This window comes from Raineya orbicola, assembly GCF_002843425.1.
In the GTDB taxonomy this organism is placed as follows: Bacteria; Bacteroidota; Bacteroidia; order Cytophagales; family Thermonemataceae; genus Raineya; species Raineya orbicola.
In genome coordinates, this window is sequence record NZ_NKXO01000010.1 from 1 (window position 1) to 57,671 (window position 57,671).

50 protein-coding genes (1 of these 50 running past the window's edge) are annotated in these 57,671 nt (G+C 37.4%); 24 read left to right on the top strand and 26 right to left on the bottom strand.

Annotated features, from left to right (window positions below; genetic code table 11):
- Positions 1-456 (top strand): transposase (locus tag Rain11_RS03935; protein ID WP_207764417.1); only part of this gene is annotated, 456 nt, incomplete at its 5' end.
- A 201-nt stretch (positions 457-657) separates the two neighbouring features.
- Positions 658-1,215, top strand: a complete 558-nt coding sequence (locus Rain11_RS03940) for a hypothetical protein (protein ID WP_101358040.1) — start codon at positions 658-660, stop codon at positions 1,213-1,215.
- A gap of 219 nt (positions 1,216-1,434) precedes the next feature.
- Here Rain11_RS03940 and mreC read toward each other — a convergent pair whose 3' ends face one another.
- Positions 1,435-2,289: a rod shape-determining protein MreC gene (gene mreC, locus Rain11_RS03950; RefSeq protein ID WP_101358042.1), complete on the bottom strand. Its 855-nt coding sequence runs from the start codon at positions 2,287-2,289 to the stop codon at positions 1,435-1,437.
- A gap of 31 nt (positions 2,290-2,320) precedes the next feature.
- A complete protein-coding gene (locus Rain11_RS03955) occupies positions 2,321-3,346 on the bottom strand; it encodes a rod shape-determining protein (RefSeq protein ID WP_101358043.1) in 1,026 nt (341 codons plus the stop codon).
- Between the two features lie 262 nt (positions 3,347-3,608).
- On the opposite strand from Rain11_RS03955, the gene Rain11_RS03960 reads away from it, so the two are divergent.
- Complete coding sequence (locus Rain11_RS03960; protein ID WP_101358044.1) at positions 3,609-3,878, top strand: hypothetical protein; 270 nt, start codon at positions 3,609-3,611, stop codon at positions 3,876-3,878.
- Positions 3,879-3,925: 47 nt separating this feature from the next.
- On the opposite strand, the gene Rain11_RS03965 is transcribed toward Rain11_RS03960, so the two are convergent.
- The 5 genes from Rain11_RS03965 to Rain11_RS03985 form a co-directional block, all read right to left on the bottom strand.
- Positions 3,926-4,669: a 5'-nucleotidase C-terminal domain-containing protein gene (locus Rain11_RS03965; protein ID WP_101358045.1), complete on the bottom strand. Its 744-nt coding sequence runs from the start codon at positions 4,667-4,669 to the stop codon at positions 3,926-3,928.
- Between the two features lie 3 nt (positions 4,670-4,672).
- On the bottom strand, positions 4,673-5,464 hold the full coding sequence (locus Rain11_RS03970) for a M48 family metalloprotease (RefSeq protein WP_101358046.1): 792 nt from the start codon (positions 5,462-5,464) through the stop codon (positions 4,673-4,675).
- Positions 5,465-5,547: 83 nt separating this feature from the next.
- Positions 5,548-6,516 carry a helix-hairpin-helix domain-containing protein gene (locus tag Rain11_RS03975; RefSeq protein WP_101358047.1) on the bottom strand — a complete coding sequence of 323 codons (969 nt, stop codon included), beginning with the start codon at positions 6,514-6,516 and terminating at the stop codon, positions 5,548-5,550.
- Between the two features lie 28 nt (positions 6,517-6,544).
- Positions 6,545-8,575 carry a sensor histidine kinase gene (locus Rain11_RS03980; protein WP_101358048.1) on the bottom strand — a complete coding sequence of 677 codons (2,031 nt, stop codon included), beginning with the start codon at positions 8,573-8,575 and terminating at the stop codon, positions 6,545-6,547.
- Positions 8,572-11,811 (bottom strand): ligand-binding sensor domain-containing protein, encoded by a 3,240-nt coding sequence (locus tag Rain11_RS03985; protein WP_101358049.1) that lies wholly within the window; start codon positions 11,809-11,811, stop codon positions 8,572-8,574. Before Rain11_RS03985 ends, Rain11_RS03980 begins: the two co-directional genes overlap by 4 nt.
- Positions 11,812-11,904: 93 nt before the next feature.
- Between Rain11_RS03985 and Rain11_RS03990 the strand changes: the two genes are divergently transcribed.
- Complete coding sequence (locus Rain11_RS03990; RefSeq protein ID WP_133121497.1) at positions 11,905-12,621, top strand: hypothetical protein; 717 nt, start codon at positions 11,905-11,907, stop codon at positions 12,619-12,621.
- Between the two features lies 1 nt (position 12,622).
- Here Rain11_RS03990 and Rain11_RS03995 read toward each other — a convergent pair whose 3' ends face one another.
- From Rain11_RS03995 to Rain11_RS04030, 8 genes are all read right to left on the bottom strand, one after another.
- Complete coding sequence (locus Rain11_RS03995; protein WP_101358051.1) at positions 12,623-13,663, bottom strand: COX15/CtaA family protein; 1,041 nt, start codon at positions 13,661-13,663, stop codon at positions 12,623-12,625.
- Between the two features lie 34 nt (positions 13,664-13,697).
- Entirely contained in the window at positions 13,698-14,546 is an 849-nt protein-coding gene (locus Rain11_RS04000) for a DUF4249 domain-containing protein (RefSeq protein WP_101358052.1), read from the bottom strand.
- 219 nt (positions 14,547-14,765) lie between these two features.
- Positions 14,766-16,394: an acyl-CoA carboxylase subunit beta gene (locus Rain11_RS04005; RefSeq protein ID WP_101358107.1), complete on the bottom strand. Its 1,629-nt coding sequence runs from the start codon at positions 16,392-16,394 to the stop codon at positions 14,766-14,768.
- Positions 16,395-16,610: 216 nt separating this feature from the next.
- Complete coding sequence (locus tag Rain11_RS04010; RefSeq protein WP_101358053.1) at positions 16,611-20,051, bottom strand: hypothetical protein; 3,441 nt, start codon at positions 20,049-20,051, stop codon at positions 16,611-16,613.
- Positions 20,052-20,193: 142 nt separating this feature from the next.
- On the bottom strand, positions 20,194-21,039 hold the full coding sequence (locus Rain11_RS04015) for a C40 family peptidase (protein ID WP_101358054.1): 846 nt from the start codon (positions 21,037-21,039) through the stop codon (positions 20,194-20,196).
- Positions 21,036-22,556 (bottom strand): serine/threonine-protein kinase, encoded by a 1,521-nt coding sequence (locus Rain11_RS04020; protein WP_101358055.1) that lies wholly within the window; start codon positions 22,554-22,556, stop codon positions 21,036-21,038. Before Rain11_RS04020 ends, Rain11_RS04015 begins: the two co-directional genes overlap by 4 nt.
- The gene (locus tag Rain11_RS04025) at positions 22,553-23,788 is read right to left on the bottom strand and encodes a Stp1/IreP family PP2C-type Ser/Thr phosphatase (RefSeq protein ID WP_101358056.1); all 1,236 of its coding nucleotides are present in this window, start codon (positions 23,786-23,788) and stop codon (positions 22,553-22,555) included. Before Rain11_RS04025 ends, Rain11_RS04020 begins: the two co-directional genes overlap by 4 nt.
- Positions 23,789-23,904: 116 nt before the next feature.
- Complete coding sequence (locus Rain11_RS04030; RefSeq protein WP_133121498.1) at positions 23,905-26,589, bottom strand: T9SS type A sorting domain-containing protein; 2,685 nt, start codon at positions 26,587-26,589, stop codon at positions 23,905-23,907.
- A 125-nt stretch (positions 26,590-26,714) separates the two neighbouring features.
- Between Rain11_RS04030 and Rain11_RS04035 the strand changes: the two genes are divergently transcribed.
- Positions 26,715-27,632 carry a GNAT family N-acetyltransferase gene (locus tag Rain11_RS04035; RefSeq protein ID WP_101358058.1) on the top strand — a complete coding sequence of 306 codons (918 nt, stop codon included), beginning with the start codon at positions 26,715-26,717 and terminating at the stop codon, positions 27,630-27,632.
- Here the strand turns inward: Rain11_RS04035 and mgtE are convergent.
- On the bottom strand, positions 27,623-29,137 hold the full coding sequence (mgtE, locus tag Rain11_RS04040; protein ID WP_317042743.1) for a magnesium transporter: 1,515 nt from the start codon (positions 29,135-29,137) through the stop codon (positions 27,623-27,625). The genes Rain11_RS04035 and mgtE overlap by 10 nt on opposite strands.
- 35 nt (positions 29,138-29,172) lie before the next feature.
- Here mgtE and Rain11_RS04045 point away from each other — a divergent pair, with 35 nt between their 5' ends.
- The 11 genes from Rain11_RS04045 (at position 29,173) to Rain11_RS04095 (ending at position 39,196) form a co-directional block, all read left to right on the top strand.
- Positions 29,173-30,528, top strand: coding sequence for a S41 family peptidase (locus Rain11_RS04045; RefSeq protein ID WP_101358059.1), 1,356 nt, complete (start codon positions 29,173-29,175; stop codon positions 30,526-30,528).
- Between the two features lie 3 nt (positions 30,529-30,531).
- Entirely contained in the window at positions 30,532-30,936 is a 405-nt protein-coding gene (locus Rain11_RS04050) for a nucleotidyltransferase substrate binding protein (protein ID WP_101358060.1), read from the top strand.
- A complete protein-coding gene (locus Rain11_RS04055; RefSeq protein ID WP_101358061.1) occupies positions 30,933-31,241 on the top strand; it encodes a nucleotidyltransferase domain-containing protein in 309 nt (102 codons plus the stop codon). Before Rain11_RS04050 ends, Rain11_RS04055 begins: the two co-directional genes overlap by 4 nt.
- Before the next feature lie 11 nt (positions 31,242-31,252).
- Positions 31,253-31,855: a hypothetical protein gene (locus Rain11_RS04060; protein ID WP_101358062.1), complete on the top strand. Its 603-nt coding sequence runs from the start codon at positions 31,253-31,255 to the stop codon at positions 31,853-31,855.
- 83 nt (positions 31,856-31,938) lie between these two features.
- Positions 31,939-32,682: a glycosyltransferase family 2 protein gene (locus Rain11_RS04065; RefSeq protein ID WP_101358110.1), complete on the top strand. Its 744-nt coding sequence runs from the start codon at positions 31,939-31,941 to the stop codon at positions 32,680-32,682.
- 5 nt (positions 32,683-32,687) lie between these two features.
- Complete coding sequence (locus Rain11_RS04070; protein WP_101358109.1) at positions 32,688-33,500, top strand: cyanophycinase; 813 nt, start codon at positions 32,688-32,690, stop codon at positions 33,498-33,500.
- 129 nt (positions 33,501-33,629) lie between these two features.
- A complete protein-coding gene (locus Rain11_RS04075) occupies positions 33,630-34,751 on the top strand; it encodes a PspA/IM30 family protein (RefSeq protein ID WP_101358063.1) in 1,122 nt (373 codons plus the stop codon).
- A gap of 34 nt (positions 34,752-34,785) precedes the next feature.
- On the top strand, positions 34,786-35,439 hold the full coding sequence (locus tag Rain11_RS04080) for a hypothetical protein (protein WP_133121499.1): 654 nt from the start codon (positions 34,786-34,788) through the stop codon (positions 35,437-35,439).
- On the top strand, positions 35,426-37,135 hold the full coding sequence (locus Rain11_RS04085) for a S8 family serine peptidase (RefSeq protein WP_101358065.1): 1,710 nt from the start codon (positions 35,426-35,428) through the stop codon (positions 37,133-37,135). The genes Rain11_RS04080 and Rain11_RS04085 overlap by 14 nt, the downstream gene beginning before the upstream one ends.
- A complete protein-coding gene (locus tag Rain11_RS04090) occupies positions 37,114-37,944 on the top strand; it encodes an amidohydrolase (protein ID WP_317042744.1) in 831 nt (276 codons plus the stop codon). Before Rain11_RS04085 ends, Rain11_RS04090 begins: the two co-directional genes overlap by 22 nt.
- 7 nt (positions 37,945-37,951) lie before the next feature.
- Entirely contained in the window at positions 37,952-39,196 is a 1,245-nt protein-coding gene (locus tag Rain11_RS04095) for an ABC transporter permease (protein WP_101358066.1), read from the top strand.
- Between the two features lie 2 nt (positions 39,197-39,198).
- Here the strand turns inward: Rain11_RS04095 and Rain11_RS04100 are convergent, their stop codons facing one another.
- The 3 genes from Rain11_RS04100 to Rain11_RS04110 all read right to left on the bottom strand — a co-directional run bounded on the left by Rain11_RS04100 (position 39,199) and on the right by Rain11_RS04110 (position 43,564).
- Positions 39,199-40,089: a hypothetical protein gene (locus Rain11_RS04100; protein WP_101358067.1), complete on the bottom strand. Its 891-nt coding sequence runs from the start codon at positions 40,087-40,089 to the stop codon at positions 39,199-39,201.
- A complete protein-coding gene (locus tag Rain11_RS04105) occupies positions 40,090-41,955 on the bottom strand; it encodes an amino acid permease (RefSeq protein ID WP_101358112.1) in 1,866 nt (621 codons plus the stop codon). It abuts the gene before it with no gap.
- Positions 41,956-42,160: 205 nt separating this feature from the next.
- Positions 42,161-43,564 (bottom strand): ATP-dependent DNA helicase, encoded by a 1,404-nt coding sequence (locus Rain11_RS04110; RefSeq protein WP_101358068.1) that lies wholly within the window; start codon positions 43,562-43,564, stop codon positions 42,161-42,163.
- 94 nt (positions 43,565-43,658) lie between these two features.
- Here Rain11_RS04110 and Rain11_RS04115 point away from each other — a divergent pair, with 94 nt between their 5' ends.
- On the top strand, positions 43,659-46,412 hold the full coding sequence (locus tag Rain11_RS04115; protein WP_165778075.1) for a triple tyrosine motif-containing protein: 2,754 nt from the start codon (positions 43,659-43,661) through the stop codon (positions 46,410-46,412).
- A gap of 6 nt (positions 46,413-46,418) precedes the next feature.
- On the opposite strand, the gene Rain11_RS04120 is transcribed toward Rain11_RS04115, so the two are convergent.
- On the bottom strand, positions 46,419-48,623 hold the full coding sequence (locus Rain11_RS04120) for a DUF5916 domain-containing protein (protein WP_101358070.1): 2,205 nt from the start codon (positions 48,621-48,623) through the stop codon (positions 46,419-46,421).
- Between the two features lie 160 nt (positions 48,624-48,783).
- Between Rain11_RS04120 and Rain11_RS04125 the strand changes: the two genes are divergently transcribed.
- Together Rain11_RS04125 and yajC are read left to right on the top strand one after the other, a co-directional pair.
- Positions 48,784-49,296 carry a DUF1573 domain-containing protein gene (locus Rain11_RS04125; protein ID WP_101358071.1) on the top strand — a complete coding sequence of 171 codons (513 nt, stop codon included), beginning with the start codon at positions 48,784-48,786 and terminating at the stop codon, positions 49,294-49,296.
- 99 nt (positions 49,297-49,395) lie between these two features.
- Positions 49,396-49,761 (top strand): preprotein translocase subunit YajC, encoded by a 366-nt coding sequence (yajC, locus tag Rain11_RS04130; protein ID WP_101358072.1) that lies wholly within the window; start codon positions 49,396-49,398, stop codon positions 49,759-49,761.
- A gap of 18 nt (positions 49,762-49,779) precedes the next feature.
- On the opposite strand, the gene Rain11_RS04135 is transcribed toward yajC, so the two are convergent.
- Together Rain11_RS04135 and Rain11_RS04140 are read right to left on the bottom strand one after the other, a co-directional pair.
- Positions 49,780-50,394 (bottom strand): hypothetical protein, encoded by a 615-nt coding sequence (locus Rain11_RS04135; protein ID WP_101358073.1) that lies wholly within the window; start codon positions 50,392-50,394, stop codon positions 49,780-49,782.
- Entirely contained in the window at positions 50,387-51,364 is a 978-nt protein-coding gene (locus Rain11_RS04140) for a glycosyltransferase (RefSeq protein WP_101358074.1), read from the bottom strand. Before Rain11_RS04140 ends, Rain11_RS04135 begins: the two co-directional genes overlap by 8 nt.
- A gap of 52 nt (positions 51,365-51,416) precedes the next feature.
- Between Rain11_RS04140 and nuoK the strand changes: the two genes are divergently transcribed.
- Entirely contained in the window at positions 51,417-51,767 is a 351-nt protein-coding gene (gene nuoK / locus Rain11_RS04145) for an NADH-quinone oxidoreductase subunit NuoK (protein WP_317042745.1), read from the top strand.
- A 126-nt stretch (positions 51,768-51,893) separates the two neighbouring features.
- On the opposite strand, the gene Rain11_RS04150 is transcribed toward nuoK, so the two are convergent.
- Both Rain11_RS04150 and Rain11_RS04155 read right to left on the bottom strand, forming a co-directional pair.
- Positions 51,894-52,538, bottom strand: coding sequence for a lipoprotein signal peptidase (locus Rain11_RS04150; protein ID WP_101358075.1), 645 nt, complete (start codon positions 52,536-52,538; stop codon positions 51,894-51,896).
- Positions 52,539-52,813: 275 nt separating this feature from the next.
- On the bottom strand, positions 52,814-53,419 hold the full coding sequence (locus tag Rain11_RS04155; RefSeq protein ID WP_101358076.1) for an RNA polymerase sigma factor: 606 nt from the start codon (positions 53,417-53,419) through the stop codon (positions 52,814-52,816).
- 301 nt (positions 53,420-53,720) lie between these two features.
- Between Rain11_RS04155 and panD the strand changes: the two genes are divergently transcribed.
- The 4 genes from panD to Rain11_RS04180 all read left to right on the top strand — a co-directional run bounded on the left by panD (position 53,721) and on the right by Rain11_RS04180 (position 56,263).
- Positions 53,721-54,068, top strand: coding sequence for an aspartate 1-decarboxylase (panD, locus tag Rain11_RS04165; RefSeq protein ID WP_101358078.1), 348 nt, complete (start codon positions 53,721-53,723; stop codon positions 54,066-54,068).
- Complete coding sequence (locus Rain11_RS04170) at positions 54,068-54,562, top strand: low molecular weight protein-tyrosine-phosphatase (protein WP_101358079.1); 495 nt, start codon at positions 54,068-54,070, stop codon at positions 54,560-54,562. Before panD ends, Rain11_RS04170 begins: the two co-directional genes overlap by 1 nt.
- A gap of 42 nt (positions 54,563-54,604) precedes the next feature.
- The gene (locus tag Rain11_RS04175; RefSeq protein WP_101358080.1) at positions 54,605-54,970 is read left to right on the top strand and encodes a hypothetical protein; all 366 of its coding nucleotides are present in this window, start codon (positions 54,605-54,607) and stop codon (positions 54,968-54,970) included.
- Between the two features lie 69 nt (positions 54,971-55,039).
- A complete protein-coding gene (locus tag Rain11_RS04180; protein ID WP_101358081.1) occupies positions 55,040-56,263 on the top strand; it encodes a bifunctional 3,4-dihydroxy-2-butanone-4-phosphate synthase/GTP cyclohydrolase II in 1,224 nt (407 codons plus the stop codon).
- Positions 56,264-56,271: 8 nt separating this feature from the next.
- Here Rain11_RS04180 and Rain11_RS04185 read toward each other — a convergent pair whose 3' ends face one another.
- Together Rain11_RS04185 and Rain11_RS04190 are read right to left on the bottom strand one after the other, a co-directional pair.
- Positions 56,272-57,177 carry a TIGR01777 family oxidoreductase gene (locus tag Rain11_RS04185; RefSeq protein WP_101358082.1) on the bottom strand — a complete coding sequence of 302 codons (906 nt, stop codon included), beginning with the start codon at positions 57,175-57,177 and terminating at the stop codon, positions 56,272-56,274.
- 43 nt (positions 57,178-57,220) lie between these two features.
- Positions 57,221-57,671 carry the 3' portion of a DUF58 domain-containing protein gene (locus tag Rain11_RS04190; RefSeq protein WP_101358083.1) on the bottom strand. Its footprint extends 440 nt past the window's final position, so the window shows 451 of its 891 coding nt (coding positions 441-891); its start codon lies beyond the right edge, outside the window; it ends in the stop codon at positions 57,221-57,223.

A 57,671-nucleotide genomic window follows, 5' to 3' on the forward strand; every position in this document is an offset into this window, starting at 1 on the left:
GGACATAGCCCCGTGCTTCGGGAAGGCTGTCGTTATCAACACCTTTCTGCCATCAGTGCCATTAGTCCTGCGGGTGATTTGGTGTATCAAATACAAGAAAGTAGTTTCAAGGGCAAAGATGTGGTAGGTTTTCTCAAAAAATTACTTGACACTTTAAAGCAAAAATTACTCATCATTTGGGCTGGGGCACGTATTCATTCCAGCAAAGAGGTGAAGGATTTTTTACGAAAAGACAAGAATGAAACTATTTATCTGGCTAAAATTCCCCCCTATTCCCCTGAATTGAACGCAGATGAACAGGTCTGGAAAACCCTCAAATGTGATATGCTTAAAAATGTTGTCTGTAAAAACTTAACTCAACTCAAAACTAAACTTCAAAATGCTTTTCAAGTACTTCAACAAGCTACAAAAAAAATTGCTAACTTCTTTAATCACCCGAAAGTAGGTTTCGTATAAATCTTAAATTTATTTAACTATAAACAAGACCTCTAATGATGAGTTTAGGAATATAATGTATGAAAATATTTATTTCTGGTGGCAAAGAGGGCATAGAAAATATGGTTCTTCGGCTTTTCCAGACTTTGAACCAAAAGCTATGTTATATCTTTTTAGCACATTTCATCAATATAAATATCGTACAATTTAAATTAAAAACTTATGAGAATATTCAGATTTATAATCATTTCATCATTTTGCTTTATTTCAAGCAAAATTTTTGCTCAAAACTGGTATAATAACCCAACATTTACTATTAATGGAGAAACTTACAAGGTAAAAGCATTAGTAGATAATCAAGGCGAGGGCATAATTTTCGTGGAAAACCTGAATAATAAATGTGGAAAATTTCCTTATCAAAGAACATCCAACTATGAGGAAATGGCTACTAGGTGTACAGCCTTAGATGTTGTAGATGTAAAATATCTAATGCTCAAAATCAGAGAAATTGTCAATAATATTTTTAGTTTGGAGGAGAGGATAGCAATTATTCAGAATGAAAGCTATTTTAGAGTAATCCCCAGAGTTACATATGAAAATAAAGTGGAAGTTAGATTTGAGTTCCGTCCTAATTCAATTATCACTCCTATGCAAATCTACACTATGGATATGGCATTAAGGCAAATTCCCATTTCTTTTAATCCAAGAGGTTATTGTGCAATGATTGACCTCAAATGTATTGAGGCAACAGGTGTCTTCTGCCCAAAAATAGATGAATAAAGAATTAATTTTCACATTAGAGTGGTATTCACCTCTTATCTTGAAGTATAAAAGAATTTTTTCAGTAAAACATAAAAAACGACCATATTCACACAAGCTGAATGTGGTCGTTTTGGTTTTTTTAGGGGCAAAACTTGATGACCTATCTTTCCCCCGCATCGTTTGCCTTCTGAGAATAGACATAAAAACTTTTTCTTAATTTTACAAGTACCAAAATAGTTACTTACGAGGAATATTAGTGGTATCTTTCTCTATTTCGGTTTGCTCTTGCTGTAATCTGTTTTTTACCACATACACATAGCTTAGTGTATTAAAGTCGGTCGAAAGGCGTACATCAATATCGTGAAAAGTAGAAGTTTTTTGTGGGTTGATGCGTTCTACTACGCCTACCATAATTTTTTCAGGGAAAAACACATTATAGCCCGAAGTAACTACGGTATCACCTATTGCAACAGGAATGGAAAGTGGAATATCTTTGAGTTTGGTATAACGGAAATTGCGGCTATCCCACTGAATATAGCTCAAATAAGCCTCGCCTTGTAAATTTTTGAGTTTTACTTTTACAGAAAAGGTACTTTGATTATGCAGAATAGTAGAAACTACTGCATAATGCTCCGAAACTTCTATCACCCTACCTACAATACCTTCCGAAGTAATAACTCCCATATCTTTCTGAATGCCATTGGCAGAACCTTTTTCAATGGTTATGAAATTACGAAGTTTGTGAATGGTTTTATTGACCACTTTGGCAGGTTCAAACTGATATTTGGAAATAATTGCTTCATTACGAATAGGAATAAGATTTTCAAAATGGCTTTGTTTCAGACGCATCAGCTCATTATTGAGGCGGGCATTTTCTTCGCTTAAAGCCTGATTGACTTCCCGCAAATGAAAATAATTATTTACTTCATTTGCCCAAGCATTGAGCTTTCCCGAAAAAGCAGAAGCCGTATTCAAAAAATATGCTTTTTGATAATTGTTGAACCTGACAATCATCAAAAAGCAAATGATTTGTAAAATCAGAAATAAAAAAGTTGCCCGAAAACGATAGACGAAATCAAAAATGGCTTGCATTGCTCAAATTTGAACTGACTTTGAAAACCTTTTAGGTCATCAATACCTTTTTATAGGCTTGCAGATTTTTTAGGGCAATGCCTGTACCTCTTACCACAGCCCTTAAAGGGTCTTCGGCAACGTGTACGGCTAATTTGGTCTTTTGAGCAAGACGTTTATCTAAACCTTTGAGCAAAGCCCCTCCGCCTGTCAAATGAATACCGTTTTGATAAATATCCGAAGAAAGCTCAGGAGGAGACATTTCCAAAGCATTTAGCACAGCATCTTCAATTTTAGAAATTGATTTATCCAAGCAGAAAGCTATTTCCTGATAGCTAACCTTGATTACTTTGGGAATGCCTGTCATCAAGTCTCTGCCTCTTACTTCATATTCAGGTGGAGGATTATCTAACTCGGCAAGTGCAGAACCTACTTCCATTTTGATTTTTTCGGCGGTTCTTTCGCCTACAAGCAAGTTATGCTGTCTTCGCATATAGTCGGCAATATCGCGTGTGAATACATCACCCGCTACGCGAATAGATTGGTCGCAAACAATTCCTGAAAGAGCAATAACAGCAATTTCGGTAGTGCCTCCCCCAATATCTACAATCATTGAACCTATGGGCTGTTCAATATCAATACCTATGCCAATTGCGGCGGCAATAGGCTCATAAATCATATAAACTTCCTTTGCTCCTGCGTGTTCGGCAGAGTCTTTTACAGCCCTTTTTTCTACCTCTGTAATGCCCGAAGGGATACAAATTACCATTCGGTAAGAAGGTTGAAAGAGCTTTCGGCGAGAATCTACCATTTTTATCATACAGCGAATCATCTGTTCGGCGGCGGTAAAATCTGCAATTACACCATCTTTTAGAGGGCGAATGGTTTTTATTTCGCTATGTGTTTTTTCGTGCATTTGCATAGCCATTCTGCCAATGGCAAGCACTTTACCAGTTTTGCGGTCTATGGCGATAATAGAAGGCTCATCTACCACAATTTTATCTTTGTAAATGATAAGAGTATTGGCAGTACCCAAATCTATGGCGATATCTCCTGAAAAAAAATCAAAAATTCCCATTGTTACAAAAAAGGCTTTTATTAGAATTACGAACTTTCGTGGAAAAAGTTTCTTATTTTACCCAAAATCAGGATAAGAAAGCCTTAAAAGGCTTAAATTCGTGCAAAAATACAGACTTTTTTTTGCAAAACAACATTTGTAAAAAAAATTGTTTCACTTTTTTACTTTTTTGAGTTCAAGATGTAAGATTTTTGCTCAAAAGTTTGCTTACTTCAAAAATTATGCTTAATTTTCTGCTCATTCAAACAAACCCCTTACGATTATGTCTTATTACAGAATTATTGATGGCAAAAAGTATGATGACGAGCTTCTCAAAGCCGCCGAAGAAGCCGTAAAAGGTCAAGGCGATGGACGCATTTCCTTGAAAGATGCCCAAGTGCTTTTGGAAAAGGTGAAAGATGGCAATTCGTACACCGATATTGAAAAAGACACAATGGCATACATTCGTGAGAATTTCAAATGGACAGAAGAGGCTGATGAGTGGTTTCGTACCGAAATTCGCAAATGGGCGGCAAGCAAAGGCAAAGATTAAGCAAAGAAAAACCTATAAGAGACCTTCTCTTATAGGTTTTTTCAAAATTAAGGTCGTTCTTCTACTCTTCCCCCCACGCTTGCTGTTACTTTTTTTCCTTGTTTGTGCAAGTTTTCAATTTCTTGAATTATCATATCTCTGTACTTTACATTGGTAAAGTGCATATTTTTGGCTTCTTTCAGAAAATCCATACTATCACCGCCGTTTGCCAAATAATCAGAAGTTGCTACGCGGTAAATTGCATTATCTTCAATGGGTTCGTTATTGATAAGCACATCTTTGAGCTTTCCACCTTGAATAAGCACTTTTGAGTTGGAAATAGCAATATTGCGAACTGCAACCAAGTATTCAAAAAGTTTTCGCATCGTCTTTCCGTCTATCTCCAAAACAACAAGTTCATTTTCAAAAGGCATTAGCTCAAAAATATCACTGACTTTAATAGCTCCTGCGGGTATGCTGGTTCGCAAACCTCCAAAAGTTACAAAACCTACATCTATTTTTTTGCCTGTTTCTCGGCTAGCCCGTTGTTGGCACATATCTGCCACCAAATTGCCCAGAGGCGTTTCATTCACTTTTCTGCCATTGGCTATTTCTGTTTCGGCATAACCAATAACTCTTTGCATTTGAGCATCTAATTGCTTCTTGTAAGGCTCAATGGTTTGCACAATTTGAGCATCTTCTTTGATTGAGGCATTTACTTCGGTAAAATGTACGTTGCGTTGCGAAATCTGATAGAAAGCTGGTTGGCAAGCTGATACGAGCAACCCTAAAAGGAAAATAACTTTTTTCATAGCTTATGGCAAACTGGCTTTTAATTTTTGATATTCGGTTTTACTATCAGGTTTATTGGTAGGGCAATTGATAGCTTGTGCTTTCTGATTGATAGCCTCTACTCGGTTGCCGGGATTGGGGTGCGTGCTTAAAAATTCGGGGGGCGTCTGGGCTCCACTTTGAGTTAGCTTGACAAAGAAATCGGCAGCACCATTGCAACGATATTGCGTTCCTGATAGGTATTCTACTGAAAACGCATCTGCTTCATATTCGTGGTCGCGGCTGAAACGCAAACCTGCAAGAGCGTTAGCAAGATTTTTTAGGTCTTGTCCGCCTTTTTGTCCCAAAGCAATTTCTACAAGTAAAGCCACTCCAAATTGTTTTTCAAGTTGTCTTGCCGAATGTTGTCGGTCGGCGTGGGCAATTTCGTGTCCCATTACGCCTGCCAGTTGGTCTTCGGTTTCAAGATATTTGATAAGCCCCGTATAAACAAAAATATAGCCACCGGGCGTGCAAAAAGCATTCAGCGTTTTATCATCTTGAATAATTCTCACTTCCCAAGTGAATCGGTCTTTTAGTTCCACTTTTCCTGAATTGAGAATATTTTGTGTAATGCGATTGATATGCCGATACGCTTCGGGATAACGCTTTTCATCAAGAATAGGGTAATTCTGTGGGTCTGATAAAATTTGGTCTCTTACTTGCAAACCCAGATTTTTTTGGTATTCTATGCCAAAAATAAGAGGCTTCTTGCAAGACTGAATAATGAGCAAGGTAAAGCTCAAAAAAATGAATAAAAAAATAGCACGTTTCATTTTCGGTTGAATTTTAAGGTTGATGTTGTTAGGTTTTATATGTTTTAGTGCTATGTGGCAAAGTTAAAAAAAGTTTCCGTAAATCAATCAAAAAGTAAATAAGGTTTAAGTTTTTGTAAAGTAGTTTCATCTATGGCTTTGATTTTTGCCAAATCAGCCTCATCTTTGAATTTGCCGTGTTGCAGACGATAATTTACAATAGTATTTGCCAAGCGAAAACCGATGTAGGGGTGTCCTTTCAAATCATCAACGCTGGCTGTATTGATAGCAATTTTTTTCCACGAATTAGGCAAGATATAAGCATATTTTTTCAGACTATTGATAGAAACGCTATCTAAACCCCATATTTCACTGATTTGCTCCATACTTGCAAAACCACCTAATTTTTCTCTATATTTGATGATAGTCATTGCTCTTTTTTCGCCAATGCCTCGTAGTTTTTTCAGGCGGGCGGTATCGGCTTGGTTCAAATCAAACTTGGTTACTTTTTGTTGAAAGTTGTTTCTATTTTGGGTGGAATCTTTGTAGTAGGCAAATTTTCTTTCAAAATACTCTTGTTTGTTTTGCTTTGTGGAATATTGCCTGAAAGGTTGTTTTGAAGGCTTTTTCTGCCAATTTGAACCTTCTATGGCTATGAAAGGTTCAAGAGTTTGATAAAGTTCTTCGGGGAAATCATACACACGAAGCAAATCTTCTTTTTTGCGGAACTTGCCACCTTTTTTTCGGTAGTTTTCAATGCGTTGAGCTGTATTTTCATTCAAACCTAATTTAATCCAGTCCTCTTTTGAAAGTTTATTAGGGTCAAAAGGTGATAATTCAATTTCAGGAAAAATAGGCTCATTTTCATTTTGTAAATTTTCCAGATAAGCCACTATGCTATCCTGAAAAACTTGATTAGCCGAACTTTCAAATGTTTGCTTGAAGAGCAAATTTTGCAGATAGGGCAAAAAAAGTAAAAGCACAATAATTGCAAAAAGTAATATTGTGCCATTGGTTTCCCTTTGCGAAAAACCAAAAGCATTTCGGATAACTTTTTGCAGGTACGAAAGCATATAATCCGCAGTTTAATAGAATTTCATATCAGGCAGAGTGTCCGTTAGTCTGGTAATGTATGTTTTTTTCTGGTTCTTCAAGCAAGTTCGGAATTTCAATCTTAAAAATTGTGCCTACATTTATTTCAGAGTGCATATCTATTGTACCTTGCAGTTTGGTAATTGTTTCTTTCACTATAAAAAGCCCTAAACCTGCCCCTTGGCTTTTTTCAGTGGCTCTATAAAACATATTAAATACTTTTCCTAAATGCTCTTTGCCGATACCTTGTCCATTATCAGAGATGGTGATACTTGCTTTTTCTTTGCTTACTTCTACCTGAATTTTTACGTGAGACTGCACGTTATCGCGATGATATTGTATGCTATTGCTAATGATATTATTGAGTATAATGGCAATTCTATTTCTATCAGAAACAAAAGGTAAATCCTGACGGATACTGATAATTTTCTTGACTTTATCGTAGCCGACATCTGTTTTTCGTTGGTTTAGTACCTCATTAAGCAATTCTCGGAAAGAAATATGTACTTTTGAAACATCTACACGGGCATTTCTTAGCAAATCAGTTAGTTCTTTGGTGTAAAGGTCTAACTTTCTAATACTTCGCTCTTGCATTTCCAAATACATCATCAGATTCTCTTGATTTTTATCTTGCTTCATTAGTTGTATTAGCCCAATCAGCGATTTAAGCGGTGAACTTAATTCGTGAGAAATACTATACACAAATCTATCTAACTCTTCGTTTAGCTTTTTCAATTCTTCGTTTTGTCTCATTAGGTCGGCTGTTTTTTCTTCCATAATACGTTGCAGAGCGGCATTTTTTTCAGCCTCCATTCGTTTTTTATCTTTTTCTTTCAAAATTTGAGTTTCTTTACGTACTACTTCCAAACTTGTTTTGTGGAATCTCACTAAAAGCCCCAAAGAAATAGTAAGCACATATAAAATATAGCCAATATGTAAGCCATAAACTGCCCACCACGCAGGAATAATGTGTGAAAAAGAAGGTAAAAGACTAATAATTACACCAATAGTGAGAAATATATTGGCTGTAAGCAAATACGAAGACATTGGTACTTGGTTTTTGTAAGCCCACACAAAACTCCATAAAATAGGTATAAGGCACAAAGGCACCATTGTTACAAGTAAATAAATGGCAGAAACATTATCTACAAAGGAAAGAGCAAAATTGCCAAGAAAGCCGATAATACATACATTTAATAATTTTGTCAGAAAATATTGGGCAGGAAGTTTGAGAAAGCCTATGTTGAAAAGTAACAAAAACACCATTCCCGAGCTTAGAAATGAGGCTTCTAATGAAATATGGGGCTGTAAAACTCTCACCAAAGGCGTATAAAAGCCTAAAATGCCGTCATACGTAGATAGAGCAAATGTAAAAAGTAAGGAACTTGCAAAAGAATAAAATAAAATTTTCTCCAAGGTTATTAGGAAAGCGGCAAAGTTGTAAAATATCAGTAGAAGCATCACAGAATAAAACCCACCCAAAAGTAAGTAAATAATCAGACTATCCTTCTGAAAGGTTTCATCAAGTTCCAATTGTATAGGAATATTCAAAAAAGCTCTTGAACGAACTTTCAAGACCAACCAATATCTCCCTTCTTTCAAATTGTTTAGATTAAAAGCAATTTGGTTGTTGCTCACAGAGCGTTCTATGGGTTTGATAGCAGAGCCGCTTTTCTGCTGAGATATTATTTTGCCATTTCTATCAATGATAAAAAAATCTACAAAATTTACTGAGGGGTCTGTAATGGTCAGAATATAATTAGTGCTATTTTGATGTGCTTGAGGTACATACAAATTACTTTTCAGCCAGAAAGTTGAATTTGAAACCCCCAAGTGCAAATGATTTCGTGTTTGTATAGGCTCAAATTTTATGTTCTCCTCAAAAATTTCTTGCAAAGAAAGTTTATTGCTTTTATCCTCAAAAATCTGAAAATAAGAGGTAATAAATTTTTTATTATTCTTTTTATCTAACACAAGGACATCATTATTTGCCCAAGCGAAATTGCAAGTCCAAACAAAGCACAGAATAAAAAATCTCATTGCTCTAAATCCATTTGAATAGTTTGCTGAGGAGTATAATTTCCTGTTTCTTCAAATTTGGGTAGGGTAAAAGAAAAACAAGTTCCCACACCTTCCTCACTTTTAACAAATACTTTTCCTTTGTTTTTTTCAACAAATTCTTTCACAAGTACAAGCCCCAAACCAGTACCTACTTCATTGGCTGTACCTTTGGTAGAATAACGTGCCGATATATCAAAAATTTTACTCATAGCAAATTCATTCATTCCTACACCTGTATCTTCTACGCTCACTACAATTTCATTTTTATCTATTTTTGTAGAAATGATGACTTTCCCATCAGTGGAAGTAAATTTGATAGCATTGGAAATAAGATTACGCAATACAGCCTTGATAGAATTGGCATCAGCATAAGCAAACACTTCTTTTTCTACTAAATTGATAAGATCTATGCCTTTATTTTGGGCTGAAATAGCGAGCAGTTGTAAATTTTCTTCTGTTAGGGTGTGCAGACATAATTTTTCGGGCTTATACTCTAAAACTCCCATTTGCGAACGCGACCAAGAAAGGACGTTTTCCAGCAATCCATAAAGATTTTTTACTGATTTGTTCAAACTTCCACTCATAAACAAAATATCCTCACGGCTCATAGCGTCCAAATGTTCTGTCATTATGTTTAGAAAAGCTGTAAGCGAGTTAAGAGGACCTTTGATGTCGTGAGCTAAAATGGAAAAGAACTTATCTTTGGTAACATTGAGCTGTTGTAGCTCTGCCTTTTGTTTTTCAATTTCTTCATTTTTTTTCAGAAGGGCTTCATTTTGCAAAAGTAGAGCCTTACGAGCTTCTTGCACTTTTTCTTCTAAAAGTCTTTTCTGTGCCTCAATAGCCTTGATACGTTGCACTACTACAAAAGCAATAAAAGCAATGATAAAAGTAGCAATTAGCACCGAAAACCACCAAGTTTGCCAAAAAGCAGGCATTATGGTAAAACTATAAACAGCAACTTTTTCGCTACATTTGCCATTGGGCAGGCAAGCTCTTACAAGAAATCTGTAATTTCGGGGGGGTAAATTGGTGTAAATGGCTTCATTTTTACGGGAAGGTTTGCTCCATTCGTTTTCTATACCTTCAAGTTTCCATTGAAAGAAAAGATTTTCGTCAGAGTAATCAAGTGTTTCAAAATGAAAAGTCAGATAATTGTAATTGTGAGGTAATTTTAGATTTCTTGGTACAAACTCCCAATCTTGCAAGCCCTGATGATATTTTTGTAAATCTTTGGAAAGCCAATCCGTTTTTTGCAAATTAAGGTCTAAGTCTATAAGGTGGGCGGCAGGAATTTGGATATCAAAATTCACAAAATCAGGTTGGCATTTGATGAGTCCCTTCACGGTGCCTATCCACACGTTGCCGTCTTTATCTTCAAAAATTGCTCTTTCGTTGGCTTCAATACTGGCAAAGTTATTGTCTTGGTTGTAAGTTTTAGTTTTTTGGATTTCCCCTTTTTCATTAAGTTGTAAAATGTTGATACCATTTTGAGTACCCAACCAAAGCCAATTTCGCCTATCCACTAAAACAGAATAAATGGTAGCCGAGCTAATTCCAGCCCTTTCATCATAAATTTCAAACTTTTCGGTGCTTTTATTGAATTTTACTAAGCCGCTAAAAGTGGCAAACCATAAGTTTTTTTGCTTGTCTTCAGTGGCAGAAATGATATAATCCACGTGTAATTTATGTTTTTTATCATAATTAAGCATTTGCTTTCCATCATAGACCGATATACCGTGATTGGTGCAAATCCAGATTTTACCTTCGGAATCTTCAAAAACATCATTGATCAAATTACTTACCAAGTTGCTATTTTGCGAGTTGAACCATATAGTTTTATGAGTTTGATAATCGTAAAAATACAAACCCTCTTGGTAAGTAGCTATCCAAAGTCCTTTGGTGGTATGCCGAATAGCGTTGGTATAAATATCATCAGGTAAGCCAAATTTTTTAGAAACATTTACGAGTTTGCCTGCCTGCACTTGCCACAAACCTCTGGTACTACTCATAAATATCTCATTTTTATCATTAATAGCTATACCACAACCTCGCTTCACATACTTTTCTGTGGTTACAGGTATTGTCTTGAAACTTTTATTTTCAAAAAAACCAAGAGGTTTATCGCCATTTTCAGCAATCCATAACTTGCCTTCTTTATCTTGTTGTATTGCCCAAATAATACCCGTCTCAAATCCTACTTCGGTGTGAAACTGAATAAAATCTTCCCCCATATACCGAATAAGTCCTTTCCCATAAGAACTTAACCAAATATTATTTCGGTTATCTTTGAAAATCACATATACATTAGCCGAAGGCAATCCATTAGAAGTATTGAAGTTGGTTATTTTTCCATTTTTTTCAATAATAGAAAAGCCCCTTTTTTGAGTTGAAAAGAAAATATTGCCCTGTACGTCTTCAGTCAGGTAGAGGAAGTCGTTAAGGGGTACGCTGGCGATTTTATGCAAAATTTCAAAATTTTCATTTTTGAAAGCAAATAGAAAAAGTTGATTATTTTGCTCTATCAAAAAACGCGGCTCTTTGTGCAGGTTGCTGTTTAATAATAGTATCTGAGAATGAGGTGGTAAAGACTTATTGATTTCTGATACTTTCAACCTTTCGTGAACGTACTCAAAAAAACCCTGCTCTGTTTGAATAAAAAGAGTGTTTTGTTTATCAACTGCTATTGCCCATACCTCATTGTTTTGTAAAAGTTTGAGGTTTTGAGCCGTGAAATCTATAAATCGCTCTCCATTCCAATGTAAAATTTTTTTCTTGCCCTGAAAAGTTTTTACAAGTACCCATAGTTGGGTTTCATTTGTTTCTACCACTTCGTACCCTTCGCCGCTCACAAAACCTTCTGCATCAGCTATTTTCTGAAAGGTTTTTCCATTGTAAATGGTAATTCCTTTTTCGGTAAAAAACCACAGGTTTTTCCTTTTATCTTCGTAAATCTTTTTTACTCTATCATTTAGTAAACCATTACTTTTGTTAATGACTTTGAAAGATTTGCCATTGAAGCGAGCTACTCCCCCGCCATTAGTAGATATCCAAATCATTCCACGGCTATCCTGTAAAATATCTGTAACTTCAGACTGCGGTAAGCCATTTTCTATGCCATAGGTTACAAAACGATATTGTTGGGCAAAAGTCATAGATATTGCCAGAAAAACCAACATACAACTCACCGCACAATATTGCACTAATGCAATCATTTTACAGAATAGCTTTTATGCAAAGATAAAAAAAAAATCCTATCTCTCTTGGAAATAGGCATTTTTTTTCATAAATTGTTAAAAATCAAATGTATGTACAAGATTGTTGGTTTAAGTGTTTTGTGGTGTTTCTTTTCTTTTTCTTTTCTTTTAGCCCAAAAAAAGAAGCACTATTACACTGATTTTAAGCCAACTTACAAGCAATGGGAACGCAATTATATTATTGACAAAATAGAGTATCGCAAAGATAGTTTAGTTGTTTTTTTTAGATACTATGCAATCAGCCAATATACGTCTGTTGAATTGCACGCCCCTGCTCCCATTGGTGCATACCCCTATTGCTTGGAAAATACTGAAAATGCAAACGAGTTTTACGAAATGGTTGATATGAAAAATATTCGTATTGGCGACTCTTTGCTTCTTTATTCCTTAAAAGATATAGGGAAACCTAGTATCTATTTCAGAATGCCTTTGAACAAAATGCTTACCTATGAAATTCATTTTGTAAAGCCCCCGAAATCTCTTAAAAAAGCCAACTTGTATGAGGGTAGGATTGCTAAAAACAGGACTAATCATTTCCACGCCTTGGATATTCCTATCAAACATTCTCCTGATGATGATTTGGGTAATGAAGAGGATATGAAAAAAAACATTACCGAATTTGCCCAAAAAATGTATGTACCACCAGCCCCGCCTAAAAAAAAGCCTGAAAAGGTTAAAACTACCAAAAATGATATGCCATTCATTCAACAAAAGCCACCAATTGCCGAAAAAAACAAATTCAATCAAGAAGCAAGAATTAGAATGTAGCTTAGGCAGAGGAATAGCTTTGGGGTTTCAAACGTAGCCAAATTTCCCATTCCAAGCCCATCATTGCCACTGCCAAAAGCAAATGAATGGGTTGTAGGAAAGCAGGTATAGCAAAATATGCCATTATCGCTCCTGTAATTGTAGCGGCAATAAGCACGCCCAAAAGCAAAAAGTAAGGCTTTTGGATAAAAGAAAATGCTCTTTCCTTTTTAAGCCTATACAACAGAAAAATATTCATAGCCAACAAAAAAAGTGAATACGAGCGATGAATGTAAAAACGAATGTCTAATCTTTCAATCCAGTACGCCCGATTAGTAATCTCTCGGGCAAAGGCATCTATTTGCTCACGTACCTGCGTACCTAAAAGCACTTGCCCCAAAGAAAATAACAAATTCAGAATAAGCAGAAATTTTGTCAAATTACTCACAGAAAAATTATTAACACTATCTATCTGCAAAGTGCTTTGAGCCAAATGCACGGTATAAGCCATCAGAAGCACCTGTACCACTGCCAAAAACATATGCAGCGTTATCATTCCTTCCAAAAGATTGGTAGAAACCACAATAGAGCCTATCCAGCCCTGAAAACCCACTAATAGCAAGGCTATAAATGATAAAATACTCACAATGGGCTTGGTTTTAAGATAGCTTAAAGAGGTAATGAACGTTACAAAAATAAGTAAGCCAATCAGAACACCTAAAAGCCTATTGAGGTATTCAATCCAAGTTTTTTGAACATTAAAATCCTCTTCAATGTAAATAGTTTCGTCATTTTGCACTCTTTGAGCCGCTTCCTTCATTCCAATAGATTTCAGAAAGCCAACCAAACGCAGATTTTTTTCTTTGCGTTTTTGGGCGTAAATTTCTTTATAATTCTCAGGAAGTTCACTTATGTCAGTTGGAGGAACAATTTTACCAAAACATTTAGGCCAATCGGGGCAACCCATACCCGAACCTGTACTTCGTACAATGCCCCCAACCAAAATGAGTAGATATACTGCTAAAATGGTTACCCAGCTAAACTGAACAAAATTTTTTCGCATTTGCCTAAATTTTGGCTTGCAAATTACAAAAAATTCAATTTTTCTTGACTACAATCCACTGCTCATCTTTTTGGATAGTTGTAAAAATACCGATACCTCCCTGTACTCCCGAAATAATTGGCGAAGGTTGTGCGAAAGGATTTCCTGCCGCATCGCGAGCATCTTCTACACTTCGCAAGTATGCATAGAATTGCCTTTCAATGTGAAATAGTAAAACTTGCAAAGTATCTTTATCTTTGAAACGATAAGAAGTACCAATGCTTATTTCTCCATTAGTTGCAGTGATACCTCTGTAAATAAAATCTAACTGATTGTTGAGCTCATTTTTTCGCTTTTTGTTGATGATAAAACGATAAAAGTTTCCGCTGGGCGAAACATTGTGCCGAATAAGCACGTATGCTTTGGCTGTATCAATTTTAGGCTCTTTATCAGCATCTTCAAACTGCCAAATCAATTCTTTGATAGGCAATTCTTCTAAAAATTGCGTTTTACCAGTTACTTTTCTGCCTTTGCTATCTATTATTTCCAAACTAAATTCTCCGGTAGGATTTGTAGGCAAGGGTAAATCTGAAACATAGTTATAGACTTTGCGAAACAGGGTATCAAATTGTACTTCATAATGCAATGGATACACTACATCACCATTTCGTACAACAACTTGGGCATCTTTTATTTCAGGAATTTGCAAGTTATTATCCAAAAAATCTTGACTTTCAGTAAGAAGCAAACGAATAGGTTTCCCACGCTCTAAATAACATTCAACAACCAGTTTTTTTTCATATTCAGGAAGTTTGAGGTCAATATCTCGTTCCAAGCCACAAGCTGAAAGAAATATTGTAGCATAAAGCAAAAATTGGCATAAACGAAAAGTAGCAGGTTTCATAGATTTTTTTTACAAAATAACGCTTTTTCAAGGGAAAAAGTTTTTTGTATAAGCTCTGTATGAAGTATTTTCAAGCCTCACTTGTCATTGCAAAAAAGATTATTTTGTGATTCTGAACCACAAAAATGGAAATCTTTTTTAATCCTAAACAACTTCAACATAAAAAACGACCCCATTCACACAATCTGAATGTGGTCGTTTCTGTATTTTGGCTAATCATTACACCTGAATTACCCCTACGTTATAGCGTTTGGTGATGGGGGCGTGATTAGCGGCTTCAATACCCATAGAAATCACTTTGCGAGTATCCAGCGGGTCAATGATGCCATCTATCCACAAACGAGCCGCCGCATAATAAGGCGAAAGTTGATTGTTGTAGATTTCGGTAATCTCTTCTAAAAGTTTAGCCTCTTCTTCGGGAGTGATTTTCTGTCCTTTGGCTTCCAGTGCCGCCACACGAATTTGCAAAAGGGTTTTGGCTGCCGAAGCCCCGCTCATTACCGCAATTTGGGCAGAGGGCCAAGCAAAAATTAAGCGAGGGTCATAAGCCTTGCCACACATAGCATAATTGCCCGCCCCATACGAATTGCCTACAACAATCGTAAATTTGGGTACTACGCTATTTGCCATAGCATTCACCATTTTTGCCCCGTCTTTGATAATTCCGTTATGTTCAGATTTGCTACCAACCATAAAGCCTGTTACATCTTGCAAAAATACCAAAGGAATCTTCCGTTGGTTGCAGTTCATAATAAAACGAGCGGCTTTATCGGCAGAATCAGAGTAAATAACCCCCCCCATTTGCATTTCTCCTTTTTTGGTTTTGACCATTTTACGCTGATTGGCAACGATGCCCACCGCCCAACCATCTATACGAGCATATCCACAAAGCAAGGTTTTTCCATACAAAGCCTTGTACTCATCAAATTCGGAGTTATCTACCAAACGTTCAATAATTTCTCGCATATCGTAAGGTTTAACTCTATCGGCAGGCAAAATGCCGTAAATTTCTTTCATATCTTTTCGGGGCAGAGCAGGCGTAGCTCTATCAAAACCTGCTTTTTCAAAATGTCCGATTTTTTCAAAAATTCTACGAATAGCATCTAAACAAGCCTCATCATTAGGATATTTGTTATCCGTAACGCCTGAAATTTCGGAATGCGTAGTAGCTCCTCCGAGTGTTTCGTTATCTACCTCTTCACCAATAGCCGATTTTACAAGATACGAACCCGCCAAAAACACCGAACCTGTACCTTCTACAATAAGAGCCTCATCACTCATAATAGGCAGATATGCTCCACCTGCTACACAACTTCCCATAATAGCCGCTATCTGGATTATTCCTTCGGAACTCATCACGGCATTATTACGGAAAATTCTGCCAAAATGCTCTTTATCAGGGAAAACCTCTGCTTGCATAGGCAAATATACGCCTGCACTATCTACCAAATACACGATAGGCAAACGATTTTCTATGGCAATTTCTTGGGCTCGCAAGTTTTTCTTGGCAGTAATAGGAAACCAAGCTCCTGCTTTCACGGTTGCATCATTGGCAACTACAATACATTGCCTTCCTGCAATATAACCCATAATTACTACTACTCCTCCCGAAGGACAACCCCCTTCTTCCTCATACATTCCATCTGCCACCAAGGCTCCAATTTCCATTTGTGGTTTATCTTTATCCAAAAGGTAATCAATACGCTCGCGGGCAGTCATTTTGCCTTTGGCTTTGTGGGCGGCGATACGTTTTTCACCTCCTCCGAGCTTTACTTTTTCCCATTTGGCATTGAGTTGAGTAACCCATTGTTTCATCAAATCTTCATTCTTGTTAAATTCTATATCAATTTTCATTGGCGTTGTTGTTTTGAAAATCTTATTACCTGAAAACAGCCTCAATTTAGAAATTAAAATCAAACTACCAAAAACTTTGATAAGCGAAAATGCTTTTTCGTAAAGCTACAAATTACGTAAATGGTTTTTATGGGTAAATCTTAAAAAACTCTAAAATTAGCAACCCGAATACAGCACAAGATTTCTCACCCTTGCACCTTGCCTCTTTTTTTAGAACAAAACCCCCGCTTGCACTTGCCCGAAGTGAATAATACGCTCTGTGTTAGGCATTTTTCTGCCATTATACAAAAAATTGATTTGCAAGCCGCTTGCAAGCCGTTGTTGGTAAGAGGCTGTCCATACCCAATTTTTGCCTACTTGTAAAGCCTCTAACATTTCGTATGCCACAGGCGACTGCGTTTCGCCAAAAAAATTCATATCTACCCAACGAATTTGAGCCGAAAATACAAAAGAGGCGGGTTTGCTCCAACGAATTTCTCCGCTCCACTCTTGTTGGTGATTTTTTTCATTGCCTAAAAGATTCCTTTTGAAACTTTGCAGGTTAGCTACTGAAATTCGTAAATTTTGTGTGGGTTGAAAAGCTACTTGTGGCTGAAAACCCCACGTTTCTACCCAAAAATTACGATTTACAAGGAAATCTGAAGCATTGCGAAGGTTGATATGCTTACTTTGCCATTGCAAATTCCACTGCTTGCCTAAATTTTTCCGAAAATTCAAGCCTTTTTCTTCTTGCAAGCGAGTTTCAAACCCGTTTGTAAGGAGTTGCTTTTGCCTATTGGAGCTAAAACTCAAATCTGCCCCTAAATCAGGATTGCCACGCTTAAAAAACAATACCCCCCGAATATTCTCCTGTGCCGAAAGCAGGTTTTCATTCTGAATTTTTGAAAAAGGAAAAACTCTTCTTAAAAAGTCATTCTCAATAGTTTTCCTACGAATTAAAGCACTGCCAATAACCGAAAATTGAGCAAGTATTTTCTTAAAATTTGGTACATTCAGCCAAGCAGTAGGCATTTGCAAATTAAGACGATAGTTCAAATCAGTAGCAAAGGCTTTCAGATAGCTATCTGTGGGGGTGAAAATTTTAGCGTATTGTCTTTCGTCAGGATTGAGAGCCAAATAAAATTCGGTGAGTTCGGCAATACCATTGCTGTTATCATCACGCCACGTATGCGTACCTTGCCCCGTAGGCACTTGTATAAAACTAAATTCACGTCTCAATTCGCGTGAAGAGACATTTTGCCAAATCAGTTCGGAGCGAATATTTTTTTGCCAAAAACTACGTTGCCATTCCAAACGCCCCATTAGATTTTCCTCGTTTTGATTTGACAAAATAAAATTTTGTACATTCCGATATGTTGCTTGTAATTTAAGATTTTCTTTGGCAGAAGTTTTGGTTTGCAAAACACCTTGAAAGGTTTGGGCTATGGTACGGAGCCTCATTTTTCCTGCAATAGGCTGATTATCAGTGCGGTAACTATATTCGGTGCGGAAGCGTGTAGCAAGGCTATCAGCAGTTTGCAAGAAAACTTTGTGTTCATCAAAGTGCATAGCCGTAAAAAAAATGGAGTCGTTCTCGCGTTTGCGAAGGGTATTTTTGTCCAAGTTGAAAGCGTAACCTTTTTGCCATTTTCTGCCTTGATGAGCAAGCTCCACATTAACTCTTTGCCACCGAGCAGAATTATTAGGTTGAGGCTGTAAGGCATTGAGAGCAAAAAAATCGCCTTTGAGTAGAAAATTTCCTAACTTTTGCGAAAGATTAAAATAATGTTGAAACCCGTCGTTTGTCTGCCCACGTTTTCGGTAGAAATGTTTGGTGGAAATATAATTTTGCACATCTTTTCGCAAGGAAAACTCTAAATGAGCAATATGTTCGGTTTGGCGGTCGGGTATGCTCAAAGTATCCAAATTCAAATTCCAATCTCGGTTAAACTCTATGGGACGAAACCTATCAATGGGCAAGAAAGTAGGACTATTGTATTCGTAGGAAATACTTTTTTGCAAGGCATATTTTTTCCAGTGAAAGCGATTTTTTTGTTCTGCTGTGATTTTGAAGGCTGTGCCGTTATTGTCTTGGTCATCAATTTTAGAAAATCGGTTCAAATCTCTTTGAGAAAAAGCCATTTCAGCAGAAATTTTTTCGTACTCGGTGGGTTTGAAATTTATTCCTGTACTTATCATTTGTCTTTTTTGGGGCAGTGGCACAAGGGCTATGGGTTCAAAATTGCCTTGTGGAACGCCACCAATAGGCTCTACCCACTGAAAAATTCTGCCATTTTGCAAAGTGCTTTTGAGAATGTAATTCCCTTTGTTAGCACCAACTTCTGTGAAATTTACCTGCCAATAGGCTTTTGGTGGGTTTTGTGAATAAACGAAAATATCTTGGTAAAATCCTGAACTTGTGAGAGTATCTTTTTTTTCATAGAGAATTAGGTTTTGCGAAAATGTTACTGAATCAGCAGTACTAACAAAGGCTTGTTGAATGTTATCACCAATTTGCGAAAGTTGTAATTTTTGTTCATCAGTAAGGCTGAGCGTCAAGGGGTTACGAGGATTGTCTGTTTCGGCATAATATTGCCCAAAAATTTCCCATTTTTTCCATTTCTGAATATGCAAAGCCTTTGTATTGGTACGGGCATAATTACGTTCTGTATATTCGTAATCTACTCGTATGCGAGTATATTGCGTAATAAGAATGTTGGGGTTGAAAGTAATTTCTGCTAAATTGTAATCTATCACGTAGTCGGCATCAAAGCCCCGCCGAAGCAGTTTGCCATCTACAAAAACTTGCTCTGTATTAGCGATAATCACGATAAAACGCTCATTATTAGCACCACGTAAGCGGTAAGGACCTTGTACGCCTTCAAGCGGTACAATAGCCGTAGAAGCGAAACGTCCTTTGGCAAGAGCTATACCCAAAGTAGTTTTTGACTGCGAGCTATCAGCGTATTTTTGGTTGCTTTCCAATTGCACGCCTTGCACATTCTTGTAAAAACGCAGAAACTCCGAAGGCTGATTTTGCATAACAATATCTCCTGCTTGCAGGGTAGTCGTTTTACTTTGTAATTCTACCAAAACCCTATCCAACTGCTGAATTTGTTGGGTATTGCCTTCGGGCTGAAAAGGTACTTGCTGGTCGGTAATAAGGGCTTTGAGGGAAATTTCGGGACTAAGTTTGCCTTCAAGTTGCAAGTTCAGGGTAGAATTAGTTACGGCACTTTGCTGATTGCCCAAAGCAATGCCTCTGTAAATAGCTCCTGTTTTTTGCAAGCTATCGCTTGAAAAAATACCCTCCCGCTCTTTGATGATTCCTTGTTGCTCAATAGGCACAAGCGGCACAATAAAAAACGAAAGTGTATCTACGGAAGGGCGTTTTTGTAATTTTTTTTTCAAAGAAAAAGGTAAAACTTCATAACACAGCCAAATGCTATCTTGCGGGGTGTAGTTGTGCTTACTTTGCAAAAAAGCCTCATTTCTTGAAAAATCAAAAATAACTTTTAGTGAAGTATCATTACTTTGAAAACGAAAGCTATTAGGCAAAATAGAAAGTGTATCAGTAATTTTATCGGTAAAAGCAATTTTTTTACAACGTTCTTGGGCTACAATGCTAAAAGGCAAACCAAAAATAAAAAAAACAATCCACTTAAACCCCATATCAGAAAGGGAATTTTTCGGGGAGAGACAATATTTGCCCAAAAACAAAAACATTGTTGCTTGAAACCTACAAGATTTCAGAAAGTTGGTGTAGTAAAATTTTTGACAAAAAACAGCAAAAATTATGCTTGAATTGGCAAGGCTACACTATTCGGCGGAAACTATGATTAAAATGCGAATAAGTTTGGGTTTCTACGTCCAAGATGCCTGTTTCGTCTAACCTATCCACACGCACTCGTCCTCTTGCGTGTATAATGTGGATAACTCGGTTTTTTACCCAAACAATACCCGTGTGGATAACTCGGTTTTCTCTTTGGAAAAATGCAATATCCGCAGTTTTTAAGTCAGAAAATTTGACTTCTGTACCCAAATTAGCCTGTTGATAAGCATCGCGGGGTAAATAAATTCCAAAAGTTTTCCACACTTCTTGCACAAAGCCCGAACAATCCAGCCCCCAAAAACTTTTTCCTCCCCACAAATAAGGAACATTTTGGTACGCCATTGCCCGATTTACCAAATCTTTATCAGAAAATTCATTACGAGAATACACATTTCCACGAAAGCGAAAAGAAATACTATCTATTTCAAAAAAGTAGGTATCACGCGGTTTGATGATGGCTTTATCTTTACGAATTTGGTAAAATGGCAAAATTGCCCCCTTACTTATCCAAGTGGTATTCACAAAATTTCTTTTTTCATCAAGTTCAATGGCTTGGGCGTGAATACTACTTACAATAGCGTGAGCAGTGAGATTTTGCGTGTAACGCTCAAAAAAACTCTCGCTAATAGGCTTTATCTGCAATGCATCTACCCAACCCACATACTTATCCAAAAAGTTTTGAACTTTCAGCCATTTCTGATTTTCACTTATTTCCAAAACTTCCAACACTTCGCCAAAACGCAACTGCGTAACTTGTTCTGCTTTGTCGCTTGGGTCGGCACGCAGGGGTACAATATCTAAAAGGCAAATCCCAAAAGGAAACATCATTTTACTCGTTCTAAATCATACTTATACAACCAACCACTGGTAACCTTTCCACCATAGTGGAAATTCGTATAAATAAAGCCATTACGTTCTTCTTCTGCAAGTACAAACTGCCCTGCAATTACATAAGCATTTGTCGGATAGTCCAAAGTAGGCTCCTGATAGAAATAGGCTTGCGAAGCAATCACTTTATACACAGGGCGAGGGTGGTCAGCGATGTAATGCTTAAAAACATAGCCTCTATAATTCTTATATCGTATTTCTACCCAATTAGAATCCGTCGTAATTTCGTTGATTACATACACTTCGCTTGCATAAGGAATTACGGTAAGTACATTGCCTGTTTGAGGATAATCTCGTAAGTTTAAGCTGGTAGCAGTTACATACATTTTGTAACCTCCTGCTTCTTCTGATGTATTGTCTGTATTTTGCGAATAACTTTCTTTTTTACCCAATAAATGCCATAATTCGTAAGTAACAAAATAACGAACCTCAGGAATGAAAAAATAAGCTAAAAACGAAGCTAATAATATACCCAAAATCCATTTCCAAGCACGACTTTTTTTGGGAGGTGGAGCAGAGACCACGCTGGGGTGCTGAAAAGTTTTTGGCTGTTCCTGAATTTTTACATCAGGCTTTTCTTGTGGAATAGGTTTAGGTTCTATTTTAGGTTGAACTTCAATAGGTTTGTTAATGGGGGTTTCTTTTTCTTTCAGAAACTTTACTATTTCAAGAGCTGTGGCAAAACGTTCTTGCGGATTGCGTTGTAAGCACTTACGTATCAGTTCGATAGATTTATCAGAGATTTTGCCTTTCAACTTATTAAAGTCAATAAAATCTTTATTGACAATTTCATCATAAATCGCATATTCGGAAGTATGATGAGCCAAAGGGTACTCTCCAATGAGCATTACGTAATAAGTAAGCCCCAGCGAGTAAATATCCGTGCGATGAGTAATATCTTTATCCCCTCGTACCTGCTCGGGACTCATAAAATAAATAGACCCCATTCGCATACCTGTTTTAGTCAGATGGCGAGAGGTTTCATCTAACATTTTGGCAATGCCAAAATCTAATACTTTAACCCTATTTTCAGGACTTATGATAAAATTAGAGGGCTTAATATCTCTATGAATAACCCCCTGACTATGAGCATACGCCAAAGCCTCTGCCATTTGAATAAGCAATTCTTGGGCAAGTGGTTCGGGGAGTTTTCCGTTTTTTTCTATAATTGTATCCAGAGGCAAACCTTCGGCAAATTCCATTATCAAAAAAGCCTCGTCTCCTTCCTCTACATAATCGTATAGTGTTACAATACCCGAATGATTGAGCCGAGCCATTGTAGCGGCTTCATTCTTAAAACGCTCTTTGAGGTGAGGATTTTTTGAAAATTGTGGGGAAAGAACCTTTACAGCGGCTTTTCTATCTATGCTCTGATGATGAGCCTTATAGACAGCCCCCATTCCACCCTCTCCAATCAATTCATCTATCACATATTTACCAACTACACGCCCTTTCATTTTTGTTCAGTTTTAGACTTGTTTTGTTGAGTGTTTTTAGGGTTATTTTTTTGAGTATTAGACTTTGCATCAGTTGTTTTAGTATCTTTTTTAGGATTTTCAGTAGTCTTTTTATCTGTTTTTTCTTGTTTTTTCTCGTCTTTTTCGGTTGGCTTAGGTTTTAGTTTGGTATCTTTTTTCTTTTCGGTAGAGTCTTTGGGTTGGGTATATTCTTCATTTTCCTGCTTATTTTCCACAGGGTATTTGCGTTGTGAGTAATCGGGGGTAGGTTTGGCTTGCAAAGTGTCTGTGGATTTTTTTTCAGCCGTACCACTATGCTGAAAAGCCCACACCCCTACAAGCAAGGCTACCACAGCAATCACTCCCCCCAAAATATAGTGTTTAGATGAGATTTTTTTTCCCGAAGGCAATTGGGTAAGAACTACTGACTTATAGATACCAGCAGGTAAGGTAGCCTGAGAGCGTTGTTGGGCATAAAAACGAACGAGTTGGACGGTAATATTATCCGTTCCGCCTGCTTCGTTGGCTTTTTCTATGAGTTTTTGGGTACGTTGCAGAATATTGAGCGTTTTATCTGTAATAATTTCAGCGATTTGAAAATCGCTTATCATACCATTCAAGCCATCGGAACAGAGCAAGAGCAAGTCATTATCAGCAGGTAAGATAGGCAAAGTCCCTACTTCGGGTACAACTTCTTGATGAATACCCAATGCACGTAAAATTTCATTTTTACGAGGGTGCTTTTCAGCGTCTTCATCTTTGATAAGCCCCCTATCTACTAGTTCCTGCACAAAGGAATGGTCTTTGGTAATACGATGCAAAGTTTGTGTAGCTTGTTCAAAATAATACAAACGGCTATCGCCTACGTGTGCATAAAAAACTTGATTGTCCCGAATAAGCACTGCTACAAGGGTTGTTCCCATTCCTGCATATTCGCTGAATTTTTGGGAAGTTGAAAAAATTATCCAATTGGCTTCAACAATAGCTTTCCGAAGAGCCTCTTGGGGGCTGGTATAAAATTCTTTGTTAAAAAAATCTTTTAGACTTTCTACAGCAAGTTGAGAGGCTTTTTCACCTGCCTGATGCCCACCCATACCATCACAAAGCACAAATAAATGCCCATTGGGTGTTTGAAAATAGCCCAAATAGTCTTCGTTATTAGAGCGGACTTTCCCTACATCAGTAGCGTTGCCAAATTCAAAGTTTTTGAGTTCTTGGGTAGAGGATTTCATTGATGAAAAGATCTTACAATGCCTTTCAAAAGTGAAAAAAAATCATCAAAAAAACAATATCGCCAAATAAAAAATCCCCAAAAAGTGGGGATTTTTAAGGTAATAAAGTATAAATTTTACTCTTTTACGAGCTTGAAAACGCCGCTCTTACCCTCATTGCTGATTTGCAAGATGTACAAGCCATTTGGCAATTTAGAAACATCTATGCTACGCACATCAGCAGGGTTTTGGTAAGTAGCTGTATGAACCACTCCGCCTAATGTGTTGTAGAGTTTTATTTCTACCTTACCCGCTAAATTTCTATCCAAATTGATATGGAATTTATCTTTGGCAGGGTTAGGGAATACTACTACCGAACCTACGAGGTCATCGTTGATGGCTGTTACATCAGTACCAACCCCAAAACGAACATTACCACCATTAGAATAACACTCGCCTACAGGGTCAAAAGCCGCCCATACGAAGTTATCTATGCCTGTGAAGCCATTTTTAGGTTCATAGACCATTTTATCCAGACCTGCGTATGGAATCTCAAGCCCGAAAGTAGCTACTTCACCACCTACCATTAGCTTACCGTGGGCAGGAGGAATAAGAATTTTTATTTTAGGGAAATCTTTGTTTTTGGTATCGGGCTCATCGCTATACACTTCTCTAAATTCTTCTTTCCTAAACTCATAGGTCTGGTTGGCATTGACTTCGCGAAGCATTTCTTGCACTTTCGGACAAGAATTGTTGCCTACACGCTCAAAGTAGCGGACACGAGCGGCCGTCCTAAACTCTCCTATTACTGCATCTAAATCGTTATCTGCATCAATATCACCAACTTCTAATAGAGCCAAGCGGTTGCAAGCGAATGTATTGAAAGGATTATCGGCAACACTTGCTACATAGTTGCCATTATCATTTTTGTAATAATACAGCAAAGTTCTATCAAAATCAGGACTGGCGGTAGTAGAAGGATCATTCAAATTGTTAAAAGTACCAAATAACAAGTCTAAATCGCCATCATTATCTACATCAACTAACGTAGGGGAAATACCCTTAAAAGGTGCAGTAGTCGCCGCTAAAGTTGTATTTACGGCATTGAATGGGTTATTTGTACCAGTGAGTTCCGTAAAGCTAGCTCCATTATTTCTAAACACTCTGATAGAAGTAGCATCTCCTGCAATCAAATCAAAATCGCCATCTTTATCATAATCTATTACTTGTATTTTTGCAAAATTGAGAATATTCACAGAAGCAAAGGGATTGCTTCCCCCAGTTAGTTCAGTGAAAGAAGCATTGTTATTGTTTCTAAAATAGCGAGGTACAGATGCATAATAATCCTTTACAACCAGGTCAGCATCGCCGTCATTATCAAAATCAACTAATTCTATTGTAGGAATGAAGGTGAGCCCATTAAGCGGTGTAAAAGCATTAGGGGCAGTTACCAGCTCAAAATTAGGTTTTTCATTACTTCCTAAATTTCTGAATAAGTAGGTATCCCCATAATAGCTAAATGTTACTGCATCTAAATCTCCGTCTGCATCTAAATCCGCAGTAGCTGTGCTTGACATATTGTATACGGCAGGAACTAACTCTTGCTCAATATCAAAATCTACATTTGTAGGAGCATTTACATCATAATCTACCAAGGTGAATACTCCACTGCCGTTGTTTTTCTTGTAGGGCAAAGTTTGAAAATATTTGTCCCCATAAATAACATCTAAATCACCATCATTGTCAAAATCTTCAAAGGCTGGAGTGATAGCAAAGTAGTAAGGAGGTGCAAAAGTAAGAGTAGGATGAACAGTTTGTGGTCCGAATACATTACTACCATTATTTTTATACTCATACACTCTACCGTACTTTTCGCTCACATAAGCGTCTATATCACCATCATTATCACCATCAGCAAATACTAATGATGAATATACAGCATAGAAGTAGGGAGGAGTAGGAGCAATAGAAACATGATTCAAAGGATTGGCAGAACCAGTTCTGGGGGTAAATACACCTGTATTGTCTTCCTCATTTTCATAATACCTTACTATTATCTCATATTTATCGGTGTTACAACCAGAAACAAACAGGTCTAAATCACCATCTTGGTCGTTATCTAGCATTTCGCCACGTGCTCCACCGACAAAAAGCCCCCCATAAGTATAAGCCTGCAAGAAAGGGTTAGCGGCACCACCAAAGGCAACAAAATCACCATCTACATTTTTGAAAAGAGTTACGTAGCCATAATAAAAGTCACTTGTTCCCACAAGCAAATCCATATCCCCGTCTCCATCAACATCAGCAAAAGAGGGACTGAGATAAGCATACCCTGCCAAATCTGAAGCAGAACTCTTGAAAGGACTGCGGTCATCGTCGTTACCAATAAGTGTATAAACAAGCCCCGTAGTGTCGTTTCTTTGGTAGAATAAGATTCCACCGTTGTAAAGTCCGATAACGAGGTCCTTATCTCCGTCATTATCTAAATCTGCAAAAGTAGGATAAGTAGGAGCAGATTGAGCTACATAACCTGTTTTGGGTTCAAGGTTGATTTTCCTCTCGAAATATTTGAACTTGCCTTGTGCTAATGCATCAGGACTGGGTAAAGCTGTAAGTGCCAAAGACAAGGCTCCCGCCGAAACCGCCCATTTGAGCTGTGTTTCTAAACGTACAATCTGATTGTGTAGCTTTTTCAAACGCTGATACAGGCTTTGCTTTTTGTGAGCAGAAAGACCTTCCTGCAAACTTTTTTCAAAACGTGCCCTGAATTTTTTGTACTTGCAAACAGCGTTTTTGTATTTTTGTGATAAAAAATGCTTCATAATTTTTCGCCGTTTTATGGTTAAATTGTGGTTTCTTAAAATTGAGGTGTAAATTATTACATTTTTTTTGATTTGCCAAATTTTTTTTTGTTTTTTTGAAAAAAACTTTCTCAAAACCTTTCATTATGAGCTACAATTACAATGTATATCGGAACTTGAGTACCCAAGAAGTTATTCAGAAATTTGAGCCTTATACTTTTCCAAGTTTCAGACAAAAAAGCAAAGTAAGAAACCTGAAAGAACCTTTTTTCGTAGTAGAAGCCACCTATAATGGTGAAAAAGTTGGATTGGCAGTATTAGAACTTTTACACAACCAACCACACAGCCTAATGAAAATATTAAGTCTTTGGGTAAAAGAAGAGCATCGCAGGCGTGGTATCGCTTCGCAGATTTTAAGAGTTGCAGAAAAAATTGCTCTCAATAATCAAATAAATTATTTGAATATCATTTTCCAAAACAATTGGGAGAGCTTTAAGTGGATGCCCACACTTTTGCAGAAACTCGCTTGGAACAAACCTGAAAAAAGAACCATACTCGTAAAATTAGCTTACAAGCAGGTTTGTGATTTGCCTTGGTTCCAAATCAAAGATTTTCCTGCAAACTTTTATGTAACTAAATGGGTAGAACTTACTGAAACAGAATTAAATTACATCAAACGAAAAAAAGTATCCGAAAACTGGTACCCTGATGAGCTTTCACCTTTTCAATTACCTGATTTATTAGTAGCAGAAGGTAGTTTTGTTTTGAGATACAACGAAAAAATAGTCGGCTGGATTATAATACATAAAATTGGTGAGCAACAAGTGCAAGTTACGTCTTATTTTGTTGATAAAGATTATAGAGGGACAAAAGCTAGTATTGCTTTAATTGTTCAAGCTGTTGAAAAAATTGTTAAGCAAAATTTATCAAAGGAGTTTATTTTTATGGTTTCTGCTGATAACAAGGAAATGTTGAGCTTATCTAAAAAAATCGCAGGCGAGCACAACACAGGAGCTTTCACAGAGGTATGGGTAGGGCAGAAATGGTTGCAAGGTCAGATATGATAAATGAGCCGAGCTACCGAAAAATACACCGCCAAGCCAATGAGGTCATTAGCCGTAGTGATGAAAGGTCCTGCGGCTAATGCAGGATTAAAGCCTAAACGATTTAGCACCAGAGGCGTAAGCGTACCTGTGAAAGAAGCGAGCAAAATCACCGAAAACAAAGCCGCCGATACTACGATGGCTACTTTTATTTCATAACCAAAAATTAGGCAAAACAAAAGCACCAAAATTCCTAAAATCGTACCATTCAAAAGAGCGATTAAAAGCACCTTAAAAAGCCTCTGAAAAGTGCTTAATTCAAAAACAGATTTGTGAGCCAAACTTTGTAAAATCACCGAAGAAGACTGAATACCTACATTTCCCCCTGTACCTGCAATCAGTGTAGTGAAATTGGCGAGTACAGATACTAATAAAATCACAGGTTGCCCAAGCATATCCGTAACCGAGGCGGCAAGCATTCCTCCTGCCATTCCGATAATAAGCCAAGGCAAACGAGCCTTTACGGATTGCCATACACTATCATCTTCTTCGGTATCCCCCGAAAGCCCCGACATAGCTTGTCTTTCGGCATCGGCTCTCTCCTGAATTACATCAACAATATCATCAATTGTAATACGTCCCAAGAGTTTTCCTTGCACATTCACCACAGGAATAGCTTCTAAATCATATTTTTGCATTATCTCAACAACCTCGTCTTGCGTACGATAACTTTCTACTGCTACAATATCTTCATCTTCGTAAATATCAGCAATGAGCGTATCATCGCTACTCAAAATAATTTTTTTCAGAGAAACTCTACCCTTCAAAATGTTTTTATCATCTACTACATAAATGGAATACACTTTTTCCACTTTTTCGGCCTGTCGGCGGATTTCTTCAATGCACTGCTTGATGTTCCAATTGATATTCGCCTTGATAAGCTCTTTTGCCATTAGTGCTCCCGCCGTGCCTTCCTCATAAGGTAAAAGATGAATGATGTTACGAGCTTTTTGGCGGTCTCGTAATGTGGCAATTACTTCCTCACGCACCTGAATATCCAACTCTTTGAGAATATCCACGGCATCATCAGAATCCATCAGATTGATGTACTCAGCCAGTTTTTCATAAGAAAGTTTTTTGAAAAAATCTTTGCGAATATCCTCGTCAAGTTCGCTTAAAACCTCCGAGGCTACTTCTACACTTAAATTTTCAAGCAAGAAATGAGCCTCTTCCTCTTGCAGTTCATACACCAAAGCGGCAATATCGGCAGGGTGCAATTCGTCCTCTATTTTGCTTTTGATAAAAGCAACATCAAGATTTTCAATGGCATTTTGTAGCTCCTCTAAAAGTTCTTTGCTGAGCGTAGAAGGGAGATTTTCTTGCATAGTGGTATATTTCAAAAGCAAGGCAATTTCTGAAAAAAAGTTTTCAGTAGCAAGAAAAAATAAATTGAGAATAAAATAATGAGGTAAAATCCTGCTGTTGGCTTGTGAGTAAATTTTGTATTGTTTTCGTAAGAATTTCAAATAAAACTCTTAAATTTGCTCAAAACACTTTATCTATGAAACATTTGCGTTTTTTATTCTGGATATTTGTAGGATTTGGGTTATTTTCTTGTCGCCCACGAACCGAGATTTATCAAGTAGGAACTGATATTCGGGATAGCGTGTATATTTATTCCAAAGAGTTGTACCTTTGGACAGATAATTTGCCCGATATTTTCACTTTTAAGCCCAAAAATTACGCCTCGCCCGAAGAGGTAATTCTATCAGTCAGAACGTTTAGTCCTGTAATTGGTGGCAAGCGTGCCGATAGATTTTCCTTCGTTTCTCGGAAAATAGACTGGGACAATGCCTCCGCAGGCAACCGAGTAGATTATGGTTGTGGGTATCGCTTCCTTACGCCCAATGATTTACGCATTTCTTTTGTATATGCCAATTCGGCGGCGGGTAAAAAAGGTATTCAGCGAGGTTGGCGTTTGCTAAAAGTGAATAATATCGTGCCTGATACTTCAGCAAGTACCATTAACCAACTCAATGAGGCTCTTTTTGCAAGCAATAGCGTAACCATTCAGTTTCAAAAACCCAACAATACCACAGAAACAATTACGCTTACGCCTGAAAATTATTCGGCTAACTTTGTTTTGCACAAGCAAGTCGTAAATACAAGCGGAAAAAAAATTGCCTATTTGGTACTAAATGGCTTTTTAGGAGCAAACAACGGCAAAGCTACCGAAACAGAACTCAACCAAACTTTTGATTTCTTTGCCAGTGCTGGTGCTGATGAATTAGTAGTAGATTTGCGTTACAATACAGGCGGTTATGTTTATTTGGCACATCATCTTTGCAATCTTATTGCTCCTGCCTCTGCCAATGGACAAATAATGCTTCAAGAACGTTGGAATGAACGCTACAAAAATTTTAATGCTACTACCAAATTCAACAATCCTACCCCTAAACTGAATTTGAGTAGAGTAGTGTTTATCACGACAGGTTCAACGGCTTCGGCAAGCGAGCTGGTTATCAATGCCTTAAAACCTTATATGGAAGTGAAAATTATCGGTAGAGCCACTTCGGGCAAACCTGTAGGCTTTCCTGTGGTACCTATCATTATGGATAAAAGCAATGCAGCGGCAAATTATGTAGTAGCTCCCGTAGCGTTTCAGTCCTTTAACGCTAATGGTTTTGGCGATTATTTTGATGGATTACAGCCCGATAAAATTCAAATTGATGATGTAAGCCGAAATTTTGGCGATACCCAAGAAGCCTGTTTGCAAGACGCTATCACGTATCTTACTACGGGCATTCTGCAAAGAACTATGAGTTCTGAAAAGATTTTACAACAACCCACTAATGCCAACCATAAACTTCAAAAAGAAGATTGGGGGGCATTCAAGTATATGCAATCCTTCAAATAATGTATGGGTTACGAAGATAAATGGAAATATAAATTACAAAATTTCAGCAAAGCAGTCGCTCTTTTGCAAGAAATAAAGTTTTTAGATGTTTCTAAACTATCCTTGTTAGAAAAGGAAGGCATTATTCAACGTTTTGAATTTACCATAGAACTTGCTTGGAAAACACTCAAAGAAAGAATGGAGTTTGAAGGAGTGATATTAGATAAAATTTCTCCTAAAATGGTTCTGAAAACGGCTTTCCATTACAAATATATTGATGCGATTGATGAGTGGCTCGCAATGATTGATTTTCGTAATGCTATTAGTCATACTTACAATTTTGCTCTTTCTGAACAAGTTATTGCAAATATTCAGAATAAATTTGTAGATTTACTTGCAGATTTGTTTGAAAAGCTAAAACAAGAATGATAGCGGGTATTAGTCAGAAACACTGGGATATTCTGCTGAAAATCTTTGAAAAATACCCCAATATCAAAGAAGTAATTCTTTATGGTTCAAGAGCCAAAGGCACACAAAATGAACGAAGCGATGTAGATTTAGTGCTTAAAAATAGTTGTGTTTCTTACAGAGAACTTGCAAAACTGATTGCGGAAATTAACGAGAGCAACTTTCCTTATTTGGTAGATATGCAGATTTTTGAACAAATTCAAAATCAAAGACTTTTGGAAGAAATTGAAATGTACGGAAAACCCATTTACCCAAAAAAGAATTAAATTTAACTTTTATGGAAGTCAATAAAGCAGATGTAGATTTTTTGCAAGATAAAATTACGGCAATTCGGTTTGAGCTTACGCCGTATATGCAATCACGAAACTTGGTATTCAATGCCGAGCAAATGTTGGAACTTTTGGTGGCTTTGCCCGTAGTGATAGGAGTAAATTTAGACCACCAGATAGATTTTTTTGAAGAAAGAGTACTTGACCACGCCGCCAAAGTGGCTTCGCAATTTTACAACGAACAACTCAACGAAGATACCCACGCTCTTTTCAAACGTATTGCCGAACCAGATAATACAATGAACGATAGTGTTTTCGTGCAAGATTTCAAACACGAAATGCGTTTTATGATTACCAGTTTTGCTACTTATCAGGAGCATTGGCTCAAAGCCTTGCAATATCTGTGGGAACTTGAACCTTTGCTCAAAAAGTACAATCCTTTTTTCAAACCGCTACGCAAAAGTTTTGTAGAAACAATGTATATGATTTTGCTTTCCAATAGCGGAGATGATAAAATTGAAACCGAACAGATGAATAAAGTTCTTGCCCAATTAGGTATTCAGGTTGATGATGCCGAATTTGAGCAAATCAAACAATCAGTAGCCAAATAAGACACAACCCCCTTTCACAATTTGAATTCTTTGCTTGCAAAAACTTCAAAATTTGACTTTTTTTGCAAGCAATTTTTTTACCTATGTATAAAAATCAGAAAGTAGTTGTTGTATTACCCGCTTACAATGCTTCCAAAACCTTGAAACAAACCTACGAGGAAATCCCCTTTGATTTGGTTGATGAAGTGGTTTTGGTTGATGATGCTAGTAAAGATAACACCGTGCAAGTAGCTCAAAATTTAGGTATTAAACATATTATCGTTCACGAAAAAAATAAAGGCTACGGCGGTAATCAGAAATCTTGCTATAAAAAGGCATTAGAACTCGGTGCTGATATTGTCATTATGCTCCACCCCGACTACCAATACACGCCCAAGCTACTGACAGCAATGATTTCTATTATCGGAAATGGCTTGTACCCTGTGGTATTTGGTTCTCGCATACTTGGCAAAGGTGCTTTGAAAGGCGGAATGCCTCTGTATAAATACATCGCCAACCGAATCCTTACTTTTACACAAAACTTGCTAATGAACCAAAAACTATCTGAATACCATACAGGATACAGAGCTTTTTCAGCAGAGGTACTCAAAAAATTAGATTTTTCGCACAACTCTGATGATTTTGTGTTTGACAACGAAATGATTGCCCAAATCTTTTGGCACAACTTTGAAATTGCCGAAGTTACTTGCCCCACAAAGTACTTCAAAGAGGCATCTTCAATCAATTTCCGCCGAAGTGTAAAATATGGCTTTGGCGTTTTGGGAGTTTCGCTCAAATATCGCCTATGCAAATGGGGACTGATGAAATGGAAAGTACTTCAAAACTAATTTTTATGAAAAACTTTTTGCTATTGAGTTGCCTGATTGCCGTCTTTCCATCTTTTGCCCAAAAAGGCAAACTTTTTATTATTGGCGGAGGCAAAAGACCGCCCGAACTTGTGCAAAGAATGTTGCAAGAAGCTACTCTTGATAAAGGAGGTTATGCGGTGATTATTCCTTTTGCCAGCAGTGAGCCTGACTCCGCTGTTTTTTATGCCAAACAGCAATTTTCAGAACGAAATATCAAAGTTTTTGCTATTCTACATAGCACTTTATCACAAAACGCTTTGGATAGTGTAAAAAACGCAAAACTTATCTATTTCACGGGAGGCGACCAAAATAAACTGATGAAAACTATTCGTACAACAGCTCTTTATCAAGCCATTTGGCAATGTTATGAGCAAGGGGGAATGATAGCAGGCACTTCGGCGGGGGCGGCTGTGATGAGTAAAAAAATGATTACAGGCAACGAAAAGCGTTATCCTGCTTATAGTCAGACTTTTCAGACTATTGAAGCAGAAAATATTGAGTTTGGCGAGGGAATGGGCTTTCTGGAAAAAACTATTATAGACCAACATTTCCTTGTGCGTAGCAGACACAATCGGCTTTTAAGTGCTGTTATTGAATTTCCTGAATACCTTTGTGTAGGTATAGACGAAGCTACTGCTATTTTGGTACAAAACAAAAATGCCGAAGTAGTAGGAGATTCACAAGTGATTGTTTTTGAAAATCCCAAAAAAAGCAAAATTAAGCAAGGTATAAAGCTCGGTGGAAAAAATTTGCGAGTTTCTGTGTATGTAGCAGGTGAAAAGTTCAAAATTCGCTGAAAGTACGTTTCCCAAGAGAAAAGCCACAATACCTTAAAAAAATTTCGGGTGTTTGTGGCTTTTTTCATTTTTTTTGCATAACTTGGTAGAAATAATTTTTACTCTCACCACATAAACACTCAATAAGATATGTTTGGCTGGTTAAAAAAAACTAAAAAAGAAGCAGAGGACGAAATCCCTGAGAAGGTTATAGAAGCAACCATCGCGGAAATGGAAGAAGCAATTCGTAAAGAAATTGCCTCACTGAACCTGCTTGCCAAGAATTACAAAGCTATTCAAGAAAAGGGCAACGAATTACAATATAAAGCCTATGAATTAGGCAAGGAAGCTCTCCGAGTGGTAAAACAGGGTAATAGCTTAGAAGCCAAAAATCTACTTACCCACAAAGCAGATTGCGAACTGCAGGTAAAAGAGTACCAAGAAATTGCCAAAGATATGGAAATCTCTATCCGTAAGTTGGAAAAGCAGGTTTCCAAAATGAAAGTGCAATTAGACCGTACTAAATCCAAAAAAGCCATTCTTGTGGCTGAATACGCCAACGCCCAAACCCAAAAAGAACTATCTCAAAAATTGCAAGAGCTTGATATTCACACTGATGTCTTTGAAACCTCTATTATTCAAACGCAAGTAGAAGCAGGTTTGCAAGAAGACCCTATCTTGAAAGAATTTGAAAGCTTAAACATCTCCGAGAAATCCATTGAAAACCTGCAAAAAGAAGCCGAAATAGAAGAACAAAAGATAAAAGAACAACAAGAAAAAAATAAACAAAAGTATTTAGAAACTCTCGTAGGTAAAGACTTTTTCAAATCTACCTCGCCAGAAGATAAGCAAAAGCCTCTTGCTGAAAATTTTGTCAAAGAAAATTTAACTCAAAAAAAGTCGCAACTTATACAAGAATTCTGGGAAAAACAGGCTGATAACAAAAATGAAACTCTTTTTGAGGGCTTTTTCGGCAAAGACGTAAGTAAAAAAAATCTATCCGAAGCTAATATTGATGATTTTTTTGACGAAAACAGCAATTTTTGCATAAATATTGATAGCTTTCTACAAAAAAGCAATCAAGCAAAAATTATTCAGGATTTTTTCAGCGAAAGTGAAGCCCAAGAACTGGCAGAGATTGAAAAAACATTACAAAATAACTATGAAACACCTAAACCCGATTTGCAAAAAAAATTTGATGATTTTTTCAAAGATAAAACAAGCAAAAGCGATAAGCAAAAGCAAATTGACGACTTTTTCAAAAATACTTAAAGTTTTTATTTTTTGTGTGGCAAGCATAATAAGTATGGTTGCCTGCCAAAAAACGCTTGAACCTGACGATAAACGATTGGGATATGTGTATTTCCCTCTGGAAATCGGCAGATACGTAATTTACAATGTAGAAGAACTCACTTACCGAGTACCCAATAACGGCATACCCCAAAGAAGAGTTTATCAACTCAAAGAAATAGTTGCAGATACCTTTACAAACCTTTCGGGAGAAAAGCAGTTTGTTTTGGAGCGTTACACACGTACAAGTTTTGAAACTCCTTGGCAAATAGACTCAGTATGGAGTGCTTTGCGTACAGGTTCGCAGGCTATCAAATTTGAAAACAATGTTCCCTACGTCAAACTCGTATTTCCTACTGAAAATAATAAAACTTGGAACGGAAATGCTTACAACGATAAAGGAGAGCAAACTTACCGCATTACCGATTTTCGCAAACCTCAAACCTTTGGAGAGCTTTCTTTTCCCAACACACTCAAAGTAAATATGGGAAAAGACTCAAGTTTGGTTTCTCATATCCAGCGAGAAGAAATTTTTGCTGAGAATGTCGGCTTGATATACTTGTTTCGCAAAAATATTCGTTATTTTTCAGACCCTCCTAATTTAGGGTTGGGAAAAATAGAATCAGGAAAAATAGAAAAATTTACCATTGTTGATTATGGCAAAGAATAAAATTTTCGGATTTTGGGTGGTTTTTGTGTTGGTTTCGCACGCTTTCGCACAAGAAAAAAAGTTTTATTTCATTCCTTTCAAAGATAAAAACGGCACACCTTACCAAATTGATAATCCTTCCGCTTTTTTAAGTTCTAAAGCTGTTGAAAAAAAGAAAAAATGGAATATCGCCATTAACGATGAAGATTTGCCCGTTTCACCTTCTTATGTTAGCCAAGTAAAAAACACAGGAGCAACTTTACAATACGCAAGCAAGTGGCTCAATGGAGTAGTTGCTCTTTGTAATGAAACACAAATCAATCAGATAAAAACTATGCCTTTCGTAAAAACAGAAGGCATCAAAGTTATTAAACCCAAGCCTACTACCGAAAGCGAAAAACAAAAAAATAACAAACGCAGTTACAAATTTGCCGAAAATAAAGAAAGCACTTTTACCAAAAATTTTGGAGCCGAAAGCAAAGATTATGGCTATTCTTTTACACAAATTCAGCAAATTGGAGCAGATGTGATGCATCGCAAAGGATTTTTTGGCGAAGGTATCGTGATAGCAGTTTTTGATTCAGGCTTTGCAGACGCCGACAAACAGACATATTTCCGACATCTCTTTGAAAACGGACAAATTCTTGGCACTTACGACTTTGTAATGAATGAGCCTTCCGTTTTTGAAGATGATAGCCACGGTAGAATGGTTCTTTCCTGCATTGCCGCTTGGCAAAAGGGAGAAATCATCGGCACAGCCCCCAAAGCAAAATTTTATTTGTTTCGTACCGAAGATGCTTCCAGTGAGTACCAAATAGAAGAATACAATTGGCTCGCCGCCGCTGAAAAAGCCGATAGTTTAGGCGTTGATATTATCAGTTCTTCGTTGGGCTATAATAAATTTGATGATACCTCTACCAGTTACAATTTGCAAAATATGGATGGTAAAACAGCCATTTCTACTATTGCCGCCGAAAAAGCCGCTCAAAAGGGTATAATAGTGGTTAGCAGTGCGGGAAACGAAGGCGGAAGCAGTTGGAACAAAATCACCGCTCCTGCTGATGCCTCCTCTATATTAAGCATTGGGGCAGTAACTAACCGAGGAACTATTGCTTTTTTTAGCTCACAAGGCTATACCGAAGATGGCAGAGTAAAACCCGATGTCCTTGCTATGGGTAGTAGTACGGTGGTAGGTGCAAGTGATAGCCAAACGACTACTTCCAGTGGAACTTCCTTTGCTTGCCCGCTTGCGGCGGGTTTGGTGGCAGGTTTTTGGCAGGCTAACCCGCAACTTTCACCCAAACAAGTGGTAGAATATATTAGGCGTTCAGGAAATCAATACGAAAAGCCTGACCCCGTGTATGGATACGGCATTATGAGCTTTGTGCGTGCCGATTACCTTGCCAAAAAAGAAACTACCTCCAATGGTATTATGACAGGACAAAATCCTGACGAAATTACTTTTTACCCCAATCCTGTCCGTAAAAATGCCACAGATACTATCCCTCGCATAGCCTGGGGAGCAAGTTATCAGGGAAAAAACATTGAAATTCAAATTTTTAGCTCAAAAGGCAAAAAGATTTTCAAAGCTACTGCTAAAAATGTAGATAAGGAAACATCTCTGCCCGATATAAGCAAACTGCCCGCAGGCGAATATATTCTGACTATTTCGCCCAATTACAGCAGTAAACCTTCTTGGAAAATTGTTTTGGAATAGCTATGCAAGAAAATTTGCACGTTACGTTTATTCAAAGTCATTTGCATTGGGAAAATATTACGGCAAATTTGGCAATGTTTGAAGAAAAAATTGCTTTTCTGCCACAAAGAACAGATATTATCATTTTGCCTGAAATGTTTAGCACGGGCTTTACGATGAACGCTTCACAACTTGCTGAATTTATGAACCAAAACACTTGCAAGTGGTTACAAAAACAAGCCGAGAAAATGCAAGCTGTGATGGTGGCAAGTGCTATCATCAAGGAAAATAGTCGTTTCTATAATCGTTTGCTTTGGGTAGAACCTTCGGGAAGTATAGATTTTTACGATAAAAGACACTTATTCAGCTTTGCAGGCGAAGATAAAGTTTTTACAGCAGGCACGAAAAGAATTATTAAAACTTGGAAGGGCTGGCATATATGCCCGCTGATTTGTTATGACTTACGTTTTCCTATTTGGAGCAGAAATGTAAATTTAGCATACGACTTGCTGATTTATGTAGCTAATTGGCCCAATCCTCGCTTGCGAGCTTGGGATATACTCTTGCAGGCAAGAGCCATTGAAAATCAAACCTACTGCATAGGCGTAAATAGAGCAGGGGTAGATGGAAACGGCTTACCCTATAACGGCAACTCTGCCGCCTATGACTTCAAAGGCGAAACGCTTGCAAAAGCAGAAAATGGCGAAGAAAAAGCCGTGCAAATTGTTTTAGAAAAAAATACTTTGCAAGAATATCGCCAAAAATTTACTGCTTATCTTGATGCAGATGCCTTTGAGATAGTAGAAACAAGGGACAGGAGTTTAGGATAAATGCAAAATGTTTTCCTTATTTTTACATATTCATACTGCTTGGCAAGCCTTACAGGGCAGAAAGTTAAGAGCTTTTTTGGCGGCTTTGGGTGTAACTTTTGCTGTGGCTTCAATGGTAGCTATTTTGGCAATTAGCAAAGGTTCACAGAAAGAATTGGAACAAGAAATGCAACTCATTGGGGCTAATACTATCATCATAACCCCCACAACAGAAAAGAAAAACTTTACTAAAAATTCTCGCGGTCTATGCCTACAAGATGCCGAAAACATTGCTCAAACTTATCCTAATTTAAGTTTCATTAGTCCTGAAATTCATCTAAAAACCTTTGCTTCTTCACAAAGCAAGTGGGTAAATACAGATTTGTACGGCGTAAAAAATGATTACTTTCAGATGCTCAAACTTTCTTGCCTGAAAGGAGGCTTCTTCAATACCTATCAAATTCAAAACTTATTGCCTGTGTGTGTAATCGGGGCATCTTTGGAAAAAAAACTTTTCGGAGGAACTTCGGCTTTGGGCAAATATATTCGCCTTGATGACCAGTGGTTCAAGGTAATTGGAGTGATTCAGACGCAATATAGCACCCAAAATCTTGCAGAAAATTTGGGTATTCATTCCACCAATCTTTCTGTGTATATTCCCATAGAAAGTCTTGTACATCGTTTCCCATATAAAAAATTCATTCAAGTTTCAGGTAATCTTACTCATCAGCTACACAGAATTGTAGTGCAAGTAAGTGAAAATAGCCAATTGCTTAAAACCGCTGAAAGTCTGCAAAGAACTTTCCTCCGCTTACACGCAGGGCAAAATGATGTAGAAATTATTGTACCTGAGCAAATTTTGAAAGAAAAGCAAAAAACTCAGCGTATGCTCACACAGCTATTAGGAGCAGTTACAGGTATAGCCTTGCTTATCGGAGGTATCGGAATAATGAATGTAATGCTTACTTCTGTATTAGAACGGCTGAAAGAAATCGGTATCCGAAAAGCCGTAGGAGCTAAACAAAGTGATATTCATTTACAATTTCTTTTTGAAAGTGTATTTATTTGTTTTTTGGGAGGGTTAGTGGGCTTGATTTTGGGTTATGTGCTTTCTTTTGTACTTCATCAGCAGATGCAAATCAGCATAGCATTTGATTTGCAAGGCACATTAATAGTAATGTTTGTTCCTATTGCCATAGGCATTATTTTTGGGTGGTATCCTGCTCGCAAAGCCGCTCTGCAAGTTCCCGCTGAATTGTTACATAACGAATAACCTTATTTGTATTTTGCATAGCGTCCTTTGTACCTTCTGCCATTATCGCGGTTATCACCAAATTTGCGGGCAATGCCAATATTATACACAAAACCGCTATACGTAAATAAGTCGGCTCGGCTACGTGTGCCATTCATTGTAAAGCCTAAACGCTCCTCATCAGGCGAAAGCGTGTAGGTACTTTCGTGTATGTTTTCTTGCTTAATACGAAAACGGCTGTATTTGTTTAGAATAAACAAATAGCCTACATCGGCACGAAGCATCCAGCCCGGTGAAATAGGGAGCGAAATGCTTAAACGTGGCTTTACTCCCGATGCCTGATTGCGTAAGTAAAAATTAAGATTTGCTCTTCTTTCGTAAATTGCATCAACCATAGCAATTTGGCGGGTATTTTCTGGAAAATTATATGAACCTATTTTGAATTGATTAAACAGCCATACGAAATCTACCACAGGACGAATGGTCAGCAATCTTTCGTTTTCGTAGTAAGTAAGCTCAAAATTCCAACCACCACCTACTTCTACACTTGTCAGAAATGGATTTGTAAAAATCCCATCAAAGCGAATTTCGCCAAAAAAACCTTTGGTAAAGCCTGCTTCTATGGCAAAATTAGCATTAAAAGCTATACTGCTTCCACCTTTGGTAGTTGCGGCAATGATGTTTTCTTGATTCAGAAACAAGGTGTCGGTATCGGGGTGGTCGTAATTGAGTGCAAAAAGCGTAGGCGTCATTACGAGTTGTTTTGCCCCCAAAGAAAGTTGCATTGCCCAATAAGGTCTTGGCTCTTGATAAGAGCGTTGGGGTAACCACTTGCGTTTGGGAAGTTGTGCTTCTACTTCAAGTCCGCAGTATATTCCGAGAAGTGTAATCAGAAGTTTGAAAATAGTTTTCATTTAGTTTCTATTTTGGCTCAAATGGCTTTTTTTATAGCCATAATTGAAGTAAAAAATCAATCCCAAAGCTAACCACACCACAAACCCAATCCAGTTGGCAATACCAATTTCAGACATTAAGTAAAAATTCACAAGCAAGCCTAAAACAGGTATCAGCGAAAGATTTTTTTGCCACGAAAGCCAACTCATCACCAAACTCACAACTAAAAATATCCATAAAGGCAAACGTTCAAAAAAAAGTTTCAAAGCTGTTTTTTCTTGCTCTGCTTTCAATGTTTCTTGCAATGTAGTAATTGCCATTTTTATTTCATTGGTTTCATTTTGAGCGAGTTCAGTTTGTTTTGCCGTAAGTTCTTTTTGCAAGGTTTCAATTCGGAAAGTGTTGCTAAAAGTGAAAAAATCTTTCATTGGCTCGGTATTCCAAAGCCAAGCCAGTGCAAAACCTACTACAAAAAGCACAGGCACAATAAATTTAGCATTGAAATAAGGTACTTTGAAGCGTGCTTTTTCAATTTGCTCTCTACCTTTGGCTGTATTTTGCAAAATCAGAACACCGCCACATACAAGTACGAAAGCAAAAAGTGTTCCGATACTTGTCAAATCTACCACAAAATCAATATTGATGAAAGGTGTAGGCAAAGCTACCAAAAGCCCTGCTATGATAGTGGCAAACGAAGGTGTATGAAAACGAGGGTGTATTTTGGCAAAAACAGGTGGCATAAGCCCATCACGACTCATAGTCATCCAGATTCGCGGTTGTCCGAGTTGAAAGACAAGTAAAACGCTTGTCATAGCAAAAACAGCACTTACCGCCACTATGCCTGAAAGAAAATCCATTTTGAGGAAATGAAACATATCGGCAAGAGGGTCTTCGGAATTGAGTTGTGTGTAGTTCATCACGCCTGTAAGCACCAAAGTAAGACTTACATACAAAATAGTGGAAATCACAACGGAAAGTATCATTGCTTTGGGCAAATCTCTTTGCGGATTTTTGCACTCTTCGGCAGTAGTAGAAATAGCATCAAAACCTATGTAAGAAAAGAAAATCGCCGCTATTCCCTGCAAAACCCCCTCTACCCCATTAGGAGCAAAAGGCGACCAATTTTTGGGACTTACATAAAACATTCCAACCAAAACCACTAATATCACCACTATAACTTTCACTGCTACCATTATATTGCTTGCAGTTTTAGACTCCTTGATGCCTATGTAAGCAAGTACAGAAACCAACACCACACTCAAAAAAGCGGGCAAGTCTAAAATAATTTTCAAGCCACCCATTTCAGGGGCATTTTTCCAAGCCAGATACCCTTCTCGCAAACTTGATGAAATCTTATCCAAAGGCACGCCTTGTGCAAGATCTTTGGAAACCTGCTCAAAAGCCTCCTTTGCTCCGCCATAATTAGTAGATAGGTAAGCAGGAAAATCAATCCCAAAACCCTGCAAAAATCCCGTAAAATACCCCGACCACGAAATAGCCACTACAATATTTCCGACGGAATACTCTAAAATCAAAGCCCAACCGATAATCCAAGCTACAAGTTCGCCAAAGGTTGCATACGAGTACGTATAAGCACTTCCACTCACAGGAATAAGTGAAGCAAATTGAGCATAGCACAAAGCCGAAAAAATACAGGCTACCGCTACAAATATGAAAAGCAATGAAACCGCCGGACCCCCATTGTAAGAGGCTTTACCAATGGTTGCGAAAATCCCCGCCCCAATAATAGCCGCAATTCCCAAAGAAGTAAGGTCTAAAAGTCCAAGTTCTTTGCTCAGACCGCCACCGTGTTCGCCTTCACCAAAACCTTGCTGAACATCTGAAAGTATCTGTTCAATGCTTTTTTTACGAAAAAGTTGTTTCATTAGACTTCCATTTTGGTGTAAAAATTTGAAAACCGAAAAATAAAAAATTCTACAATAGCCTGCTAAAAAAATGACAGAAAAACGCAAATTTACAAAACCCAAAATAAAACAAAAACCAAAAACAAGAGGCAAGAAGCAAGATTTTTAGGTGAAAGCAAAAAATATTAAACTTTGAAAAATAAATCTTAGCTGTGAATAATAGAGGCTATTCCTCAAAGAAATTTTCTCTGAAATTGATAAGAAAAACCTCTTTTTCTGCCCTCGTAATAGCTGTATAAAGCCATCGTAAAAATTCAACATTTATCATTTCGTCTGTCATAAAGCCTTGTTCTATAAATACAATTTTCCATTGCCCCCCTTGGGATTTGTGGCAAGTAATTGCATAGGCAAACTTTATTTGCAAGGCATTCAGATAAGGATTATCTTTCAGAAGTTCCAACTGATAGCGTTTGTTGCCTACATCTTTGTACTCTTCGGCTACTGCTTGGTGCAGTTTATCGTATTCTTCGGCGGAAAGCGAAGGACTTTCTGAATAAAGCGTATTCAAAATTACTTTTGCCTCAAAAGGTTCTCCTTCGTAATCTAAAAGTTCTAAAAGCATTGTAGCAAAACGAAAACCATATTTCTCTTCGGTATCTTCTATGCTACGAACTTTTACCATATCGCCATTTGCCAAAAAGCCATTGATGCCATTTTCGGCAAGTACAAAATAATTGTTCTTAACAATCATCAGATAATCGCCCGTTTCTATTTCACTTTCCATAAAGCGAATATTTCGACGAATGTAACGATTAAAATTATTGGCATTTTTATTGGAACGGCAAAGCACAATGCTTTCCTCTAATCCGTATTTTTTGTAAGCATATCGCAAGCCATCTTCCAATTTCTCGTAAGTCATTCGGTAAAAATCAGGATAGCCTTTGGTTTTTAGAGCCAATTGAAGGCTATTTTCGCGTAAAAGGTTGCGAATGTTGGTTGCATTATACAAAATGCCCGAATTTTCGGCTTGTCGCATTACTTGGGTAAATTCGCAGAAAAATACTTTCAACTTGTATTTTTTTTCCAAGAATTCTTTGTCTAATGCAACACTAGTATTTTCACCTACGGGGGGAAGTTGGGCTACATCACCTACCAAAATCAGTTTATTTCCTGCTTCGGGGCGAGAAAAAATAAAGGTTATCAAATCGTCCAAAAGGCTTTTTTTGCCTGTAACAGGCTTATCAGAAATCATTGAGGCTTCATCAACAATATAAATTGTATCTTCGGCAGTATTTTTGACGAGCTTAAATACAAACCTTCCCTGACGTGTATCTACCTGTTGGTAAATTTTTCGGTGAATGGTAGAAGCTCTTTTGCTTGCATAACGCCCCAATACTTTGGCGGCTCTACCCGTAGGAGCTAAAAGAGCTGTTTTGTAACCAAGTTGTGGAGCTATTTTAACAAAAGTGCTGACCATCAGAGTTTTACCTGTACCCGCATAACCACGCAAAAGAATAGTAGGCTTGATGTGGTCATTTTTCAAAAATTTTTCTAAAATGCTAACAAATTCTTGTTGCTGGGGTGTAAGTTCTATGGAAAGTGTTTGGGTGAATAACTTTTGAACTGACATAACAAAACTTCACAAAAGGTTAAAACGTTTTTCGCTGAAAGCTATTTATTTTTTGTTAATTTTGCCCCAATTTACACACCAAAATTGAATGAATATGAAGGCATTTTTAGGGTTTGGATTGTTATTCCTTTCATTTTTTTCTTTCGCACAAAGAGGCAATTTATGGGTAAAAAACTATCGCCTCAACTTCACCCCCCAAGTTACAGAAGTTGCTCAAGATAAACAAGGTATTCTGTATTTTGCCCATTCTGAAGGCATTCTGATGTATGATGGCTTTGTTTGGGAAAACTTACCGCTTTCATTTAGCCCGCATAGTATTGCCTTTGGTTCGGAAGGCGAGCTTTGGGTTGCAGGCAAAGGTTCTATCAGTAGGGGGATTTTAGATAAAGCCCGAAAATGGCAATTTGAGCCTATTGCTAATCAGGATTTTGAAAAAGAACTCGGCACTTTCAAAAGTATTTTTGTCCAAGAAAAGCAAGTGTATTTTTACGGCGATAAAGCACTCTGCAAGTGGAACGGTACAAGTTTAGAAACACTTTACTTGCAAGAAAATGGCGAAATGCAAGGCTGGTGCTTACTGAATGGTGAAGTTTTTTTGAATATTACTGAAAAAGGGCTTTGTAAATTGAATGGCAAAAACCTTATCCCTATACGCAACGATTTTAGCGAAAAATACATTCAGAACTTTGTTCCCCTTGATAAAAACCGACTCTTACTGGCTTGTGATGACAACCTTCTCTGGATTTTTGATGGCAAAACCTTTGATACGTATTCCAATTTTGCAAGCAACTACCTAAACGAAAACCTTTTAGAAAAAATTACCCAACTTTCCGAAAATGAATGGGTTATTTCTACGCTTGCAGGAGGTACGCTCATTTTAAGCAAGCAAGATAGAAGCATTCGCTACATCATTAACCAAGAAACGGGACTTGCAGATAACGAAATCTCTGCTGTTTTTGTAGATAACCAAAAAGATATTTGGCTTTGCCATACCGAAGGCATTTCCAAAGTTTCCACGCATTTGCCTGTGTATAGTTTTTCACATTACCCGACCCTTGAAGGCAAACCTACCACTATTTTTAAGCATAAAGATTTACTCTATGTAGGTACAAATGCGGGACTATTCTATTTGAGCCGAAGCAACAAAGATGATGTTTCGGGACAAGTAGCTCAAGAAAAACAACGCCAAATGCAAATTTTAGCTTGGGAACAAGCCCGCCAAAGAGCCCTAAAAAAGAAAAAAAGCTTGAAAAACCTTTTATCCCAAATTTCTATTCAGAAAAAAGATGAAAAGCCCAAGACAGAGACAAAAGTCGTTACTGTTGTGGTAGAAGCAAACGTCTATGACTATAATTACAGCAATTTTCTTTTAGAGCAAATTCCTTTCAATTTTCGTAAAATTTCAGGCATTGATAGCAAATGTAAGCAACTTATTGATTTTCAGGGGCATTTGCTCGCTCTCACAGGCACAGGACTATACGAAGTTACCTTCGGAATAGCCAAAAGCATTTTAGAAGATAAAACGATTCAATACATAGAAGTTTCTGAAACTAATCCAAATATCTTGTATGTGTGTAGTAGTAAAGGTTTTTTCTATCTGCTTAAAAATGGAGAGGGTTGGTCGCAACCGCAATGGATAAACGGCTTGCAGGGTTTTGTATTCAACTGCTCACAATACGAAAAGCATCTCTGGCTTGCAGGACAAGGCAAAATCTGGAAACTTGAACTATCACAGATGGGGATACCTACAAGAGTTAAGGCTAATTACACGCTTGAAAAAAACAGCAATATGCGTATGTATTCGCGTATTGTGCAAAAAAATCTTGTTTTCTTTTCCAATAAAATCGTTTTGGAAAAATCAGATTTCGCATTTGACCTGTTCTTTCCTTCTGAAAGATATAGCTCACTCCAATTAGGAGAAGCTAATTTATTCTTGAATCATAACAAGCAAATTTGGGCTTTTCAAGAACAAAACTGGCAAGAGTTAAATACTTCCCAAGCCAACCCTGCAACTCGCTTTCTTTCGGTACTTAACGAAGTACAAGATGTTTTTCAAGATGAAAATGGACATCTGTGGGTGGCTACTGCATCAGGCATTTTTTGGATAAATGCTTTGGAAGCTAAAAAAGAAGTGAAAGAGTCTAATCTTTTTGTCAGACAAATTGAAGGCAATGACAACCTTTTGAGTTTAGAAGATGCTATCATTCAAAGCGATAACGAAGGACAAAAAGTAAGCATCAGAGTTGCCTCACCTTTTTTTATTGGTGAAGAAAATACACAAATTCAGTATCGTTTGAGCGGTCTTGATGATAACGACGAGTGGTCGGAATGGCGAAACCAATCTCTAATTGAGTTTCCTTTCCTTCCAAATGGAAAATATGAACTGCAAGTACGCTCTCGGAACGCTATGGGCGTAGTAAGTAATGTGTATAGTTTTCCGTTTCTTGTGAAAGCTCCTTTTTGGCAAACTTGGTGGTTTTACCTTATACAAATTGGGGTAATGATAGGATTGCTTTTAGCGGCAGTTATTTACAATCAACGAGGAGCCGAATCACGAGTAGCATCAGTGATTACATTAGTAGCTATTATTACGGTGTTTGAGTTTATCATTTTACTTTTAGAGCCAGTGATTGATAATTTTGTAGGTGGCGTGTTTATTTTCAAACTCATAATGAATATTCTTTTGGCAGTTTCGCTAGTACCTTTGGAAAAGAAAGTCCGCACCTATTTGCAAAATAGCGAATATCTTGAAAAACTCGCTCGCAAATTGGGCTTCCGCAGACCTATCAGAGAGTATTTTAATGTAAATCAGTTGAAAGAACTTGCCAAAAATCGCAGGCAAGGATAAAATTTTTTACAAGTTGAGCCAGTAAGTGGCTTTTATTACTACAAAACGGCTTTTTACAGAAAAATCTTGTGGCAAGTAGTTATCGGTATAAACCAAAAACACATCTGAAACAGGCGCAAAACGCCATTGCAAACGCCCATTCAGATTTACATTTTCGGTTTGGGTATTGTATTGCAGAAAAATAGTAAGGAAAAGATTTGTAGTAAAAGAAACATCTGTACGCAAGTTCAGGAGTAGCAAATCAGCTGAATTGTAGCCTTCGGGCAAGCGTATGTGGCGGTAGTCGGCTTCCAAACTAATTTGCCCAAAAGGTTGATAGCGATAGCTAATAGAAGCATAAGGAGCAAGTTGTCTGCCATTGTAATACTCGCCCCCTTCAAAAGCAAAGCTATACACCAAGAGTTTGCGTCTATCGGAGCGATAGAATACATCAAAATAGTTGTTGGTAAATTCTGAACCCGTGGGTAAGCGATTGCCGCCTGTATTGGTGGGGTCAAAAGGAAAAAATAAACGAGTATAAGTGTTACGAAAAGACGTAGAGAAAAAAGCAGTATTTTGGAAAAGAATATTACCCGAAATGGAATTGCTCCTATCATTGAGTTGCCACTGCGTATCCCAATAGAAATTATTGTATTGCATAAATTGGATACGGACAATTTTTTTGCTCCACTTGCCCTTTGGGAAAAAATTGCGTGTAGCAAGAGGTTCAAAGCGGTACAAATCGTTACGAGGCACAAAGCCTATATCATTGATTTGATAGTTTTTGCCTACATACTCGTGATTCCAAGCTATGCTCCAATTAGGCGTAGTATAGTTGATAAAAGCGGCGTGAGCAAATTGGTCTTTCTGCGGATTGGGGCTGATTTGTTGATGGTAAAAAACTTTGCCATTCCAGCGATTATCAACCGAAAGAATGTTGTAATCTATCCCTACCAAACGATTGAAGTTCTGATTATTAAAGGAAAAATCGGAAAGTGTATCAGCAGTACGTTGGCGATTTACAAAAATACCTGCGATATTTGACCGCTTGAATACGGTTCTTTGTACCGCTGCCACGGTGAAATTATCCCCATAAATGCCTCTATCTTTTTGATTTGCGGTTTGCATATTCAAAAGACCGATACGCCAATACTCGTTGGTCTTACCGCTCAATCTTGCCCCATACAGAATTGGATTTTGTACTATGGTTTTGGAAGTGGTATCAAAACCAATACCAATACGGCGAGAAAAAAACGGACGAATACGACTAAATCCGAAGCGAGCAAATAAATCGGCGTTTTCAAGAAAAAACTGCCTGCGTTCAGGGAAAAAAATCTCAAATCTATCTAAATTCGTTACCTGCCTATCTACTTCTACCTGTGAAAAATCAGGGTTAATGGTAAGGTCTAAATTGAGCGAAGGGGTAACAGCAATTTTGGCATCTGCCCCCGCATTTGCCCCTATTTTTTTGTTTTGGGTAACATAATTTTCGCTAATATTGCCCGTAACGTAAGGAATAAAAACCACATTGGCTCCCGGGGAAGGCAGAGGCTCTTCAAATTTGAGCTTTCCTGCAAAACCTAAATTCGTTATTCGGAAATTCCTACCCACAGGCACCCAAGTAGAAATTTCATTTTCAGCACGACTGCTACGAGCAAAATTGATATTCCATTCACTTGTATTTTTTTTGTAACGCAAGGTTTTCAGAGGTATAGCCATTTCTACAATCCATTTATCCTCGTATTGCTTTACTTGCGAATACCATTTATTATCCCAATCGGAACTGGCACTGAATACCCCTCCATCAGAAATAAGCCCTTCATATTGTACGTTATAGGGGCTTACCAAGAATGCAAAGCCGTTGGTTTTATCTTGAAAAGTATCTATGAAAACAGCAAAATAATCGTTATCATCTTTACCAAAATCTCTACGCAAAGAAGTAACTACATACGTGCCTTGGGGCTGATAGCAGACCGCCGCAATGTAAAAGAAATTCTTATCAAAAGCAGTAAAAACTTCGGTTTGTAATTTGGCAAAGGAAGTATCGTAAGGGAAATTTTGAAAAAAGTTAGTAATTTTAGGACTTTGAAGCCAAGTATCTTCATTCAACTTGCCATCTAATTCAATACTTCCTTTTGCCCTGACCGCCTGCAACTGATAGGTAAATTGTTTTTGGGCAAATAATGAAAAACAACAAAAAATGACTAAAAAGATAGATAATACTATTTTCACAGAGAAAGTTTTTTTAGGAGCAAACGATGATAAATTGCATTATTTTCAAATCATTCCAAACCTCAATCATTCAAAGGAACGAAATTAGCGAAAAAAAGTTGCTTATAAAGGCAATTTTTTTTAATTTTGCACGTCTTTTTACAAAAATCAAAAAATTTTTATGAAAAAAGTTGTATTAAGTGTAATGTTAGCTACTTGTTTTAGCTTTTTTTCTTGCGAAAAGAATTCTAAAAATCAAGAAAATGGGAATAGCCAACCCAATACGACTGCTACAAATACACAAAATACCAACAATAGCCAAGAGCAACCCAAAGCCTCTATCAAATTTGAAGTTACAGAATACAATTTTGGGGAAATAAACGAAGGTGAAAAAGTAAAATATGCTTTCAAATTCACCAATGACGGCAAAAACCCTCTCATTATCCAAGATGCTAAACCCTCTTGTGGTTGTACGGTGCCTACTTATTCCAAAGAGCCTGTGGCTCCCGGCGGTTCTGGTGAAATTATTGCAGAGTTTGATAGCAACGGCAGACCCGGCGAAGTAAACAAAACCATTACCATTACAGCCAATACCGAACCTACAACTACTGTACTTTACTTGAAAGGTAAGGTAAAAGGTAAAAATCCTCAAATGCAAGATTTAAGTCAAATGAAAGGACCCGTTAAACAATAAAACCACTTTTGTTCGGCAAATTTTAGAACATCAGACATATAGTTTCCAAATATTCTTTTACCTAATACTTCATTACTCTAAACTCATTTATCAAACGCTATGTTAGAAACCTTATTTTTACAATCGCAAACAGGCTCACAGGGCGGTAGTTCAGCAATGAGCCTTATTTTTATGGTAGGTATTTTTGCGGTATTCTATTTCTTTATGATACGCCCCCAACAAAAACGTCAAAAAGAACAGATGAAATTTCGTGATGCGGTAAAACGTGGTGATAAAATCGTTACAATTGGAGGGCTTCACGGCAAAATTGCAGAAGTAAATAAAGATACTATTGTGCTGGAAATTGATAGAGGTGTGAAAGTAACTTTGGAAAAGAATGCTATTTCAATGGAAGGAACAAAACGCTACGAAAGCGATAACGCCAAAAATGTAAGCAAAAGCGAAGAAGTTGCTGAAAGCAACTAATGTTCAAGTTCTCTTTTCTTACTCAAATCCAATCATCAAACCTAAACTCAATGCTTGCAAGGAATCTCCGTAGCGGTATTTCCAAGCTATGCTGGGGGCAATGACAAGGTGCTTTTTGGTGCTAAAACGAAATTGAACACCCGCCTCTAAAATTGCTTTGAGTTCATTTTGGTTCAATATATCAGGGCGATATTCAAAAGAAGCGGGGTAAATATAGGGGCTAATTTTGTTATATTCTCCCCCAAAATGAAATTGTATGCCTTCGGGAATAATAACAGGCAAAATGATAAGCCCCAAAATATCTTGCGCCAAATTTCCTGAAATAAGTATAAATCCGCCTCCTCCCTGCACAATGGCGTGCGTCATTAAGCCACCTAATCCATAATGCAACATTAGTTTCTGGTCAGGATTGATACCAAACATCAAACGATTGTTCAAACTTACTTTTCTGCCAACAAAATACTGAAAAGCCAAACCATACATTGCACGTCTTGCAAATTGAGAATAATAGAAGTCTTGCGAAGCAACACCCCCCACAACAACCTTTCTTGGGCGGGAATAATCCTCCCCCTCTTCTTGGGCAAATGCTTGAAAAATTGATACAAAAGTAATGAAAAACAAAACTTTACGCATAGCGAAAACGATAATACATTTGATACAGCCAAGAAAGGTTGATTTTCTTTTCTGCAAGATACAGAATAGTTATTGTAAAGCAATTTTTATACCCAACTAAATTTTTGTTTTTCAAAAAGTTAGCATATTGCTCTACAAGTTCAAAATTTTCGCTAAAATAACACTGACGTAAATGGTAATGTGCATTACGAGCTAATGCCTGAAAATCAGCCTCGGTTTTACAATAAACATATGCCTTTTCCAAGACTTTTAGCGTAGATTGCAGTAAAATATTTTGCTTTTTCTGATAAAATCTTTGCGAAAGTGAATTTTGATGTTTGCGATAAAGTGTAGTAACTTCATCAAGATAGGCAAAATCATAATTTTGCGAAGCCCTTATCCACATATCAAAATCTTCGTAAGCCAAACTTTCGTCATAACCGCCCAATTCTTCCAACATACTTTTACGAAACATCATTGTAGGCGGACAGATAAAATATTTTTCCAAAACCGCCCTAAAAAAATTCTCTTGCGGAACTTTCACTTTGGCTCTACCCTGTCTATCAATTGGATAGTGATATTTCAAAAATTCTCCTTTTTCGTTAATAATTTGGGCATTGCTAAAAATCAAACCTACTTTTGTAGATAGCTTTTCAAAGAAATCTACTTGTCGCTCCAGACGATTGGCAAGCATTACATCGTCAAGGGCAAAATCTACAATATACTTGCCATCTGCAAGTGAGAGTGCTTGGTTGAAAGATGCACAATTTCCTTGATTTTTTTCGTGTAAAATACAGGCTTTTACTTTTTGGCAAGGATTTTGTTTAAGAAAATGGCGGATAATTTTAGGGCTATTGTCCGAACTGGCATCATCAACAATGATGAGTTCCCAATCCTGAAAACTTTGTTTCCATAAAGATTGTAAAGCAATTTCTATGAAAGGAGCGTGGTTGTAGCTTAAAGCAATTACCGAAACCAAAGGAGTATTCATAGAGAGAAAATAGCTTTTGGTCAAATGAAAAACCGCTTTCTTCAAAAACTAATTGCAATATTATTGGAATAAACTATATTTGGAACGTAATGTAAGTAAAGCTATGGAAACACAAATGTACTTAATGATTGGAATTGTAATGTTTGTAGCAGGGCTTTTTGTAGCACTGAGCCGAAAAAATGCTATTATGGTACTAGTAGGTATAGAGCTTATGCTCAATGCTTCTAATTTGAACCTACTTGCTTTCAGCTATTTGTATGAAAACCTACAAGGACAGCTATTTTCGCTGTTTGTGATTGTGATTGCCGCCGCCGAAATTAGCGTTGCACTGGCTATCATTATAAAATTGTATCAATACTTCAAAAATACTGATATAGATATGTTTCGGTCTCTGCACAGTTAAACACACCTGAACCTATGTTATTAACCTGCTCACAAGGCAGGTTTTTATGTTTTTAGAAACTCTATGTTTTCAACAATATTTGTTTTTTTGAAATATTTTTTCCAAACTCTTGAAAGTTATAAAAAACTATTTTAATCCCGATGTGCTTTCAGCGGAAGTTTCTGTCTGCAAAAATTCTTGTGAGCTGTCAGTTTTTGGGAAAAATTTTTTCTGGAATAAAATAATACTTACCACCCCCACAAAAATAGAACTATCTGCTATATTAAAAATCGGAAAAGCAAAGTATGTACCCCCCAGTAGAGGTATCCATTCGGGCAGAATACCCTGCCAAAAATCTGTAAAAATCATATCTATTACTTGCCCGTGCAGAAAGGCAAACGGAGCATCAGCGGGCAAGTTATTTTTAAGAAAAATCCCATAAAACATACTATCCAATACATTGCCTAATGCTCCTGCAATAATGAGTGTCATAGAAACCAATAGTCCCCAATGAGCCTGCCTATCAATTTGACGTTTGAGGTAAATGGAAATCGCTATTACCGCTACAATTCTGAACACTGAAAGCATAATTTTTCCATAAGGAGGAGGCAAAAGTATGCCAAATGCCATTCCAGGGTTTAGGGTATAATGAATTTTAAGCCATTTTAAGCCTATAACATTAAAAAGAACAAACTCCTCGCCAAGGTGCATATTGGCATATACCCAAAGTTTGGAACTTTGGTCTATAATTAACACAAATAAAGCTATCAAAATAAACTTAACATATCGCATAAGTCTGCTATTAAGACCGCAAAGGTAAATTTTTTTAGAACTTGGGGCAAAGAAGTTCACAAATTATTTATGCAAACAGACTTTTGAGTAGTTGTGAAATTTGAGCGATTTCAGATTAAAAAACGGGCTTGGTAAAAAATGCTCAAAAAACGACTTACTCCTGAAAAATATACTGCCAGACTAGGCGTAGAAGTAGAAGCAGAATAAATCGCTAAAAAATAACGGATATAGCAAAAAGGCTCCGCATATTTACGAAAATTAAAAACTTCCGTTACCTAACAATACGCATTCAAATAGTCGGAAAAATTCAAATTGTATTTTTCAGCTTGCTTACGTAGATTGATAAGTGCATAACGCATACGCCCTAGAGCTGTATTGATACTTACACAGGTCTTTTCGGCTATTTCTTGGAAACTCATTTCACCGTAATGCCTCATCATCAATACTTCTTTTTGGTTTTCAGGCAAGGTTTCAATAAGTTTGGCTAATTTTTCATTTACTTCCTGCCTGATTTTCTGCTTTTCAGCAGAATCTTCTGCAAAATTAAGATGATTGCAAATTTCTTTTCTATCTTCCACTTCTACCATTGTAGCTTTTTTGGACCTGCGAAAATAATCTATGGCAAGATTATGAGCAATACGGCAAGCCCAAGGCAAAAATTTTCCTTCTTCGCTATAATTACCATCTTGTACATTGCGAATAATTTTCATAAATGTATCTTGCAATAAATCTTCAGCCAAATTTTTTTCTTTCACAATATTGTAGATAGTGGCGTAAATTTTACTTTTATGTTTAGACCATAGCTTGTTGAAGGCTCTTTCATCATTATTTTTTGCATAAGAAGCGAGCAAAACACCATCGGTTAATACTGGATTTTTCATATTTTTACCAAATTTGATTTTGAACCAAGCACTTTTTGGCATATCTAATGGAAAAAATCATTCCAAAAATTAAAATTTTATGTATGCCCACCATAAAAGCCTCAAAATTTGCATAAAAAAGGCTTTTTTTTAGAAAAAAATTATTTGAACATTTGAAATAACAAGTAGGAATTTGTCCGAAATCGGACAAATTTTGTACGTGGGCGAACAAAATGCCAAATTTCAATTTCAGTATTTAGAAAATTCATAACTTTGCAGAAATTTCTTTAAGCAATCTTTTTTTAGTGTCCGATAGCTTTTTATGTGGATAGAAGTTTTCAAATCAAAAATTCATCGCGTACGCGTAACTCAAGCCGAATTGCATTATGTAGGAAGCATCACAATTGATGAAGCCCTAATGGAAGCGGCGAATATTATTGAAGGAGAAAAAGTACAAATTGTGAATATCAACAATGGCGAAAGACTGGAAACCTATGTTATCAGGGGAGAACGCAATTCGGGGGTAATTTGCCTGAATGGTCCTGCAGCTCGTAAAGTACAAGTAGGTGATATTATTATCATTATTGCCTATGCCCTAATGCCTTTTGAAGAAGCCAAGAAGTTCAAACCTACTATGATTTTTCCTGATGAAAATAACCGAATAGTGTAATGAAAAAAGTTTTGTTTGTTTGTTTAGGCAATATTTGCCGCTCCCCACTTGCCGAAGGAATTTTCAAGAAGCTAATAGAAGAGGCAGGTCTGCAAAATCAAATTTCAGTAGATTCAGCGGGTACTTCCTCTTACCATATTGGCGAGTTGCCCGATTACCGAACTTGCCAAGTAGCCGAAAAAAACGGCATTATCCTCACGCATAGAGCCAGACAAGTGCGAAAAGAAGATTTTTTGGAGTTTGACTACATTTTAGCTGCCGATAAATCTAACCTGCAACATTTACAGAACTTGCAAAAGCAAGTTTTGAATGGGAAAGCTAAAGTTTGCCTTATCAGAGATTGGGAAGGTAAAAATCTGGAAGTTCCCGACCCTTACTACGGTACAATGCGAGATTTTGAAGATGGATATGCTTTGCTTGAAAAGTCTTTGAAAAGTTTTTTAGACCACTTATTGAAAACTATACATCAAGAACAAGAATCTTTAAGAGCTTAAAACAAGTACATCTACCTATATTCACCTAAAATTAAAATGCTTATGTCGCCTGTATCTCGCTTTTTTGTTGGCTTGCTAATGTTTGCGGCAGGAATTTACATTTTGCTGAAATCTATTCACGTAAGCAACTCTTTTTCAATGTCTTATCGTTTTGGTTACGGCAATGTAGGCGTACCCGCAGGAGTATTGTTCTTAGGCTTTATTTTAGGAGTTGGTATGTTATTTTTCAATGCCAAAAGCCCCTTGGGCTGGATTGTAACATTGCTATCGGTAGGATTTCTAATAGTCGGGGTTATTATGAACTTACACGTATCGCTGGCGAGTATGGACGCATTCAATTTTTTGAGTATTTTGGTTTTGGTAGCAGGGGGAGGTGGATTGCTGTTTAGTTCTATGCGAAAGTCGTAAACATTCTCATAAGCCTATAAGTTTTTGAACACTTTTGCCTACTAAAATTGTTTTCTTAAAAAATTGGTTATGGATATACAGCTAGATAGCATAGAAGAGGCTCTGGAAGATTTGCGTCAGGGTAAGGTTGTAATTGTGGTTGATGATGAAAATCGTGAAAATGAGGGGGACTTTATTTGTGCCGCTGAAGCCATTACTCCTGAAATTGTCAATTTTATGGTCAAAGAGGCTCGCGGCTATTTGTGCGTAGCCCTCACCGAAAAAAGATGCGAAGAACTGAAATTAGACCTGATGGTAGGGCAAAACACAGACCCCCATAAAACAGCGTTCACCGTAACCGTAGACTTGCTCGGACACGGCAACACCACAGGCATCTCGGCACAAGATAGAGCCAGAACTATCAAGGCTTTGGTTGATGAAAACACTAAACCCGAAGATTTAGGCAGACCCGGACATATCAACCCCCTGAAAGCTCGTGAAGGTGGTGTTTTACGCCGTGCAGGGCATACCGAAGCCTCTGTGGATTTGGCTCGCTTGGCAGGTTTCAAGCCCGCAGGTGTTCTCATTGAAGTAATGAACGAAGACGGCTCAATGGCTCGCTTGCCACAACTTCGCCAAATTGCCGATAAATTCGGCTTAAAGCTCATTTCTATTGCAGATTTAATTGCCTACCGCCTCAAATATGATAGCCTCATTCATTGCGAAATTGGCGTACAACTCCCTTCGGTTTGGGGAGATTTTGACCTAGTGGCTTATCGCCAAATAGATACAGATGAAATTCATTTTGCTCTTGTAAAAGGTTCTTGGCAAAAAGATGAACCTGTGTTAGTGCGTGTGCATTCGTCTTGTGTTACAGGAGATATCTTTGGCTCTTGCCGTTGCGATTGCGGACCTCAACTACACAAAGCTATGCAAATGATTGAAGCAGAAGGGAAAGGAGTTGTTTTGTATATGAACCAAGAAGGGCGAGGCATAGGTATTATCAACAAACTCAAAGCCTATAAACTGCAAGAGCAAGGTTTAGATACTGTGCAAGCGAATCTGGCATTAGGTTTTCAGATGGATGCTCGCGATTATGGGGTTGGAGCTCAAATACTTCGTGATTTGGGCATTACGAAAATTCGTCTCATTTCCAATAATCCTAAAAAAAGAGCAGGACTCTTGGGCTACGGCTTGGAAATTATTGAAACCGTACCTATTGAAATTCAGCCTAACCCCCACAATCAAAAATATTTAGAAACCAAACGAGATAAAATGGGGCACGATATCTTAAAAAACAATCATTCAGATTGAATTTCCAGTTAGCCCAGCAAATCTTGCAAAGTATCTTTCAAGGTTGTAAATTGATACTGAAAGCCTGCTTTGAGGATTTTTTCATTAGAAACTCGATTGCCCCCAAGCACCATTTGAGCCATTTCGCCCACCATCAATTTGAGAGTAAAACTCGGAATATTTGGCAAAAAAAGTGGTTTTTTGAGTATTTGAGCAATTTTTTGAATAAGCTCTGTATTTGTGCAAGGGTCGTTGCCTACGGCATTGAAAACGCCTTGCAGGTTCTCATTTTCCAAAGCAAAAACAAACATTTGAGCAAGGTCTTTGATGTGTATCCAAGACATATATTGCTTTCCGCTTCCCAAAGCCGCTCCCAAGCCCCAACGAATAGGTTGTAAAAGTTTAGGCAAAGCTCCGCCCTCCTTGGCAAGCACAATGCCTATGCGTAAAATCGCTGTTCTGATACCTAAATCAGCAATTTTTTGTACTTCGGTTTCCCACTTTGCTGTAACATCTGCCAAAAAACCCGTGCCGTGAGGGCTGTTCTCGTCAAGCCACTGCTCACCTGTATCAAAGCCATAAATGCCAATCGCCGAAGCCGAAATAAATGATTTTACCGAATGTTGAGTTTGCTGTAAAGTTTCATAAAGTAACCTTGTAGAAAGCACCCTGCTTTCAAGGATTTCTTTCTTATAGCTTTCCGTCCAAGATTTATCGGCTACGCCTGCTCCTGCTAAATGAATAATTGCTTCTGCCTCTGTAATAGCCTCTTTTTCAATGCTTTTTTGATAAATATTCCATTCATATACCTTCACCGAAGGAATTTGCTGTTTCTTTCGGCTCAAATAAGCCACTGCATAGCCTTTGGCTAAAAGTAGTTCAGTAATTTTTTTGCCTACCAGTCCTGTGCCTCCTGTAATAAGAATATGCTTCATTGATTTGAAATTGAATTATTCCTCTATTCTAACCTCTAAAAACTTAAAATGTTTTCGCATAATTCTTTTTTAGCTTGTGCTTTCTTTTTTTGAAAAGTTCTAAAAGTTTGGGTACAAAGTCTTCTTGGGTACTAATAGCGAGATAATTTGCATTATTTTTGAGAGCAATTTCTTGTAGTTTCTGCTGAATACTCTCAAAACGAGGTTTTTGCAAAGCCTTGAAATCTCGTGAGTGTGTATTTACCCAGATAGTACGTTTGCTTTCTTTATCCCATACAGGAATAATGCCCATAGCAGGCAGGCGAATTTCTTGTTTATCAAAGAGCTGAAGCATCACAAGGTCGTGTTTTTGAGCAAGAGCTTTGAGGTGATGCTCATAATTTTCACCAATAAAATCAGAAATCAGAATTACTACGCTTTTCCGTTTGAGCATTTGAAGCGTGTAAATAATCATTTGGGCAAGGTCGGTTTGGGTAGATTGTGGTTTGAGCTTG

What these genes read in the sequence shown, in the direction of transcription:
- Rain11_RS04100 (WP_101358067.1), bottom strand. Translation starts at nt 40,089, where the DNA reads ATGAAAACTATTTTCAAACTTCTGATTACACTTCTCGGAATATACTGC.
- Rain11_RS03990 (WP_133121497.1), top strand. Translation starts at nt 11,905, where the DNA reads ATGTACAAGATTGTTGGTTTAAGTGTTTTGTGGTGTTTCTTTTCTTTT.
- Rain11_RS04075 (WP_101358063.1), top strand. Translation starts at nt 33,630, where the DNA reads ATGTTTGGCTGGTTAAAAAAAACTAAAAAAGAAGCAGAGGACGAAATC.
- Rain11_RS04035 (WP_101358058.1), top strand. Translation starts at nt 26,715, where the DNA reads ATGAGCTACAATTACAATGTATATCGGAACTTGAGTACCCAAGAAGTT.
- Rain11_RS03975 (WP_101358047.1), bottom strand. Translation starts at nt 6,516, where the DNA reads ATGCTTTCGTACCTGCAAAAAGTTATCCGAAATGCTTTTGGTTTTTCG.
- Rain11_RS03970 (WP_101358046.1), bottom strand. Translation starts at nt 5,464, where the DNA reads ATGAAACGTGCTATTTTTTTATTCATTTTTTTGAGCTTTACCTTGCTC.
- Rain11_RS03940 (WP_101358040.1), top strand. Translation starts at nt 658, where the DNA reads ATGAGAATATTCAGATTTATAATCATTTCATCATTTTGCTTTATTTCA.
- Rain11_RS04140 (WP_101358074.1), bottom strand. Translation starts at nt 51,364, where the DNA reads ATGAATACTCCTTTGGTTTCGGTAATTGCTTTAAGCTACAACCACGCT.
- Rain11_RS03985 (WP_101358049.1), bottom strand. Translation starts at nt 11,811, where the DNA reads ATGATTGCATTAGTGCAATATTGTGCGGTGAGTTGTATGTTGGTTTTT.
- Rain11_RS04070 (WP_101358109.1), top strand. Translation starts at nt 32,688, where the DNA reads ATGAAAAACTTTTTGCTATTGAGTTGCCTGATTGCCGTCTTTCCATCT.
- Rain11_RS03960 (WP_101358044.1), top strand. Translation starts at nt 3,609, where the DNA reads ATGTCTTATTACAGAATTATTGATGGCAAAAAGTATGATGACGAGCTT.
- Rain11_RS04055 (WP_101358061.1), top strand. Translation starts at nt 30,933, where the DNA reads ATGATAGCGGGTATTAGTCAGAAACACTGGGATATTCTGCTGAAAATC.
- Rain11_RS04135 (WP_101358073.1), bottom strand. Translation starts at nt 50,394, where the DNA reads ATGCGTAAAGTTTTGTTTTTCATTACTTTTGTATCAATTTTTCAAGCA.
- Rain11_RS03995 (WP_101358051.1), bottom strand. Translation starts at nt 13,663, where the DNA reads ATGCGAAAAAATTTTGTTCAGTTTAGCTGGGTAACCATTTTAGCAGTA.
- Rain11_RS04020 (WP_101358055.1), bottom strand. Translation starts at nt 22,556, where the DNA reads ATGAAAGGGCGTGTAGTTGGTAAATATGTGATAGATGAATTGATTGGA.
- Rain11_RS04080 (WP_133121499.1), top strand. Translation starts at nt 34,786, where the DNA reads ATGGTTGCCTGCCAAAAAACGCTTGAACCTGACGATAAACGATTGGGA.
- Rain11_RS04095 (WP_101358066.1), top strand. Translation starts at nt 37,952, where the DNA reads ATGTTTTCCTTATTTTTACATATTCATACTGCTTGGCAAGCCTTACAG.
- Rain11_RS03980 (WP_101358048.1), bottom strand. Translation starts at nt 8,575, where the DNA reads ATGAGATTTTTTATTCTGTGCTTTGTTTGGACTTGCAATTTCGCTTGG.
- Rain11_RS04010 (WP_101358053.1), bottom strand. Translation starts at nt 20,051, where the DNA reads ATGGGGTTTAAGTGGATTGTTTTTTTTATTTTTGGTTTGCCTTTTAGC.
- Rain11_RS04015 (WP_101358054.1), bottom strand. Translation starts at nt 21,039, where the DNA reads ATGATGTTTCCTTTTGGGATTTGCCTTTTAGATATTGTACCCCTGCGT.
- Rain11_RS04000 (WP_101358052.1), bottom strand. Translation starts at nt 14,546, where the DNA reads ATGAAACCTGCTACTTTTCGTTTATGCCAATTTTTGCTTTATGCTACA.
- Rain11_RS04170 (WP_101358079.1), top strand. Translation starts at nt 54,068, where the DNA reads ATGAAAAAAGTTTTGTTTGTTTGTTTAGGCAATATTTGCCGCTCCCCA.
- Rain11_RS04125 (WP_101358071.1), top strand. Translation starts at nt 48,784, where the DNA reads ATGAAAAAAGTTGTATTAAGTGTAATGTTAGCTACTTGTTTTAGCTTT.
- Rain11_RS04180 (WP_101358081.1), top strand. Translation starts at nt 55,040, where the DNA reads ATGGATATACAGCTAGATAGCATAGAAGAGGCTCTGGAAGATTTGCGT.
- Rain11_RS04050 (WP_101358060.1), top strand. Translation starts at nt 30,532, where the DNA reads ATGGGTTACGAAGATAAATGGAAATATAAATTACAAAATTTCAGCAAA.
- Rain11_RS04085 (WP_101358065.1), top strand. Translation starts at nt 35,426, where the DNA reads ATGGCAAAGAATAAAATTTTCGGATTTTGGGTGGTTTTTGTGTTGGTT.
- Rain11_RS04110 (WP_101358068.1), bottom strand. Translation starts at nt 43,564, where the DNA reads ATGTCAGTTCAAAAGTTATTCACCCAAACACTTTCCATAGAACTTACA.
- Rain11_RS03965 (WP_101358045.1), bottom strand. Translation starts at nt 4,669, where the DNA reads ATGAAAAAAGTTATTTTCCTTTTAGGGTTGCTCGTATCAGCTTGCCAA.
- Rain11_RS04175 (WP_101358080.1), top strand. Translation starts at nt 54,605, where the DNA reads ATGTCGCCTGTATCTCGCTTTTTTGTTGGCTTGCTAATGTTTGCGGCA.
- Rain11_RS04045 (WP_101358059.1), top strand. Translation starts at nt 29,173, where the DNA reads ATGAAACATTTGCGTTTTTTATTCTGGATATTTGTAGGATTTGGGTTA.
- Rain11_RS04185 (WP_101358082.1), bottom strand. Translation starts at nt 57,177, where the DNA reads ATGAAGCATATTCTTATTACAGGAGGCACAGGACTGGTAGGCAAAAAA.
- mreC (WP_101358042.1), bottom strand. Translation starts at nt 2,289, where the DNA reads ATGCAAGCCATTTTTGATTTCGTCTATCGTTTTCGGGCAACTTTTTTA.
- Rain11_RS03955 (WP_101358043.1), bottom strand. Translation starts at nt 3,346, where the DNA reads ATGGGAATTTTTGATTTTTTTTCAGGAGATATCGCCATAGATTTGGGT.
- Rain11_RS04030 (WP_133121498.1), bottom strand. Translation starts at nt 26,589, where the DNA reads ATGAAGCATTTTTTATCACAAAAATACAAAAACGCTGTTTGCAAGTAC.
- Rain11_RS04065 (WP_101358110.1), top strand. Translation starts at nt 31,939, where the DNA reads ATGTATAAAAATCAGAAAGTAGTTGTTGTATTACCCGCTTACAATGCT.
- Rain11_RS04060 (WP_101358062.1), top strand. Translation starts at nt 31,253, where the DNA reads ATGGAAGTCAATAAAGCAGATGTAGATTTTTTGCAAGATAAAATTACG.
- Rain11_RS04155 (WP_101358076.1), bottom strand. Translation starts at nt 53,419, where the DNA reads ATGAAAAATCCAGTATTAACCGATGGTGTTTTGCTCGCTTCTTATGCA.
- Rain11_RS04105 (WP_101358112.1), bottom strand. Translation starts at nt 41,955, where the DNA reads ATGAAACAACTTTTTCGTAAAAAAAGCATTGAACAGATACTTTCAGAT.
- yajC (WP_101358072.1), top strand. Translation starts at nt 49,396, where the DNA reads ATGTTAGAAACCTTATTTTTACAATCGCAAACAGGCTCACAGGGCGGT.
- panD (WP_101358078.1), top strand. Translation starts at nt 53,721, where the DNA reads ATGTGGATAGAAGTTTTCAAATCAAAAATTCATCGCGTACGCGTAACT.
- Rain11_RS04115 (WP_165778075.1), top strand. Translation starts at nt 43,659, where the DNA reads ATGAAGGCATTTTTAGGGTTTGGATTGTTATTCCTTTCATTTTTTTCT.
- Rain11_RS04025 (WP_101358056.1), bottom strand. Translation starts at nt 23,788, where the DNA reads ATGAAATCCTCTACCCAAGAACTCAAAAACTTTGAATTTGGCAACGCT.
- Rain11_RS04150 (WP_101358075.1), bottom strand. Translation starts at nt 52,538, where the DNA reads ATGCGATATGTTAAGTTTATTTTGATAGCTTTATTTGTGTTAATTATA.